The following is a 57,671-nucleotide window of genomic DNA, read 5'->3' on the forward strand; positions in this document are numbered from 1 at the left end:
TTATATTATACGGAAAACTTTCGTTATTTGCAATTTTTAACGCGAAAAACTTTCGTATAATGCTTGGCTATTTTTGTAAGACTATGATATCATTGCTTACGTAAAACGAAAGTAGGTGAAAATGATGTTAATTAATACTAAACTTCTCAAATCTAAAATGGCATTAAAGGACTTTAATATTAAAACGTTATCGCTGAGATTGGTGTTAATAGAGATACATTATCTAATGTAATACATGGTAAAAATAGACCATCATATTCAGTTATTAACGGTATTTATTTCGCCCTAGAATTGACACCACAAGAGGGGAGAGATATTTTTTTAGCCAAGACTTACGTAAAAAGAAAGTTTAGTTTTATATTCAAAATTCGAGGTGAATAAGGATGAAGTTTCTAATTAAAATAACGCTCTTTTTTAAATCACAATATTAATATTTTTGGAGTGAAAATTGATGTAAGTGAAAGATAAGATAAAAACTTTAATTGAACTTATTGATGGATTACCTAAATACGAGTGGGACAGAATTGTAGATGATATAAACAGAGAATACAGCCACAAAACTGTCAAAGTGAAGCTTGAGAGTAGTAGCTGTGAAAGGATAAAAAAATTACTTTGTTTATACTTGGATGAAACTAGGATGTATACGGTAATGAGTATCATCAACTTCAATATTGATGTAATCATAATCGAAAAGAGAACGGGGTTATTTTTTATTTATAAAATCGAACTTATGTTCCGTTATAGCAACCGGGGTGTTAATATGATTCCGGATAAATATAGAGATGAAAAAGATTATCGTAAAATACCTAGACAGTATTTAGAACCTAATATTCCAAAAGGGAGAGGGTCGGTTAAGTGGCAACCATTTGCTACGATACCTGAACAATATGAACGTATCGCTTAACATATGCAAGACTAGAATAAGATAGATAAACCATATTTAAGTGAAGATCAATTAAACGAATTAAACTATCGACTCGTTTATAAAATGTTTCACAATCCAGAATGTAGTGTGAGATATTTTGACAATGGATATATCAAAGAGTTACACGGTGTCATACACACTGTTAAAGATAGAGAATTATTTATGTTGATGAAGTAGATTAGAAGAATTAAAACGTTGGATTTAATTTTATTAGTTGGTTATATTTTTTATATAGACCAGCTAGTGAAGAAAGAGAAAAGTTACAAAAATCATATGGGTCTGGAATTAGAATCAGAAACTTTTTTGACCATAACTATCAAGAAGACGGGAAAACGCATATTATGTTGTATTTAGGAGCTATAGCTGTATTTATAGTAGTAATTGTAATAGCTTTTGCAATTATAAAAAATTGGGGACATTTTTTCTCGGCTTATATTCAAATATGCCTTTCGGTTGTCTTCATATTATTATCAAATGTAGGTATGGTTAATAATTTTATAGCAACTTTAATATTAGAATCCTTATTTATTGCATTTATAGTCTGGGCTTGTTTGGTAAAAGATATTAGATGATATTGGAAATTTTGAGTAGTTAAATAAAACATACATGCTACAGAAGAACATAATAATATTAAAACCAACCATCATATGTTTTGCAACTTTTTATACAATCATCAATACTTGTGCCATCATCGACGATTTTTGAATGATAACGCTCCATAGTTTTAACCATCACATCGGCAGTTTTACCTTCAAAACCAAAAATCAATTGACCTTTTAAATGGAATATTGCTTCAATCAAATCATGAAAGTCATCTGTATTATTTTCTAATGCTTCTTTTTCACGATTTATCATTGATTCTATCTCTGCTTTCATTTCGTACTTTAAAAAATCAAGTTGTTTATATTCAAAATCTTTACGGGCAGCTTCTTTCATTTCTTTTGCGACTTCTTCAAATATATTCAATACAATCACTCCTCAAATAAATGATACATCTCGCTTAATTCTCTATCTCGATTTTCCATAATTCTACCAGCTTCAACGATTTTATCAGCAAGTTGTTCTAATTGCTTTTTATGGCTATGTAAATCTTTCATGGTTTTATGGAATAGATTTTTATCATAAAAATCATATTTTCCTGTTTTGGTAAGTTCTTCCATATAATTTTCTATGTCATATGTATGGATATACTTATAATTCCCTGATAAAATCTTGTCTACGTATTTGTCTTCAATTTGTCGGGCACGTCTTTTAGAGTTGTCCTCATAATTTTCAAGTTCCCGGATTGCCTTGTCCATCTTTTTAAGGTCATGATGTAATTTTTCAGCAATTTGTTTTGCTTTATTAGAATCAACTTTTATTTTAACGTTATCGCCGCTAAAACTAAAATACTCTAGCCCATGTGCATGAATAGGATTATTTTCATCCAAAATTGTTTTACGCTTAACATCTGCAACAAAAATATTCATCCCAATTTGTGTTTGAAATAAAGAAGCCATACCAATCATATCTGAAGTATGTGTATAATCTATAATTTTTCTTTCAAATTTTTGTGCATCGAAGTTTTCTTTTATATGGTCAGGTAGAATATTAAAGCCGTTAGGTGCAGAAAAAGTTTTCGTCTGATCAAAATTATGCATTACAGCCATCACTTGAGCAATCGTACCGCCTAGACTATGTCCTGCACCATAAACATGTTTATAGTTTCCTTTTTTAAGTACTGCTGCTGTCCAAGCATTTGCTTCGTCAAATTGGGAATTTTTAACAGTATTATAGGGAAATTCATGACGAATGGTTTTTTTGGATAAATCTTGATATTCATCATAAAATTTGACATCTTTGGGGTTAGTTTTAATTTGATCATCGAAGATTCCAGATAATCCAAGTTTAACATCCGTCCCTATATCGGCAGGTTCTTTAGGTTCAGTACCTGCATAAACCATGTAAACCGTATCATTATCTACTTTGCCTTTACTATCTATAGGCGATACAGCCATCGCTTGAAATCCGTTCGCTTTATCGATGCGCGAAGCTTGAATTTTAAAATTTTGAGTAGTTCCATCAGAATTTTTAATCTTATTTTTATTTTTACTGAATTTTTTTGTATCATAAGAGTTGCCAGCAAGTCTATAATATGTGTTATCTTTATTATGTAAAGCAGTCATAAATTCACCTCAAAGGGATTGATTTTTTGAATAAAAAAATATTTTTAGCAGTTATTATATTAATTAGTATAGTATTAATCATAGGAGGCGTCTATTTAAAAATGAAATATGATGAAAAAAAAGAAAAAGAACAACAATATTATAACGAACAAAAAGAAAGAATAATTTTGTATATGAAATATAATGTCAAAAATTTCAAAAATATCGAATTTATAGAAATGAAAAAGAATCCAATGGATGGCTATGACATTGATGGTTATATCAATAATGATAAAGATTTATCATTTAGTGTGGGTATAAGATCTTTAGATGATTTTCAATTTGATGGAGATATAGCATGTTCTGACAAATTAGATAAATTATTTATAAAAAATCCGAAACCTGTATCTGAAATAAAGAAAGAACAAAACAAAAAAGAGGATAAGTAAATCAAAGTTGTAACTAAGTGACATTTTAAGTGATGTTTTTACGCTGAGATATGTTCTTTGTTGCAGTGAGAAAGGATATTTGTATATTATTGACTTATATATCAGGTAATTCATTTTTATCTTCTATGCTAACAGCAACAACCACTATTATAATATTTTTTATTGTTAATAAATGGGGAAGAAAATCATAGAAAAGAGAAAGTAAAACCGTGCTCATTTGAGCGTAGTTTTTTATACAAAACAAGGAACGTTCCCTACAGCTTATAATGACTGGTGTTATAGTATTTTAAAATACACTCCGTTTCCGTAATATCATTAACCCCATTAAATCAACGTTTAATTCACGTGATTTAATGGAGTTTTGTTTGTGACTTTTAAAAATTCACTACCTAACTTTATTTGTTCTTTTTATCAGATTTTTTTCCATCCAATTGTTTATCTACATCTTTATCTCGATGCTTATCTTTAATCTCTTTTTTATCATTGCGTTTATCTGCACTTTCTTTCTCTGTCTTTTCGGCATGACCACAAGCGCCTAGTACGAGTGTACTTGCAAGTAAAATTCCAAAGAACTTTTTCATATGTGTTCCTCCTAAAATTTGATTGACAGCAGTATTTCAACAATATTCTGAAAAAAGTTGCACTTCAACCTATAAGTTAACAATATTAAGAGTTGAAATCATCTTAAGAGATGGTGTTATAAAAATGCAACTATAAGTTATTGTTGTTTGGATGATTTACTGTCAATTTTATCTTTAATAAATTTAATAATATAACCTGTGATAATCGCTTTTATTACGCGTTTTAGAAAGTTTTTCATGTATTTACTCCTCTAATTTGAATTAGTCTATACATATTTATACCCATTTAGCATAAAAATAAAGCTTACATGTTTGAGTTGAGCAGTAAACTTTAAAACTATTTCCTTTTATTTTTAATAAAAGAATGTGTGGTTTTTAATTATTGTTATATGAATTAAAAAATAATAAAAAGACGGGTATTTAGTCTACATCGACTTTAATACTCGCCTTATAAAGCTTACATGATTTATTGTTTATAGCGCACCGCCTAAAGCACTTAAATAGATAGCTATTGCATACAGTACACCGAAAAATGTATTGGCTTTGCCAGTAGCTACCATAGCTGGCATCATAGTTTCAGGTGTATCGTTTTTATTAAAACGACGTACAGCTTTGACTGGCATAGGGAAAGATAAAATGGGTAATAGATAAAGTAATGAGCCTTGTGGTTTAAATAGAGCAGTATAAATCACAATAAGATATGCAATGACATATAAAATGGCCATGAGTGTGATGGATGCTTTTTTACCTAGTAAAATTGGCAAAGTTTTACGTCCACTTTCTTTATCTTTTACTCGATCACGTATATTGTTTGCCATATTAATAAGTCCTATTGTTATAACTATAGGTATACTCACCCAAACAGCATAGCCTTGTATATTACCTGTTTGGATAAAAAATGATAATAAAATGATAATCATACCCATAAATATACCTGAAAACAATTCTCCTAACGGTGTCCAAGAAATCGGTATTGGACCTCCAGTATATAAATAGCCTACTGCCATACAAACTAAGCCGACAGGAATAATCCAGAAGGAACTTTGTATAGCTAAGAATATACCGAGTAATGCCGCAATAATATAAAATGCAACCGCAAGTTGCATGACGGATTTCGGACTCATACCATTGCGAACAATAGCGCCTCCAATACCTACAGAATTGTGGTCATCTAAACCTTTTTTGAAATCATAGTATTCGTTAAACATGTTTGTAGCTGCTTGTATTAATAAACAAGCTAGTAACATAGCTAAAAATAAACTAAATTTAAATTGGTCTTTGCTACCTAATAGAAAAAGTTTCGAAGCAGCACTCCCAACTAATACAGGAACTACTGCCGCTGTTAGAGTATGAGGTCGCATAAGCTGCCAATATTTATTGACAGTTGAGTATTGAGAATATTTATTTGACATAATAGATGATACCTCTTAAAAAGATTTATTTTATTATAGATATTTTAAAGGAATCGTACATAAAGGTCAATTAACGAAGAAAATGATATGTTTATTTAAGCAATTAGCCATACAGGTAACTTTAAAAATGATACAATAATGTAATGAATAAATATAGATATGAAAGAAGTGAAATGAATGGCTGCGAATCTTTTAGAAGACGAAATTAATCATGTGTTATATTCGAGTAATAAAGATTGGGTGTCAGTAGAGACAAAGTTACATCGTGAGCTTAATCCAAGTGAATTACTTCAACTAACTGAAGCACAAGCGGGAGATCGTTTTTACTTACGTTTAAATGATAATAAGTCTTCGTTTTTCGGCTATCATGCAATTCAAAAATTTCAAAATAACTTTGATAATAAACAGAATATATTTCGAGAATGGGAAAAATTCAAACATGATATTGAGTTGATTTATCCAGAAACGGATAAACATCATTTAAGGATTTGCGGTGGATTTCAATTTTCCAGTCATAAGTCAGATGATGAATGGCGCGAGTTTAGTATTAATCATTTTATAGTCCCTGAAGTGTTAATTTCAAGGGATGAAGAAGGTACTGTACTAACTTATACGACAAAACGGCTATCTTTCGATATGTCCCGTTTCGAAGAGATCATTGATTATTTTGAACATGCAGATATCACTTTAGACGATGATGAAATTTTAAATGTTACTAAAATGGAAGATATTTATAAAGATGAATGGCGGGACTTGGTTCAAGAGACCATTGACTACATAGATGTGCACAAAAAAATTGTTTTAGCACGACGGAGACTAGTGAAATTTGCTAATAACATTAATATTGCACATGTGCTTGAGCGTGCAATGGCTAATGAAAGAAATAGTTATATTTTTCTTATCGAGTCTAATGAATCCATTTTCATTTCACAAACGCCGGAACAATTATTTAAAGTTGAGAATCATGTTTTATCAACTAAAGCAGTTGCCGGAACGATTAAACGTACACATGAAGAAGCAGAAGATAAAGCAAATGTTGAAGCATTTTTAAATGATCGTAAAAATTTAGATGAACATCGTTTTGTTGTTAATAGCATTTTAAATGATATTGAACCATATGTAACGCAGGTGGATTATAACAAAACACCTAATATTTTAAAAAATGACCACTTATATCATTTATATACTCAAATTACAGGCAAATTAAATGATAAACCTTACAGTGATTTAATTGACTTTATGCATCCTACTCCAGCACTAGGAGGATATCCTAAGGAAGAAGCTTTACACTATATAGAACAAAAAGAGTTTGGTACGCGAGGACTTTATGGTTCACCGGTTGGCTTTATTGATGTATATAATGATTGCGAATTTATAGTTGCCATTCGATCAATGCTTGTGAAACAAAATCAAGCTACTTTATTTGCTGGTTGTGGCATTGTTAAAGAATCTAATCCTGATAGTGAAGTGGCTGAAACGGCAGTTAAATTCTTACCGATGATGAATGCATTAGGAGTTGTGAATAAGAATGAATCATAGAGAAGCATTAACATTACAAGTGTTTACGTTTGCGTCTGAACTATTTGCTTATGGTGTGAGAGAAGTAGTGATTAGTCCGGGATCAAGGTCAACGCCGTTAGCAATTGCTTTTGAAGCTCATCCAGATATCAAAACTTGGATACATCCTGATGAACGTAGTGCTGCCTTTTTTGCTTTAGGTTTAATAAAAGGTAGTGAAAGACCAGTAGCTATACTATGTACTTCTGGAACAGCAGCAGCAAATTACACACCAGCAATTGCAGAGAGTCAAATTAGTCGTTTACCATTGATTGTGTTAACGAGTGATCGACCACATGAATTAAGGAGTGTGGGTGCACCGCAGGCTATTAATCAAGCACAAATGTTTAACAATTATGTTAAATATCAATTTGACATGCCAGTTGCAGATGATACAGCATTTACACTTGATACAGTACATTATCAAATGCAAATAGCAAGTAATTATTTATATGGACCACATAGAGGGCCAATACATTTTAACTTGCCATTTCGAGAGCCGTTGACACCTAATTTAGAATGTACAGAATATTTAACTTCTGAAGATAAAGCTTTACCACATTATACTAAGACGATGGATATTCAATCATTACAACCTATGTTACAACAATTAAAAGGACTTATTATTGTTGGTGATATGCAGCATCAAAAAGTAAATGCAATATTAACATATGCAGAACGTTATGATATTCCAGTTCTGGCCGATCCAATTAGTCAGCTACGTCAATACCATCATCCCAATGTAATAACGACGTATGATTTGTTATTTAGGTCAGGGTTTGAACCTGATGTAGATTTTGTTATTCGAGTAGGAAAACCAGTTATATCTAAAAAGTTAAATCAATGGTTACAAAGCACGAAGGCTCAGCAAATTTTAGTTCAAAATAATGATCAAATTGACGTCTATCCAAAAGTACCTAATCAAGCTATTGAAATGTCTGCAAATGACTTTTTTGCGATGTGTCAACAAGCAGAATGGGTTGATCGAAGTACTTGGTTAAAACAATGGCAACAGCTTGAACAGCAAGCCCGTGAACATATTGTTGACCATGTTATGCAAGCAACGGATGATACGGCATATGTATATGAATTACTAAATAAATTGACTCATAAAGATAAACTTTTTGTGAGTAACAGTATGCCGATTAGAGATGTGGATAATTTACTTTTCAATTGCGAAGCGGAAGTATATGCAAATCGAGGTGCTAACGGTATTGATGGTGTTATTTCTACTGCACTAGGTATGGCAGTTCACCAACATGTAACATTATTGATTGGAGATTTAGCATTTTATCATGATATGAATGGTTTATTGATGGCAAAATTGAATGATATTCATCTTAATATTGTCATAATTAATAATAATGGTGGCGGCATCTTTTCATTTTTACCACAAAAGGAAAGTGCAGCTCACTATTTTGAACGATTATTTGGTACGCCAACGGGATTAGATTTTTCATATACTGCACAACTTTATGACTTTCAGTTTGAACGCTTTAATTCAGTGCGAGATTTCCAATCACAATCATTAAATCAGCACTCGCGCACAATCTATGAAATTCAAACTGAACGTGAAGATAATAGACAGCAGCATCAGAAGCTGTATCAAAGGTTGAGTGAATTAAAAGATGTTACATTATAATTTTTATCAAGCAAAGCAATCTTCAGAGCAATTAATCGTATTACTTCATGGCTTTATTAGCGATAGTCGCACGTTTGATCCATACATTGAAATGTTTACTTCAGAAGTGAATGTTGTGACGATTGATTTACCAGGACATGGGAACGATACAAGTAATAGTAAACTGACATGGGATTTTTCTTTCATTACACAAGCCATAGACGAGGTTTTAGCGCATTTTAGTGATAAGAAGGTATATTTGCTTGGCTATTCCATGGGTGGGCGTGTCGCGCTTTATTATGCGTTATATGGACAATGTAGATTATCGGGATTGATACTTGAAAGTACATCACCAGGCATACATCAAGCCGATGAACGTTTAGAACGCCAACAAATAGATGCTGCACGTGCTAAAGTGTTAGATATTGCGGGTCTAGAGGTGTTTGTAAATGACTGGGAGAAATTACCATTATTTTATACTCAGCGTGACTTAGACAGATCAGTGCGACAAAATATACGTCATTTAAGATTGGATCAAAATCCAACGCGACTCGCTCAGGCTTTAAGAGATTATGGCACTGGAAAGATGCCTAATTTATGGGAAGCGATTAGCAGTTTACATATGCCTACGTTGATTATGGCAGGGGAGCTAGATGTTAAATTTGTTAATATTGCTAGACAAATGACTGATTTAATGGGTACTAGTCAACAAGCTGTCGTGCCTAATGTTGGGCATACAATTCATGTGGAAGATAAAACAGAATTTGGTACAATAGTACTAGCTTTTTTAAAGGAGGAGCAAAATGACTAGACAGTGGGAAACACTTAGAGAATATGATGAAATTAAATATGAATTTTTCGAAGGAATTGCTAAGGTAACAATTAATAGACCAGAAGTGCGTAATGCTTTTACGCCTAAAACAGTTGCTGAAATGATTGATGCATTTAGTCGCGCGCGTGATGATCAAAATATTTCAGTTATCATCTTAACTGGTGAAGGTGATAAAGCCTTTTGTTCAGGTGGTGACCAAAAGAAACGTGGACATGGTGGTTATGTAGGTGAAGACCAAATCCCTCGTTTAAATGTGTTAGATTTGCAACGTTTAATTCGTGTCATTCCTAAACCAGTCATTGCAATGGTTAGAGGTTATGCTATTGGTGGAGGTAACGTGTTAAATGTGGTTTGTGATTTAACAATCGCAGCTGATAATGCCATCTTTGGACAAACAGGACCTAAAGTAGGTTCATTTGATGCTGGTTATGGCTCAGGTTACTTAGCAAGAATCGTTGGACATAAAAAAGCACGTGAAATTTGGTACTTATGTCGTCAATATAATGCTCAAGAAGCATTAGACATGGGCTTAGTTAACACAGTTGTGCCTTTAGACCAAGTTGAGGATGAAACGGTTCAATGGTGTAAAGAAATTATGAAACACTCACCAACAGCTTTGCGTTTCTTAAAAGCTGCAATGAATGCAGATACTGATGGCTTAGCTGGTTTACAACAAATGGCTGGGGATGCTACATTACTTTATTACACAACTGATGAAGCGAAAGAAGGTCGTGACGCGTTTAAAGAAAAACGTGACCCAGATTTCGATCAATTTCCTAAATTCCCATAAGAAATTTAATGTATATATAAATTAATGACGATTAAAGGACACTTAAAGTGTATTGTTTAGACTAATTAGTATGGTACGTCTAACATTGCTTATTAAGTGTCCTTTTAACTTTTATATACTCAATTATAATTATTTGTTAAAAATTGTTTTAATCGACGCATGCCTTCTTGTAACACAGGCATATCGTATGCATAAGAAATACGTATATGGCCTTTGCCTATATCTGTAAAAGATGAACCCGGCACGATTGCGACGTGTGCTTCCTCTAACAAGCGTACACAAAAATTAAAATCATCATCAGTGAATGCTTTAATACTTGGGAAAATGTAAAATGCGCCTTCAGGTTGCGCATTCAACTCAAATCCCATCTCAGTCAATGATTTAAGTAAATAATCACGACGTGTGATATAAGCTTCATTCATATATTGAGGGGCTTTTAACCCTTCGTTTAACGCAGCTATACAAGCATATTGTGCCGGAACATTAGCGCAAATACAATTATAGGCGTGCATAAACGTCAATTTTTCAATTAAGTAAGCAGGGCCAAGCAAAAAACCAATTCTAATACCAGTAGCAGAATGGGATTTGCTAAGACCTCCGATTAATAATAATTGATTTCTAATTGCTTCAAATTCAGCAAAAGACGTGTGATATCCTTTAAATGTATTTTCAGCATAGATTTCATCACTTATGATGAAAATAGGATATTTTTTCAACGTATTAACAAGTGCGTACACTTCATCTCGACTTAAAATAACGCCAGTAGGGTTAGTCGGATAATTTAATAAAATGACCTTTGTTTTATCCGTAATATGTGCTTCTATTTGTTCGGGTGTAACCTTAAACTGACTTTTAGTTGTGTCGATATAAACTGGAACACCTCCTAATGTTTCAACTAAAGGAATGTATCCAGCATAGATAGGACCAGGAATTAATACTTCATCTCCAGGTTCGATGATGCTGCGCAAGGATGTATCAAGCGCTTCACTTGCACCATTTGTAATAATAATTTCTTCTTCTGGATTATAAATAAAATGATATTTATCGTTGAAATACTGACTAATTGCCTTACGTGCTTCTAATAACCCTTTGTTATGTGAATAGCTAGTATGGTCTAATTCAATTGCCTTAATATAAGCTTGTTTCACACTATCCGGCATTGGGAAGTCAGGTTGACCTATAGTCAAATTCACGCAATCATCAATATCTTTCATACGATTTGAAAATTGTCGTATGCTGGGCGCTCGCAAATAGGTAGAATTTGAATTTAATGATAACTTCATATTTACACCTCTAAAAAAACCAAATTATAGTTGCTATGCGAATGATAGTTTAAATTATTTCTATCATACCATAGATAAAGACTATAATTTGGCAATTTACTTAATATTTTAAATTTTCACAATTAATCTTTAAAAGCTGAAGGTTTTTTTAAATGAATTAATGGATTCACAAATTTGCATATGGGTTTGCTGGATAACACTAAGACGATGATTGCAGACAAGCCAAATAAATAAAGATACGTATATATGTTAACAGGTTCTTGGAATGGGAATAGTTTATAACCACGTACAACCCCAATAACTAAGCCATGTAATAGATACACTTGCATCGTGCGTCTACCGATATATGTGAGTTTGACATTATGTTTTGGTACTAAAATTAAAAATGACAACATCGTAGTTAAGATAATCACATACAATAACAATCGTTTAAGTGGACTGTAAACGTCATTTGGATGCTCACCTACAGATGTATATGCGCTGCTGCCTAATAACCAATCGGCGTTAATAGGATGAAGTACATAGCCTACAAAGAACAAACATAAAATAATTATAGATATCGGTATTAACTTTTTATTTCTTAATAATTTAGTATTTTTCTTAGTCATTAAGTATCCTAAATAAAAAATTGGAAAGAATACAATCGTTCTTGAAATACTTAAATATTCACCAATATTATTAGAATAACCAGCTAATAAAGATACAACTAATGAAATAGTTAGCACATATACTGGTTTGTAATTTTTAACGATGACTAGAATGACATGAAAGAAAAATAGTGTTAATAGAAACCATAGCGCAAAAACAGGATTAAATGGATCTAAATGAATGGCATCTTCTTTACCAGTTAAATAATAATAAATTGAGAAAAAAGCAAAGAATAAAGCGTAAGGAACAATTAGTTTTTTGGCTACTTTTTCTAAATAGTTGGGTTGCTCAATATTTTTGGCAAAATACCCAGAAATAAAAAGAAAAGTTGGCATATGGAAACTATAGATTAATAAATACAATGCGGACAAATATTTATCTTCAGACGTATAAGACACTAATAAATGTCCCAACACGACAAGAAAGATTAATATGGCACGTGCATTATCAAAAAAGTAGTCTCTCTCTTTTAATGTGGACATTTATGTTATAACTCCTTTTATATGTTAACTGTATCTAATTTATTATATTTAATGACAGAAATGCAACGAATTTAATCATTTTGTCGAATAGTATTGTATATTTTTCCAATAAATCTTATAATATTATCAATTAAATAATAGTGGAGTAGAACAACAATGTACAAACAACTAGAAAATCTTATTACACTTACCAACAACGACTTGAACTTAGTGAACAGACGATTTGGCCAAAGAACAGATATTACGGCCGACCAATTAGAATTATTACGTATTTTATACAATTATGACCGTTTATCGCAGTATGATTTAACGATGAAGATAAGTAGAGAACAGTCTATTGTATCGCGATGGATAAAAAAATTAGTGTCAAAAGGGTATATTATGAGTCAACAGTCACATGAAGACTTACGTTGTAAAGAATTAACCTTAACAAATGAAGCACGTGATTTAATTAAACAAATCAATACGGCACGATGCGAATTAATTGAAGCGCGTTGCCAATGCTTAACAGAGGAAGAGGTTGAAAGCTTAACACAATTACTAAATAAATTAAACAGTAGACATATTTATTTATAATTCTAATAATCATGTTATATGCAGAACGAGTTGATAAGACTGTGAGGTCTTATCAACTCGTTTTTGTGATTTTTACATTGAAGAAACAAACAGTGATACTTTTATGTGTATATGAAGTATCACTGTTTGCTTTAAATATTATTTATAAGTTGGAACATCGAAATATTTACCAGATTCGTGAATTGTATCGTAGAAATTTTTCATATTTTGTGCATTGACGCTTGCCCAAGTGACACCCGTAGCATATTGGTGTTTACCTGGATTTTCAGGATTCCATCTCATTTTATAAAGTGTGTTTTGTCCAGCTTTAACATAAGATTGTCCAATAAATTGAGCGCCACCAACAATTGCTTTTTCTACAGAGTCCCATCCAGCTTTTTTAGCATAAGTTATACCATCAAAAACAGGATTGCTGTCGTATGCTCCAATACCAAAGACGTTATGGTATTTAATTGCGGTTGTTGTGCTTAACTTACCATTGACAATATTAGCACCTTTAGCTAGTTGTGATTGACCACGTCCTGTTTCAAGTAAAGCATGTGAAATTAAATAAATTTCATTTAAGCCATATTGTTTAGCAGCTTGGCTGAATGCTTGACCTTGATTCTCTAATACACCGCAACCTTTTAATAAATTATTCAAACTAGCAACCGATAAGTACTGTGGTTGATCTAATTGTAAAAATTGATATTTTTGAACCGGATCATTAACAAATTTTGATGTGTCCATCGCACTTTTAACTTCTGCGAGTGTAGCATTACGCCATTTTGATGGACCAACATAAGATTGTGGCGGGTAAGGTAATGACATTTGTAATTGTGCTGCGGCATCTAAAGTCATACCTGTTGCTGAATATTTAATCAATTCTTGTGACAAGTCATTTTCATTTATCCAAGCAAATTGACCGTCGCTTAATTGACCATAATACCATTTCACACCATTCACCACTTGGTATTTTGCGACAACGAATGTTTGTTCATAATAAGGGCTTAATAAATGCTTTGTTTGCAAGCTTAAATCGTCATAGAAATAGCTATCCTTATTATTAATAACAAACGTATAATTATATGCTGTGTTTGAAGATAATGATGTTAAATCTCTTTCTGCAATCCAACCTAGCTTGTTATTAACACTACCATATAAATACTTAACGCCATCGATTGTGACTGATTTTGTCGCTTTAAATGTACGTTGTGCTAATGAATTTGCTTGTTCCAATTGTTGTTGCGTTGTACCCCAAGGGATTGAATATAAACCTTGGTTTTTACTGTTAACGCGATATTGATTTGTAACTCTATTTTCAGTTCCATAATTTTTAATATTAACATCTTTAATGTTATACCAACCGATAGGGGTATTTTGATTTTGATTTGTTAATAGTACATAAGTATTATTGCCAACTGTACGCTGTTTAGTGATAGTGAATGTTCGATTGCCATATTTAGCAGCATTTTTACCAGCTTTATCATAAACGCTTGTGCGAATGCCTGAATTATTTACTTTAACTTGGCCAATCTTATTCACAGTTTGTACAGCTGAAGCAGCTTTTTGTGTTGTTGAAGCCGTTGTTACTTTTGTTGTTGGTGTTGTTTTAACAGCTAATGTACGCACAGCTGTTTTAGCAGGTGTAGCAACATCGCTTTGTTTAATCCAGCCCCATTGATGATTGATTGAACCATGTAGGTATGTTTCTTTACCAACTGTTAATTGGTCATTTGAATTAAACTGACCGCCATTTTTAGGCGTTTTAGCAACAACTTGGTTGTCTTTGCTCCAAGGAACGTAATAAATATTGGCGTTACCTTTAACATTGTATTGTTTCTTAACTTTTGTTGGTGTGCTTTGAGCAATAGTCACTTGATCTGCTGGTACCCAGCCACGTGTAACATTACCGTTAAAATCTGCTAATAAATAATAAGTTTTATTATTTAATGTCGCTTTTTTATTGATTGAGAAAGTTCTTCCACTTAATAATGGATTTTCTTTAACTGTTTTATCATATACTGTTGTATAAGCGCCTTTAGTATCAGTTGATACTTGACCTAGCGTATTGGTTAAATTTGAAACATTTAATTTTTTAGAATTATCTGTTGATGGCTTTGTCGATGATGAATCATTGTTTATAGCAGATAAATATGCTTTACTAATCCAACCAGATTTACCATTCACTGTACCGTATAAATAAGTAGCTGTACTAATCATTTGTGATTTTGTTGCTTTAAATGTTTGGTTGCTTGAACCTGAAACTGTTCCAGCTACTTGACTTGGCGTACCCCAAGGAACAGTGTAAAATTTTGTGCCTGGTTTAACACTGTATGATTGATTAACTTTAACAGGGGATTTTGCCGTGTTATAAACCACGTCACCTTGTTTTACCCAACCAAATGTTTTACCAGTATTGTAATCATTAACTAAGTAAAATTTATCATTACCTAGAGTAGCTTGTTTAGTAACTGATAACGTTTTTTGTACTTGGTTTGTTTTCTTGCCTGTTTTATCATAAACAGTGACAAATAAACCACTATTTGATGGTTTAATTTGCGCCACACCAGAGTTCGTACTTACTTTAAGTTTTCCTGGATTTGTAGGTGTTGAAGGTTTTGATGGATCTGTTGAGCTTGATGTGCCCCAAGGTGCAACTTGCCCTGTTTTAATAAGATATTTTTCATTAATCAAGTCATATAGTTCCGCATAACTATAACCATGAGACTGTAAGTATGCATGTGGGTCAGTATGGTCTGTGCCACCTAGCCAATGACTTACAGCATAATGTGTCCATACCGTACCATTACCATCATTTTCAGCACTATCAGGTTTTAAACCATAATATTGAAGTTGTGTTGCTGCATAATCAGCATAGTTGTTCATCGAACGCGCAAATGAAGCATAGTCATGCGTATGCACAATTTCGACATTAATAAATCGATTGTTAGCATTTGGGCCTGCTCCCCAAGAAAGGTAATCTGTAGGTGCTGTTTCAACAATTCGATTACCGTCTACAAACGCATGTACAAATGCAGAGTTGTAGTTACGTTTCATGAAAGCAATTTCACCATCGATAGTAGAATTATCGTTTGCTGTATCATGCACCACAATGCCTTCAGGTTTTCCAACACCATTTCTATAGCCATATTTAGGGAAATAAGATGTATAATCTTCTTCAATTTTAGGTGCTTGTATATTATTTTTACGTATGTAATCATTAATTGAAGAATTAACTTGTGGCTTATATTTAGGTAATGATGATGTTGCTTTATATGTACTTACAGCTTTTCTAAATCCAGTAAAGCCAGATGTTGATTTAGCTGTTTGAGCTTTAGTTGCACTTGAGCCCATACCGCCAACGCGTCCTTGATAAGTAGTAACGCTATTAGACTGTTTTTGTGCAGTATTTTGAGTAGATACTGCTTTTTGATTTGTTGTCTCAACATTGTTTTGTGATTTTAGTGATGTATTTGCTGCTTGTGTAGCTTGTTGCTTTGTCGTTGTAGACACATTTGCATTAGCTTGCTGTTTTGTTTTGTTACTTTGTGCAGCATTTTGGTTATATGTTTGAGCATCTTGACGTGCTGTAGTTGTGGCAGCTTGTTGTTTTGCTTGTTCAGTTTGTTGTTGAGACGCTGTTTTAGTTTGTTGTTGATTTTTTGCATTTTGTTGCTGAGACGTCTGTGCATGAGTTTGGTCAGTTAACGTATCTAATTTAGCATCATATGTTTGACCTGACGTTGTATCTGATGATTTAACTAATGAAGGATTATGATAGGCTTGAACGCCTGATACATTTTGAGCTGCGTTAGATACAGCTTTTTTTGCCTTGTTTGCTTTAACGACATCATTTTGTTGATCAATCACATTTTTGTTTGTAGATTGATCTGTTGTTGACTCAGCTGCGTGAGCATGTTGTGCAGTTAATGTTGCTCCAAAAAGCGATAATGCAAGCATTGACGGCAATTTAAGATTGAATTTTTTCGTCATATTTCGTACTCCTTAATAATTGTTAAATACAATTTCATTATAAGGCTTCTCCTTATAAAAAAGATTAATTTAACGATTTTGTAAACTAAGTTTAATTTTACTTTTTAAAAAGAAATGATTAAATGACTTACAATGCGTTGTAGCAATGTTTCAAAGTTAATACTATTTATGTGAGAAAAAGCAGATATGTCATAATTTAGATGTTCCTGTAATCGAAACGTAATATTAATAAAGATATTTTTCCATTTTGATATGCTCAATTTGTTCTTCCATAAAGGGTTGACCTACTGTGGAATAGCCTAATAACTTATAAAAAGGTTTGGCATGTATTTGCGCATGTAATGTCACATAGCTATATCCTTGTTCATGGATAAATTGTTCGATAGCTAGCATCAATTTCTTACCTACACCCGTTCTGCGATATGATTTAATGACCGCAATGCGTTCAACTTTAACGGAAGTATTGTCGTTTCTAAACCGTCCACAGGCAATGGGTTTACCTTGATGATCATAACCAATGACATGTGTGCAATCGTCTTCAAACGCATCTAGTTCATGCGCTAAAGGAACACCTTGTTCTTCTACAAATACGGTTTTACGTATGTTAAAGCAATCAGTCAGCATTGCTTTATTTGTTACAATTTTAAATATCATCTTATCTCTCCTTTATGCATAAAATATTACCCCTTTGCTTATATGACTAATCTAAATATCAAATTTGCTTGTCTATCGAATATCATTAAACTGCTTTTACCTTTTAATTATCCAACAAATGTGGATACGCCTATTTTTGGCGAAAAAACGATGTGATACTTACAATGCCATTTTGTATGTGTGCAACTGTTTCTGCCAGATAACATGTTTATATTGGTTGACTGGATTGAAAATGCATTTATTACAAGCTTTTTTCAATCCTAGTCAACCTTGTGGAGGTGGGACTACGAATTCATAATGAATACTGTCCCGCTATCTTCTTTATATAAATAAAGAAGATCCTAAGACATAATGATTATGTTTAGGATCTTAACTAAGTGAATGATATTCCGCAACTTAATTTTTCTAGGAATACTGTCTCAGATTCATATATGTGTGTATTAAATTGCTTCTTTTCTAATAATAGCTGTATATTGCCAAAAAATTCTCATTTGGGCAATATTCCAATTATTCATTCCCATTGTGAAACCAGAAGGTCTAAAGATGGTAACATCTGTTACTTCTAGTGCAGCTGCTACAAGATATTGTAATGGAATACTTAAGTTTTTCATTGTTTCAGTAATACCATTTTCGTCGTAGACCCAAGAAAAGGGTAAATCTGATTCGAAGACATCTACTTTATCAAATATTTCTGGTAATGCAAGTATATAGCAGGCACCATCGACAACCGGGTTCTCAGCGCTGTGACTATAATAGACGAGTAAAGCCTCATAGTTTTCGCGATGTTCGTGATTGACATAAAAGAATTCATTTCTAAACAAAGCCATATCTTTACTATGGATAATTTGTTGTTCTAACATATTAAACATTCCATTAATATTGGCAATTTTTTCGTAAGTTTTACGAGACATTTAATGAACTCCTCTCCATATTAATACGTTTGTGCTGAATTAGTTTGACTTTGATTATTCACATCATTGTTGTATTGAGTGTTACCAGTATTTTCATTTTGTTGATTGTTAGTTTGATTAGCTGAATTATCTTGGTTCGATGACTCCTTATCATCATTTGAAGCTGTGCTGTCTTTTTGATTTTTACGCAATAAGCTTTCTTCTAATTCGGTTAATGGAACGAGAGAACCATAGTGTTTGATTACGCGTTCGTCTAAGAAATCATCTTTATCTGTAATTTTAGATAGACCTAAGTCAGAACGCAAAATATTTGAATATTTTTGAATGCTTTTCACACTAGGATTGTAATAATAAATTCCATTTAGATAGTCATCGCTACCTTTAAGTTGCGAAGTTTTAAAATCAACATCATCAGAAAGGTATCGTGATGCTAAAGCCTCAATTTGTTTTGTAGTTAAATTATGTTTGGCATTTTTGCCAGCAATCTCTATGAGGTTGTCTAATTTATCGTAAGAATCCATTTCTTTGGCTTTTTTAAATAGTAATTTTATTAATTCCATTTGACGCTCACCACGTTTTAAGTCTGAATCATGATGACGTGTTCTGGCAACGGCTAGTGCTTGATCACCGTTTAATTTTTGATAACCTTTTTTAATTTTTATTTTACCTGAATCTTCTTTGTTCGGTTCACTTAAATTATAGGGTACATCATAATAGATTCCACCAAGTTCATCCACTGCTTGTACAAAGGCTTCCATATTTATGCGCACATAAAAATCTACTGGTACATTTAAAGTTGCTTCTACAGAATCCATTGCAGCTATAGGGCCACCATAAGCATGCGCGTGTGTGATTTTATCATAATAGCCTACTTTTGGTATGTAACTGATTGTATCACGTGGAATACTTAGCAATCTAATTTGTTCTTTCTTAGGGCTAAATGTTGATAGGATCATTGCATCAGTACGTGAATGTTCAGTTGACTGACCGTTTTTACGTCTACTGTCATTATCGTCTATACCTAAGAATAGAATTGAAACTGCATCTTTAGATGGGTCAACTTTTCCTTCACGTAAGTTAGATTGACGTTGTGCATCATTTTTACTATACGATGTTTGAAATGCACTTTCAGAACTTTTAAATAGTTGGTAAGCGAAAATTGCAGGCACAGCAATTAAAGCGAAAGTTAATAATATCATAAAGTATTTCAGGATTTTGTTCATATATTGTGCTCCTACGAATTAAAAATAGTGGATGACCACTTTAAATTGTCATTATAGCCCTCAATTTTATAACTTTATAGACTAAATTACAATACTTATCTTAACAAAGTTTTTACAAAGTTAAAACAATATTTCCGATGAAAACTAAATAGTCAACCGTATAACAAAACTGTTATATCAGACATCCTACGACCTTAGTAGGATGAATTTTTAGTAGAATGGCATAAGATAAACTTAGTGCAATCGCTGAATAAATAACTTATAATATAAAAAAGTTAACTAACGAATTGCAACTAAATGTATTACACGATGTGTAAACAAGAAATTTTGTGAGGACCAAAGCGCATGAATATAAATAAAAAGTTAATAGGCATTATTGTTATACCATTTGTATTGCTAGGAATTTTAGTATTTTCATTTCATCAAATGTGGAATGATGACACGGGCAATAAATCTCAAATAAAGATATCAACGAATAAAGAAGATAGTGCCGACTCGAATGAGGATTACATAGCAAAAAGAAATAAAAGTGTAAAAGATGTTGCCAATTTAAAGACAATAGAAGCTAAAGGCAAGCAATATCAAGAAATAAATAAATATCTTAAAAAGCAAAAATTTAATGGAACAATTGCGGTTTTTAAAGATGGTAAATTAGTTATGAACAAAGGCTATGGTTATCAAGATTTTGAACATAAGATCAAAAGTTCACCTAATACAATGTATTTGATAGGTTCAGCTCAAAAATTCACCACTGGTTTAATGCTTAAACAACTTGAACTTGAGCATAAAATTAATATTAATGCACCAGTGTCTAAATATTTACCTTGGTTTAAAACATCAAAAAAGATAACGTTAAAAGATTTAGAACTACATAAAAGTGGATTATATAAATTCCAAGCATCTCCGTCTTATGAAACTTTGGATGATGCTGTGCATGCTATACAAGAAAAAGGTATGGACCCTAATGGCTATCATAAACATTTATATAATGACGGCAATTATCTTGTGTTAGCTAAAGTTATAGAAGAGGTAACACACAAACCATACGCGCAAAATTATTATGAACGCTTAGGTAAACCATTAAAACTTAATAACTCAGCATTTTTCAATGAAAAGCCATTTCAACAACATATGGCGATAGGTTACTATTACAAAAATAATAATTTAATAAGTGCCAAGCCGAATACACTACAAGAATATTATGGTGCTGGTAATTTATTCATGACGACTAAAGATATGGGTGTTTTACTAGAAAAATTAATTAATAATAAAATTTTTGATCAATCAGTAACTAATCCGTTCATTCATGAATTTGGTACCAAACGCTATCCAACTAATTATCGCTATGGCTTTTATACGTTCCCTAAATATAATAGAGTCAGTGGTATGTTTAATGGTCAAAATTTTACTGGTTTTTCTAATGGCAAATATACAGTGGTTTTAGGGACAAACAAGATACTCTCCAATACTACTAATAACGAATATAAAATTACGCATATATTCCAAAATATCTTAAAACAAAACTATGATATTAATGTATATGGTAAAAAGTTCTATTAAAAATAACCAGGCTGGGACATCAATCTCAAAGTAATAGCACAAAGATGATTTGACATTAAAAATCGTCTTTGTGCTTCTTTTATATTCAATACTGCGCGTTTATATATGAATTTACACTAAAATGATTTTAAAAAAGTAAAATATTTCACATCATTTAATAAACGTCTCTAAATGAAATGAATAAGAGGACTTATGTATAAAAACAATAACCTGCCTCTATATAAGTTACCAATAGAAACTTCAATCTTAATGGCCTACAAATGATATCTCTGACCACATTAATGACATTATGAAAAGCATATAGGGCTTTGCCGTTGTCATTTTAAATCGTTACATGAATGTCTCAGACTGATTGTTATGCTTATTTACAATATGCTAATGAAGACAAGAAACTTTCTAAATACTGATTAGATTGTGATGATGTTACGACCGTACAATTCGGATTGTTAGACTTAATATCAACTACTGTAGCACCCTTTGTATATTTACCATTGAGCTCAATTTGTAGTCTTGCTGATACAGTAAGATATTGATTGGGATTTAAAAGATATAGAATTGTAAAGACATCATAGACATTTAAACCGTGTTCAATGTTTTCAGTGCGATAATGCTGAAATAAATGATAGAGCATTGTTCCAGTTTGATTTATTTGTTTTAGCTGTTTAACTACTGAATGGGGCAAGGGAGATTGTCTTGCTAAATCCAATCCGACCATCGTTAACGGGACACCAGAGTTTACTACAATATTGGCTGCTTCTGGGTCACAATACATATTAAATTCAACTAGGGGAGTTACATTTCCTCGACCTAGACTACCACCCATAAAAATAATTTCCTTAATATAGTGTGCGGTTTCTGGGTAGGTTGCTAATAATAAAGCGATATTTGTTAGTGGTCCTAAAGCAATAATGATCACGGGTTCTATACTTTCTATAAGTACATCTTTTATAGCTTCTACAGCTTTAGTAGAAGCTAAATCAGCAGTGGTTATTGGAGGGAAATCATACCCTGCCATACCTGATTCACCATGGACTTCTCGTGCGTCATATAAATCATTAATTAATGGATGAGCAGCACCACGATGTACGGGTACGTTACTATTAAAAAAGGATTTTAATTTAAGCGCATTACGTGTTGTATTCTCAATGTCGACATTACCATTCACGGTTGAAATCATTTTTACGTCTATGTAGGGATGATTTAAAGCAATACTAATTGCTGCTGCATCATCAATACCAGGGTCCGTATCAATAATAATAGGGAAAGTCATTATTATCTTCTCCTTATGTCATTTTTAGTCTTAGTTTACCTTAAAAAATAAATGCAAACAAAAAACCAGCTATCAAAGATTTTACTTTGATAGCTGGTTTTCACTTACATTCATAAGTTAGTAGCGCATTATAAGTGGTGTGAGTGTCCACCTTGCATTACCCAGTACGTACCGATAACAGTAACAAGGGTGATGATAATGGCAAAAATAACTTTGAATGATTGAACTTGTCCATCTTTACCTTCAGTTAAATGCATAAACATTAATAATTGAAGGGCAGCTTGGATAAATGCAAATCCAAAGATGATTGTAACTTTAGCATGGAAAGTCAATGTTGTGTATAGAGTTACAAACACTGCTAAAAGCGTTAATACGATAGAAGCAATAAATCCGATTGTATGTTTTACGATTGTATTCATCCGCTATACACCATCCCTATCATATATACGGCAGTGAAGATGAAGATCCAAACAACATCTAAGAAGTGCCAGTATAAACTTACAATGAATAACTTAGGAGCATTGTATTTATTCAATCCACGAGTTGCTACTTGGATTAATAAGCAAATGATCCAAACAATACCTAACGAAACGTGGGCACCATGAGTACCTAAGAGGATGAAGAAACTTGACCAGAACGAACCGATTGTTGGATTTACACCTTCGCTAGCATAGTGCGCGAATTCGTATATTTCAAATCCAACGAATACAAGGCCTAATGCAAGTGTAATAATCATCCATAACATCATTAAGTTTTGCTTTTCTTTACGCATATAGTAAATTGCAATACCACATGTGTAAGAACTTAATAACAAGGCAAATGTCATAATCAATACGAGTTTTAACTCGAATAAATCAGTTGTCAATTTACCTGCATAATCGCCACCATGTTGTAACGTTAATAACGTTGCAAATAGTGTACCAAATAAGGCAAATTCGGCTGTAAGGAAAATCCAAAAGCCAAGTTTATTTAGTTCACCTTCATGCGTACGTGCATCAATAGTTTTTACATCATGACTCATGACTTACAGCCTCCCTTTCTTTAATTCGTGCTTCTCTTAAGCGAGCTTCATTTTCAGCAACTTCAGAAGCTGGAATATGATATCCGTGATCTTGAACGAAACTTTGATAAATCATCGTACCAAATACACCTACTAAACAGATTAGGGCAGGGATGATTGTTTCGAAGATTAAGAAGAAACCACCGATAGTCATGAAAATACACATCCAGAAACCAGTGTGTGTATTGTTAGGCATGTGAATGTCTTTGTAATTATGGTTGTCTAAGTAGTGACGACCATGTTCTTTCATATCAACAAATGTATCATAGTCATTCCAGTCTGGAGTGATTGCAAAGTTGTATTTAGGTGGAATAGCTGAAGCAGTAGACCACTCTAATGTACGACCAAGACCATCCCAGTTATCACCAGTTGCTTCACGAGGTGCTTTAATATGGCTATAAACGATGCTAACAACAAGGAATAAGAAACCTACTGTCATTAATAGGGCACCGATTGTTGAGATGAAGTTTAGTAAAAACCAGCCATCTGAAGGCATATACGTGTATAAACGACGTGGCATACCATCTAGTCCAAGAATGAATTGTGGTAAGAAACAAACGTTAAATCCAATCATGAACAACCAGAAACACCATTTGTTTAATGTTTCATTTAATTTGTAACCCATCATCTTAGGATACCAGAATATTAAACCAGCTAAGCAGGCAAATACTACACCAGTAACCAATGTATAGTGGAAGTGAGCTACTAAGAAATAAGTGTTGTGATATTGATAGTCAGCTGATGCCATCGCTAACATTACACCAGTAACCCCACCTAATAGGAAGTTAGGAATAAATGCTAATGAGAATAACATCGGTGACTCGAAAGTAATTCGACCTTTGTATAGTGTTAATAACCAGTTAAATAGTTTTACACCGGTTGGTACACCAATTAGCATTGTTGAGATTGAGAAGAATGAGTTGATTAATGCACCATTACCCATTGTGAAGAAATGGTGAACCCAAACTAAGAAACTCAAGAATGCGATACCAGCAGTTGCCCAAACCATACTTTGATGTCCGAATAAACGTTTACGAGCAAATGTTGGGATAATTTCAGAGTAAATACCAAATGCAGGTAAAATAACGATATATACTTCAGGGTGCCCCCATACCCAGAAGAAGTTTGCCCATAACATAGGCATACCGCCGTCTGCAACGGTAAAGAAGTGTGTTCCAAAGATTCTATCAGCTGTCATTAACGCTAATACAACAGTGAATACTGGGAATGCCAAAATGATAATTAATGTTGTAACAAATGCTGTCACTGAGAACATTGGCATTTGCATAAATTTCATTGTTGGCGTCTTCGCTCTAAGAATTGTAACGAAGAAGTTGATACCGGTCATCAGTGTACCAATACCCGATAGCTGAATCGCAATCAAATAGTAGTTTACACCTGGACCAGGACTGAATTCGCCAGCTAATGGTGCATAGTTTGTCCAACCAGCAGCTGGTGAACCACCAATAATAAATGATAAGTTGAATAAAATCATACCAGCAAAGAATAACCAGAAACTAATGTTATTCATAACTGGGAAGGCTACATCACGCGCACCAATTTGTAATGGAATAACAACATTCCATAAACCGAACACAAATGGCATAGCCATAAAGATAATCATGATAACACCGTGTGTACTAAAAATTTCATTATAGTGGTTTGATTCTAAGAACTTGTTGTCTGGTACAGTTAATTGCGTACGAATTAACAGTGCATCAATACCACCACGAACGAACATTAATACTGCACAGATTAAATACATTAAGCCGATTTTTTTATGGTCTACGGATGTGAACCATTCAGTGTATAGATATTTCCATAATTTGAAATAAGTAATTACCGCAATAACAGCGATGACTAAGAATGGTGCACCAATTTGTGCAGCTGTAATCATCCAGTTACCTTTAACTAGTAATTGATCCCATGGAAAATTCATTAATGTCCACCTCCATGATCATCATCGTGCTTAGACGCATTTTCGTCTTTAGCAGATTTTGAGATTTTTTCCATTTCCTTATGATTGTGTTTTTCTTCATCCTTAAATTTACCTTCATAAGGATCATCGTTGCCAAGAATCATAGGTTTCATTCCATGACGTGCATAGTTAGCATTTGTAACTTTAACTTTACGTGCAGGCTTGATTGGTTTATCAGTTACATCTTTGTAAAGATCTTTTTCATCTGTGAAGTTAGGATCTTTTAGCTCGAAATTAAAACGCTTATAAGCATAGAAGATGTATTCTGGATCAGCTGCAGGGTCAACAAATGCCATATGTGTACCATTGAATGTGAGTTCTTTATTAGAAGTACTTGGTAAGAGTTGTTTATCAAAGGTATCTTGATCTAACGTTTTCTTACTGTGTGCTTCTTTAACCCATGAATCAAAATCTTTTTCACTTACAGAGTGAACTTTAAATGTTTGACGTGAGAAACCTTCACCATTGAAGTTAGAGTTACGTCCTCTGAAAGTACCTAATTGATCGGCTGTTAAAGTCCAATCCATAGTCATGCCAGTCATGGCATATTTTTGACCACCCAATTGTGGAATCCAGAAACTTGTCATGGTATCCATCGCTTGAAGCTTGAATGTTACCGGACGGTCTTTAGGAATAGTTAATGTATTCACCGTTTCGACCTTCTGATCTGGATAAGCAAAGAACCATTTATATCCAGCACTTACTGCGTAGATTGTAATAGGATCTTTGTCCTTTTGAGGTGGTTTTTCGTAATCGTATAAAGTTTTAACTGTTGGAATAGCTAAAGCAGTTACGATTAAGATTGGTACCACAAACCAAATAGTTTCAATTAAACCATTGTGGTGCATCTTACCAGATTCGTCATTTTTATTATAACTGTACTTAAAGATAAAAACGGCGAACATCGTAAGTACAACAGCAACAATAACAAGCATGAAGACGATTGAGTAGATAATCAAGAACTTCTGACTACTTGCTACTGGCCCTTTTGCATTAAAAACTTCTAAATTGGAACAACCACTAAGCAATACCAGTGTCCCAAACATTAGAAGCAAAGACTTAAATTTTGACACTTTTTTGACCTCCTAATACTACAAATGTAGGGCTTATCATTAATTTTAGTTTATTACGCAATATTTACAAGTACCTATAAGAAAAAAATTAAAATTATATGTAGGGAAAGACTAATAATGTGAGTTGTGGCGGGAAGTCCGAGATTTGTTAAAATTATGTGTCCATTCTGTGAAACCTAATATTTTAGCGGGAAGAATAGCAGATCAAGGGAATAGTTGAGAACGGTTATCATTTGTAGGGGTTAAGCGGTTTCCAGAATATTAAAAAAGACAGAGTTAAAACGCTCTGTCTATGTATCTATTATTTAACTTCGATATATCGGGTTGAAGTTTCAAGTGCGCCATCCGAATCAACGACTTCATATTTAACTTTATATTTTCCTGCTTTTGTTGTGTCAACATGGCCGTCAACTTGAATTTTATGTGTTAAATCTCCATCCTCTTTATCATACGCGCGTATACCTTTCAAAGGATGGTATTGTTGTCCTTTTTCAATAACTATATCATTTACTCCCTTTAATTCGGGTGCGTGGTTAGTAGTTGCTTCTGCACTTAAATTTGGGGTAACAAGGGTAGCGGAGACACCAAGCGCTGAAAGTGACTGTATTAGTTTATTCATATTTTGTTTACCTCCGAGTCATTAAGTCGTCTATCTATTTATCTTCACTATACACGTTTAGTTTTTATAATTCATCGTACTATAGTCCTAATATACAATAAATAAAATTTAAATTAAATAAACATCTAGAAAAATATTTATTAAGGTTTTGTAAAATGACTAATTTGTGAATTATTTTGCATAATAGTGAATTAGGTCCAATCTAAGGTTTAGAATAAAAAGTGGAAATAAGTTTGTATCATTAAGGGAGTTGAAGTTATGTTAACTGAGAAAGAAATGGATATTGTTCAACAAACAGTACCCGTATTGCAAGAAAAAGGAACAGAAATTACATCAAACTTTTATAACAGAATGTTTAAGCAACATCCAGAGTTAAAAAATATGTTTAACCAAACCAATCAACAAAAAGGATTTCAATCCACAGCGTTAGCACAAAGTGTATTAGCAGCAGCTATTAATATAGAACATTTAGAACGGATTATGCCAGTGGTAAAAGAAATTGCTTATAAACATTGTGCTTTACAAGTACCACCAGCAGGATATGATATTGTAGGAGAAAACTTAATTGCTGCTATTAAAGATGTTGTCGGACTTGATGATAGTAGTCCAATCATACAAACATGGAAAAATGCTTATCGAGAAATAGCACAAGTATTTATTGATGTAGAGCAAGAGATATACAGTCATATGTTATGGGAAGGCTTTCAACCATTTAAAATTGTTAAAATTGAAGAATTATCTTCCGATATTAAAGCATTTACTGTTGAATCATCGCAATATGATTTAAGTCGCTTTGAACCTGGTGAATATATTACGGTCGATGTCTCAAGTGATAAAATGCCTTACCGAGCTAAACGTCATTATTCAATTGTAGCTGGAACACCACAGCATTTAACCTTTGCAGTTAAAAGAGATGTTTCTACCCACCATGAAGGTGAAGTGTCTACTATTTTGCATGATGAACTGCATGAAGGGGACGATATTAATCTCTCCGCGCCGGTGGGACCATTTAAAGTAGATAATAACAGAGACAAACATTTGTTTTTAGGTGCAGGTATTGGTGTAACACCGCTCGTTCCAATGTTTAAACAAGTAATCGATAATGATAAACAATCACATTTTATTCAAGTAACTGCAGATACTGATGATACGCCATTTGTTAATATATTATCTCAGTATAGTGATAATGCTACAGATGCAAGCTATGAATTATATGATCGCTCAGTGCAAGGATATTTAAAACAAGCTGATTTAGTACAACATATTGATGAACAAACTGCAGTATATGTTTGTGGAGGTACTAAATTTTTACAATCAATGATTAGTATGTTAAGAGAAATGGGTGTAAATGAAAGTCAGATTCATTTTGAAACATTTGTGCCTAAATTAAGTGTTGAAGTATAATATTGGATAAAAACGATCTAGAAAACGCCTTGCTAAGATATAAATATGACGTATTTTGGCGAGACTCTTGAGGGAACAGGACAAGCTGAAGACAGGGGCCCCAACAAAGAGAAATGCGAAAAGCATTTCTCTTTGTTGGGGTGGCTGAAGCTGTCCCCTAAGAAAGCGAGCCAACAATACGAAGTATTGAATAAAAAGAAACACTCAGATGAGTTGAATTCAATTCATCTGAGTGCTATTTTTCTGAGATTTATGTCCCAGCCTTTTCTATAATTTGAGTACTAATTATTGAATGCCACGACGAAGTTTTTCGGCTAATAATGTATTATTTAATACCATTGTAATTGTTAATGGGCCTACGCCTCCAGGAACAGGTGTTATCGCTCCTGCAACTTCTTTTACAGCTTCATAGTCGACATCTCCCTTAAGTTTACCGTTTTCATCAGGAGTATTACCGACATCAACAATGACAGCACCTTCTTTAACATCTTCTTTTGTGACGAGTCCTGGCTTTCCGACTGCACTGACAATGACATCTGCTTCTTTAAGGTGTGCATGCATATCTTTAGTACGAGAATGTAGAATAGTTACTGTTGCGTTCGCTTGTAATAATAGCTTAGATACCGGTTGTCCTACAATATGGCTGCGGCCAATCACTACAGCATTTTTGCCTTCTAAATCTATATCGGCATGTTTTAAGATTTCCATAATGCCCAGTGGTGTACAAGGTACAAAAGTTTGCTCATCAATATATAGTTTGCCTATATTTGACGGGTGGAAACCATCAACATCTTTATCAGGATTGATTGCTTCTAATATTTTTTGTTCGCTTACTTGTTTTGGAAGCGGCACTTGGACAAGAATGCCACTGACTGAATCATCATTATTTAAACGGTCAAGTTCTTTTAATACATCTTCTTCAGACGTATCTTCAGCTAAATGTACGATTTCAGAAATCATACCAATTTTTTCGGCAGCTTTCTTTTTTGAATTAACATAACTTTGGCTTGCACCGTCATTACCTACTAAAATCACAGATAGTTTTGGAGTATAACCTTGCTCTTTTAATTGCTCAACTTGATCTTTCAAGCCTTGTCTGTAATCTTTAGCAATTTGTTTCCCATCTAAAATTTTTGCAACCACAAAAAATTCCTCCTTGTTTACTCAAACATAGTTATAGCTTAACTTTAAACGATTAATCACGCCGTTTTTGCGCCAAAAGACGTAAATTAATTGTAAAAATCGAATTAAAGTTCGATTTTTGATTGAAAAAGACTTCAATGATTGTTATGCTATATCTGTAATATACAACTAATCGTCTCTATATTTCAAACTTTTGAAAGGGTGTACAAATTGAAAGTAGCAGTCATTATGGGTAGTTCTTCAGATTGGAAGATTATGCAAGAAAGTTGTGCGATGTTAGAAGAATTTGGTATTCCGTTTGATAAGAAAGTTGTTTCGGCACATCGTACACCAAAATTAATGTACGATTTCGCAAACCAAGCGCGCGCTAATGATTACGATATCATTATTGCGGGAGCTGGTGGTGCAGCGCATTTACCGGGTATGGTAGCATCAATGACAACCTTACCGGTGATTGGTGTGCCAATCGAATCAAAAAGCTTAAAAGGACTAGATTCGCTATTGTCAATTGTTCAAATGCCAGGAGGTATTCCTGTTGCTACAACAGCTATAGGGAAATCTGGTGCTAAAAATGCGGGTATTTTAGCTGCGAGAATTCTAAGTATCAGTCACAAGTCAGTACTTGAAAAGTTAGAAAATTATGAAAAAACACTCGTTAAGAAAGTAGGGGACATGCAGCATGAGCTTCAATAAGTTAAAGTTTGGCGACACTATAGGCATTATTGGTGGTGGACAGTTAGGAAAAATGATGACCCAATCTGCTCAAAAAATGGGTTTTAAAGTTATTTGTTTAGATCCAAATACAGATTGCCCATGCCATCATATTGCTAATGAGTTTATCACTGCTGCCTATGATGATACACAAGCTTTACAAGAACTTGGTGAAAAATCAGATGTCATTACGTATGAATTTGAAAATATCTCAGCACAACAATTAAAGACGTTATCTGAACAATTTAATATTCCTCAAGGTTACCAAGCAATAGAATTACTTCAAGATCGACTAACCGAAAAACAAACATTAGAGCGAGCCGGGGCTCATATTGTTCCATTTTTATCAATAAACAATATAGATGATTTATACAATGCCATAGAAGAGTTAGGCTATCCTTTTATCATCAAAACACGATTTGGTGGTTACGACGGGAAAGGACAAATTTTAGTTAAAGATCATACGGCGATAGAAGAAGCCAAACAGCTTATTGCGCAACAAGAATGTGTAGCTGAGCAATACCTCGACATTGAACGCGAAGTATCATTAACTGTCACAATCGGTAATCAAAAACAAACGACGTATTTCCCATTACAAGAAAATGAACATCGCAATCAAATATTATTTAAAACAATTGTTCCAGCACGCAGTGACAAAGAACAACTAGCAAGAATAGAAGTAAACAAAATCATCGATACTGTACATTTTGTTGGCACGTTTACAGTGGAATTCTTTATCGATAAACAAAATCAATTATATGTTAATGAAATTGCACCAAGGCCACATAATTCAGGTCACTATTCTATTGAAGCATGTGATTATTCTCAATTCGATACGCATATTCTTGCGATAACTGGTCAGACATTACCTCAGACTATAGAACTGCTAAAGCCTGCCGTTATGATGAATTTACTTGGTCGAGATTTAGATTTATTAGAAGACGATTTTGGTCAACATCCAGAATGGCATGTTCATATTTATGGCAAAGCTGAACGTAAACCAGATCGCAAGATGGGTCACATGACGATACTAACAGATGATGTAAATGCCACTGAAGCTACCATGCTTAAACAATTCGAAGGGAGAGAGTTATAAATGGCATTATTATATGAAGGTAAAGCAAAAAGAGTATTTTCTACTGAAGTAGAAAATCAATTGCGTGTTGAGTATAAAGATGAAGTAACGGCTGGCAATGGTGCGAAAAAAGATACCATGAAAGGCAAAGGTCGCTTAAACAATCAAATTACATCTATTATATTTGATTATTTAAGCCATAAAGGTATAGAGAGTCATTTTATTAAACAATTATCTGAGACAGAACAATTAGTTAAAGAAGTAAAGATTATTCCATTAGAAGTTGTTGTTCGTAACGTTGCAGCGGGCTCCATCACGAAACGCTTAGGTTTAGATAAAGGATATCAATTTAACGAACCACTAGTTGAATTTTTTTATAAAAATGATGACTTAAATGATCCGCTAATTACTGATGACCATGTCAAACTATTAAACATTGCCAACGATGAAGAAATACAAACATTAAAACAAATGGCTAAGGATATCAATCATGTACTGATACAACTTATGGATGAAATGGATTTACAGCTTGTGGATTTCAAAATAGAATTTGGAAAAACACAAGATGGAAAAATTTTATTAGCAGATGAAATTTCACCAGACACTTGTCGTATATGGGACAAGGATTCAGGTACGAATTTTGACAAAGATGTATACAGAAATGAAACAGGCTCACTGATTGACACATATCAAACATTTTTAAATAAATTGGAGGAAGTTAAATAATGAAAACGATTGAACTTCATATTACTTTACAACCACAAGTATTAGATACTCAAGGGCAAGCATTAAATCGTGCTGTACATGACTTAGGTTATACGCAAGTCAATGATATCCGCGTCGGCAAAGTATTATATATGTCTGTTGATGAAGCTACGGATGAAGCAGTTGATAACATCATTACAACGCTTAGTGAAAAGTTATTTGCCAATACAGTCATTGAAGAATACAGCTATAAAATCGTTGATGAAAAGGAGAATGCATGATATGAAATTTGCAGTTCTCGTATTCCCTGGTTCTAATTGTGATAGAGATATGTATAACGCGGCGATTAAAACAGGTGCTGAAGCTGAATATGTAGATTATCGTGAGACATCACTTGAAGGTTTTGATGGTGTACTTATACCAGGAGGATTTTCATTTGGAGATTATTTGCGCTCAGGCGCCATGGCTAGCGTAGCCCCAGTAATTGATGAAGTTAAACGTTTAGCAAGTGAAGGTAAACCAGTATTAGGTGTATGCAATGGTTTTCAAATTTTAACTGAAATTGGCTTATTACCAGGAGCTTTACTTCATAACGATTCCCATTTATTTATTAGTAGAAATGAAACCTTAAAAATTGTTAATAATCAAACGCCTTTTACTAACTTATATGAAAACAATGATCTCGTAGTATATCCAGTAGCACATGGTGAAGGGCACTATTATTGCACTGATGACATATATGAAGAATTAGTAACCAATAACCAAATCATATTAACGTATCAAGACAATCCTAATGGCTCATATAAAGATATTGCTGGCATCGTGAATAAAGAAGGGAATGTGTGTGGTATGATGCCTCATCCAGAACGTGCACTTGAAACAATTCTTGGTACTGATAGTGGCGTAAAATTATTCGAAGCAATGGTTAATAGTTGGAGGGAACAACATGTCTAAGTTTATTGAACCTAGTATTGAAGAAATTAAAGTTGAAAAATTATATCAAGATATGGGTTTAAGTGATGCTGAGTACACTAAAGTTTGTGATGTTCTAGGTAGAGAACCAAACTTTACTGAAGTAGGTATATTTTCTGTTATGTGGAGTGAACATTGTTCATATAAACATTCTAAACCATTTTTAAAACAATTTCCCACTACAGGTGAGCGTATATTGATGGGACCAGGTGAAGGTGCTGGTGTAGTTGATATTGGTGATAACCAAGCGGTCGTTTTTAAAGTTGAATCACATAATCACCCTTCAGCAATTGAACCATATCAAGGTGCAGCAACTGGCGTAGGTGGGATTATTCGTGACATTGTGTCAATAGGTGCACGACCTATTAATTTATTAAACAGTTTGCGTTTTGGTGAATTATCAGTGAAACAAAATCAACGACTACTAAAAGGGGTCGTTCGCGGTATAGGTGGCTATGGTAACTGTATCGGTATTCCTACTACTGCAGGTGAAATTGAATTTGATGATCGTTATGATGGCAATCCATTAGTTAATGCGATGTGTGTAGGTATTATTGACCATGATATGATTCAAAAAGGGACGGCTAAAGGCGAAGGAAATTCAGTTATATATGTTGGTTTGAAAACAGGTCGTGATGGTATTCATGGTGCAACGTTTGCGTCTGAAGAATTGACGGAAGAAAGTGAAAGTAAACGTCCTTCAGTTCAAATTGGCGACCCTTTTGTAGGTAAGAAATTAATGGAAGCTACCCTAGAAGCAATTACATACAAAGAGCTCGTAGGTATTCAAGATATGGGAGCAGCCGGATTAACATCGTCATCGTCTGAAATGGCAGCTAAAGGTGGCAGTGGCTTAATATTAAATTTAGACCAAGTGCCGACTAGAGAACCTGGCATATCTCCTTATGAAATGATGCTTTCTGAAACACAAGAAAGAATGTTACTTGTTGTTGAAAAGGGTACGGAACAAAAATTCTTAGATTTATTTGATAAACATGAATTAGATAGTGCTGTTATTGGTGAAGTAACAAATACAGACCGTTTTATACTTAAATATGAGGATGAAGTATTTGCAGATATTCCAGTGCAATCACTAGCTGATGAAGCACCTGTTTATGTGCTTGAAGGCGAAGAAAAGGCATATAATACTTCTAAAAATGATTATAATTCTATCAATGTTCAAGAGGTATTTGACCAGTTACTCACACATCCAACAATTGCATCAAAACATTATTTATATGAACAATATGATCAACAAGTGGGTGCCAATACAATCATTAAACCAGGTTTACAGTCTTCAGTTGTTCGTGTTGAAGGTACCCAAAAAGCGATTGCTTCTACCATTGATGGCGAAGCACGTTATGTCTTTAATCAACCATATGAAGGTGGAAAAATGGTAGTGGCAGAAGCCTATCGCAATTTAATTGCTGTTGGTGCCACGCCACTTGCAATGACAGATTGCTTAAATTATGGTTCTCCTGAGAAAAAAGAAATCTATCAACAATTAATAGATTCAACAAAAGGGATGTCAGAAGCATGTGAAATTTTAAAAACACCAGTAGTATCTGGTAATGTTTCGCTTTATAACGAAACACGTGGTACATCTATTTTTCCAACACCAGTTGTTGGTATGGTAGGGCTAATTGAAAATATCGAATATTTAAATGATTTCCATCCTCAAGCAGGACATAAATTGTACTTAGTTGGAGATACTAGGGATGATTTCGGTGGCAGTCAAATTGAAAAATTGTTATACGGCAAAGTGAATCATGAATTTGAAGCGATTGATTTAAGCGATGAAGTGACAAAGGGTGAAGCCGTTAAAAAGGCAATTAGAAATGGTGTGGCTTCACACGTACAGACTGTTGGCAAAGGTGGATTGTTAATTACTCTCGCTAGAATCAGTGCGCATTATAGTCTTGGATTAAAAGCTAAAGTAAATCTTTCAGATGCACAGTTATTCAGTGAAACGCAAGGACGTTATGTGATTGCTGTTAAAGTAGGACAAGAATTAAATATTGAGCATGCAATTGAAATAGGTCAACTTACAGATACGGATGAATTTAATGTTGCAGCTGCTCATACATCAATTTCTAAGAGAGCTTCTGATATAAAAGCACAATGGGAAGGAGCTATTGCGCAATGTTTAACTACAGTGGATTAAACGAAGAGTGTGGCGTATTTGGAATTTGGAACCATGCAGAGGCAGCTCAATTGACATATATGGGATTGCATAGTTTACAACATCGCGGTCAAGAAGGCGCTGGAATTGTTGTCACAGATGGTAACACATTAAAAGGTGAACGTGGTGTAGGGCTGTTAACTGAAGCAATCAAAGAAGTGCAAATGGAACAATTAAAAACAGGTCGTAACGCTATAGGTCATGTACGTTATGCAACATCAGGCAATAAAGGTATCGAGAATATTCAACCATTTCTCTATCATTTTTATGATATGAGCGTTGCAGTATGTCATAACGGAAATTTGATCAACGCACAATCATTACGACAATACTTAGAAAAGCATGGGGCAATATTTCATTCGTCTTCAGATACTGAAGTGATTATGCATTTAATTCGTAGAAGTAAAGCACCAACATTTGAAGAAGCACTAAAAGAAAGTCTACGCCAAATTAAAGGTGGTTTTACCTTTACGATTTTGACGAAGGATGCTTTATATGGTGCAGTTGATCCTAATGCCATTAGACCATTAGCGGTCGGTAAAATGCAAGATGGAACTTATATATTAGCAAGTGAAACATGCGCTATTGATGTTTTAGGTGGAGAATTTATCCAAGATGTTCACGCAGGAGAATATGTCGTTATCAATGACGAAGGTATAAAAATAAAATCATATACAAAACACACAAGTACTGCGATTTCAGCAATGGAATATATTTATTTTGCGCGTCCAGACTCTACAATAGCTGGTAAGAATGTGCATGCAGTTCGTAAAGCTTCTGGAAAGAAATTAGCTCAAGAAAATCCTGTAGAAGCAGATATGGTTATTGGTGTACCTAATTCATCATTATCAGCAGCTAGTGGCTATGCTGAAGAAAGCCAGCTGCCTTATGAAATGGGATTAGTTAAAAATCAATATGTCGCTAGAACGTTCATCCAACCAACTCAAGAATTGAGAGAACAAGGGGTACGTGTCAAACTATCAGCTGTCAAAGACATTGTAGAAGGTAAAAAAATTATTTTAGTCGATGACTCAATTGTACGTGGCACAACTATTAAACGTATAGTCAAAATGCTCAAAGATTCCGGTGCTAAAGAAGTACATGTAAGGATCGCATCACCAGAATTTATGTTTCCAAGCTTTTATGGTATTGATGTTTCAACTACTGCTGAGTTGATTTCAGCGAGTAAATCACCTGAAGAAATTTGTGACCATATAGGTGCCGACTCATTAGCCTATTTAAGCGTTGATGGTTTAATAGAAGCTATTGGCTTAGACTATGATGCGCCATATAGTGGTCTATGTTTAGAAAGTTTTACAGGTGATTATCCAGCTGGTTTGTATGATTATGAAGAAAATTATTTTAAGCACTTGAGCCCACGACAAAAAGCATATATCGAGAATCACCAACACTATTATGATCGAGAGGGAAATAAAAATGTCTAAAGCTTATGAACAATCTGGAGTAGATATAGAAGCAGGATATGAAGCAGTAGAAAGAATGTCAGCACATGTAAAGCGAACACTACGAAAAGAAGTCTTAGGTGGCTTAGGTGGTTTTGGTGCGACATTTGACTTATCACAATTGCAGATGACAGCGCCTATGCTTGTGTCAGGTACAGACGGTGTAGGAACAAAGTTAAAGTTAGCTATCGATCATGACAGACATGACACCATTGGAATTGATGCCGTAGCCATGTGTGTGAATGACATTCTTACAACTGGAGCAGAACCATTATATTTTTTAGATTATATTGCGGCAAATAAAGTTGTTCCAGAAGTTATTGAGCAGATTGTAAAAGGAGTCAGCGAAGGATGTCAACAAACAAATACCGCACTGATTGGTGGTGAAACCGCGGAGATGGGAGAAATGTATCATGAAGGTGAGTATGACTTAGCTGGCTTTGCTGTCGGTGCTGTTGAAAAAGCAGAATACATTGATGGCTCAAATATAAAAGCAGGTCATGCAATTATTGGTTTAGCTTCTAGTGGGATACATTCAAATGGTTATAGCTTAGTACGTAAATTAATTAAACAGACTGACATTGATTTATACAATGACTTCAATGGTCAAACATATTTAGATACATTCTTAACACCTACGCGACTCTATGTGAAACCGATACTTGATTTAAAAGATAAAGTAACAATCATGGGGATGAATCATATCACTGGTGGTGGATTTTATGAAAATATTCCTAGAGTGTTACCTGATGGTTTAGCTGCGCAAATTGATGTGAATACATTCCCAACACCTCCTATTTTTGACTGGTTACAACAACAAGGACAAATTTCTACGGATGAAATGTATAACATTTTTAATATGGGAATAGGGTATACGGTCATCGTTAGTCAAGATGACATTGCTAAAGCACTAGATGTCCTAAAAAAACACGATGTCCCTGCTTACCACATAGGCAATGTTATAGAAGATGCACATGTGCCTATTTATCTCAAGGGGGTAGAATAGTGACTAAGGTAGCTATTTTTGCCTCTGGGTCGGGCAGTAATTTCGAAAATATTGTTTTAAAAGTGGATAAAGGAGAACTCAACAATATAGAAATTACTTCACTTTATACTGATCATCTCGATGCGTATTGTATTGAACGCGCAAAACAGTTAAAGGTAGCAGTTAATATCAACGAACCAAAAGATTTTGACTCAAAATCTGCCTATGAACACCATTTGATTCGTTTACTAGAGCGTGAAGAAGTGGAATGGATTATTCTCGCAGGTTATATGAGGCTAATTGGTCCTGATTTGTTAGATGCATACGAAGGTAAGATTTTAAATATTCATCCATCATTATTGCCAAAATATAAGGGGAAAGATGCTATTGGTCAGGCTTTTAATAGTGGTGATAATGTTACAGGATCAACAGTTCATTATGTTGATAGTGGCATGGATACGGGAGAAATTATTGAACAAAGACAATGCGAGATCAAACCGGATGATACCAAAGAAAATTTGGAAGAACGAGTCAAACAATTAGAATATGAACTTTATCCTAGTGTTATAGCTAAGGTTATTAAATAAGGAGTTAAGTTAATCATGAAAAAAGCAATTTTAAGTGTTTCAAATAAAAGTGGCATTGTGGAATTTGCTAAAGCATTAAGTGATTTAGACTATGAATTATATTCAACCGGTGGAACTAAACGTGTACTAGAAGAAGCAAACGTTCAAGTTAACTCAGTTTCTGATTTAACTCAATTTCCTGAAATTATGGATGGACGAGTTAAAACATTACATCCTGCTGTGCATGGAGGTATCTTGGCCGATCGGGATAAACCTGAACATCTTGAACAATTAGCAGCTCAGCACATTGATTTAATCGATATGGTTGTTGTTAATTTATATCCTTTTCAAAATACCGTAGCTCGTCCAGATGTTACAGAAAAGGAAGCGATTGAAAACATAGATATTGGTGGGCCAACCATGTTACGCGCCGCAGCAAAAAACTTTAAACATGTAACAACGATTGTTCATCCATCAGATTACAATGAAGTTATTGAGCGTATTAAAGCGCATCGTTTAGACGAAAATTTTCGTAAAGCATTAATGATAAAAGTGTTTGCTCATACAAATGAATATGATCATGCGATTGTTAGTTTCTTTAAAGGAGCCAGTGAACAATTAAGATATGGTGAAAATCCTCAACAATCTGCACGTTTTGTACGTACATCAAGTAGTAAACATACCATTGCTGGTGCGAAACAGTTACATGGTAAAGCATTAAGTTTCAATAATATTAAAGATGCAGATTCTGCTTTATCATTAGTAAAGAAATTTAAAGAGCCAGCTGCTGTTGCTGTTAAACATATGAACCCATGTGGCGTAGGAATTGGTGAAAATATAGAAATCGCATTTAAAAATGCTTACGATGCAGATAATCAATCCATTTTCGGAGGGATTATTGCTTTAAATAGAACGGTCACTGCAGAATTAGCTGAGACATTGCATGCTATCTTTTTAGAAGTAGTCATTGCGCCAAGATTTACAGATGAAGCCTTAGATATTTTGACAAAAAAGAAAAATATACGGTTATTAGAAATTGCTATGACAATTGATAAACGTGAAGAAGAATTTGTCTCTGTTTCAGGTGGTTACTTAGTGCAAGACAAAGATAATGATGAAATTACAAAAGAGGATATGAAAGTTGTAACGCATGCAGTACCTACTGATGATCAATGGGATGCCATGCTGCTAGGTTGGAAAGTCATTCCTTCCGTAAAAAGTAACGCGGTCATCTTAAGTAATTCCAAACAAACAGTTGGTATTGGTGCTGGACAAATGAATCGTGTAGGTGCTGCAAAGATTGCTTTAGAACGTGCAATTGAAATCAATGATAATGTGGTGATGGTATCAGATGGGTTCTTTCCAATGGATGATACAGTAGAATTAGCAGCGCAACATGGCATTAAAGCAATAATACAACCAGGTGGTTCAATTAAAGACCAAGATTCTATCGACATGGCAAACAAATATGGTATAGCGATGGTAATGACAGGAACTCGTCATTTCAGACATTAAACTAATAGGAAGGGAGAAATATATGAACATTCTAGTTATTGGTTCGGGCGGAAGAGAGCATGCATTAGTCTCAAAGCTCAATACGTCACCACTTGTCAATCATATAGATGTGATACCTGGAAATGATGCGATGAGTCAAATTGCTGATATTCATAAAGATATTGCAGAAAGTGACCACCAGCAAATTTTAAAATTTGCTCAAGCACATCAAATTGAATGGATCATTATAGGTCCTGAACAACCATTGATAGATGGCTTGTCAGATTTACTAAGACAACATGGATTTAAGGTGTTTGGTCCCAATCAGGATGCTGCACAAATTGAAGGTTCAAAATTATTTGCTAAGCAATTAATGGAGAAATATCATATACCAACAGCAGAATATAAAGAAGTAAATAGTAAAAGTGAAGCATTAACTTACGTAAAAGATTGTGAGTTACCGATAGTCATTAAAAAAGACGGTTTAGCAGCAGGTAAAGGTGTCATTATTGCGGAAACTAGAAAAGATGCTATTGCAGCAGTAGAAGAACTGTATCCCAAAGCGCAAGGTAAAGTTATCTTTGAAGCGTTTTTAGAAGGTGAAGAATTTTCATTAATGACCTTTATTAATGGTGATTATGCTGTACCGTTTGATTGCATTGCGCAAGATCATAAGCGTGCTTATGATAATGATAAAGGACCTAATACAGGGGGTATGGGTGCCTATTGCCCAGTACCACATATTTCTGAAGAGGTACTAAGTCAAACCAACAAAGATATTGCGCAACCTATAGCCAAAGCAATGAAACTGGAAGGCTATCATTACTTTGGTTTACTCTATATTGGTGCAATACTAACTTCTGAAGGTCCAAAAGTGATTGAATTTAATGCGCGTTTTGGTGATCCTGAAGCACAAGTATTACTTGCACATTTAGAAAGTGATTTAATGGCGCAAATTATCGCTTTAGCAAATAAGGAACCGATTCATTTTCAATGGAAACCAGGTTTCGTTGTTGGAGTAATGTTGGCTTCACAAGGTTATCCTGGTACTTATGTTAAAGGGCACAAAGTTTCTGGATTTACTTTAGATAATTCTTATTTTGTAAGTGGTTTAACAAAGGACGAAGCGGATTTCGTAACATCAGGCGGACGTGTCATTTTAGCCATTGGTGAAGGTCAGACAATACAGCAGGCACAACATGAAGCATACCAAAAGGTCAAGCACATAAAAAGTGACAATCTATTTTACCGACGTGATATCGGTAATAAAGCAATTGCTAAAGAAAATTAATGATTAATAATGTGAATTCAGTTTGGGACATCATTATGTTTTAGGCTATGAACTATATATTTTGTCAAGAGTTGACTGAAAATACGCTGATACCAAGCTTGTTTCAATCCTAGTCAACCTTGCCGAGGCAGGACTAGAATTCATAATGAATGCTGTTCCGCTCCCTCATAAAATAAACAGTTTGAGACAACACTCTAGGAATGCGAAATCGTATAATATGGTGTTTTGAATATAAAGAAGCACAAAGATGATTTATGTCAAACCATCTTTGTGCTATTATTTTGGGATTTGTGTCCCAGCGCTCAAACAATATTTAGCTAAGCTTCCCGGATACGCGAGCATCTTGAATGCCTGTAATAGGGAAGTGTGCTGATAAATAAAATGATAATAGGATAATACCTACAAAACAAAGCACTAATAAGACATCCTTATAGGAAAATGGCGCATTGTAGTAATATGTTCTGGGACCATCTTTAAATCCTTTCGTTTCCATAGCTACTGAAAGTTGATGGGCACGACGGATGTTTTGACTGAGTATCGGAATTAATAAATGCTTAAAGCGTTTTAAACCTTTATAGTTCGACTTATCTATCATTTGATAACGCATCTTTAACGAACGGCGTAATTGAATAAGTGATGAGATAATCAGAGGTACCATACGAATAGCTGCCATAAACGCATAAGCGATTTTCGGTTTTATTTTTAAATGTTGCATTAAACTGTAAAAAATCATGACGATTTGAGAGGTTAGTGCAATAAGAATACCAAACATTGAAACTGTAATAGTACGCAATGAAATATGAAGTCCTCTGACAATACTTTCTGTACTTATTTGAATAATTCCTAGTTTAAAAATAAAATGTTCGCCATTGCCATATAAAATCATAAATAATGATGACGTGAGTGCAAATAAGATTGTAGCAAATAAGAAAGCAAGTGTAATTTTTAACTCAGTACCATTAAAAAGCATTAAAAAGATGAACATTAATGCTGAAATATAAAGCATGTAATCAAAATTGTGAATAAAAATAACAAAGAAAAACAGGGTAATACCTAAAAGTAATTTAGTGATAATATTCACATCATCCATGAAGGTATAGCGTTTTTTCCATCGTTCAAACATGTGTAACACCTGCCATTTCAAGAAGTTGTCCATTTTCCACATGTAAACGACGTGTAGGATAACGTTTGATGATTTCTGGGTCATGTGTAACCATAACGATTGTTTGCCCACGCTTCACGCGTTGCTGGAAGCGTTCAATAAGTTGGAAAGTATTATGACTATCCAATCCAAATGTCGGCTCATCTAGTAAAATGATATCCGCTTTAGAACTTAATGCAGTTGCTACACTTAAACGTCGTTTTTGGCCCATGGAAAGTTCGAAAGGGTGTTGCTGTTTGACGGCGTCTAAATGTAACAATGTAAGTAGTTCATTTGTTCTATCATCTGCAACTTGTGGATCTTGGTGATTATAATGAATATGTATCTCATCATAAACAGAATTGGTAATAAATTGTAATTCAGGATTTTGGTATACCAAATACATATGTTGGGCTGCTTGTTTAATCTTACTAATGACTGTGCCATTATAATACATTTGGCCTTTATACTTTATTAATTGAAGAATCGATTCTATTAATGAGGTTTTACCTGTGCCGTTTTTCCCAGTTATCGTTATCCATTCGCCTGTACCAATAGATATTTCAGGGATTTGAATTAATGTTTTCTTTCCTCGGATAATTTCTCCATTTTTGTAATTAAAGCGTGGCTCAGATTTTTCTGTTGATATCAGTTGTCGAGTTGGTGCATGTTCCCAGGCTTTTGGATGCCACACGCCAAATTCAGTTAATAAATCCTCACAATGTGTTAATACATAGTCCGGAGTGTTATCTGCAATAATATGTCCCTCATAATCCATAAGTATTACTCTATCGACATGATTCCAAATATGTTCAACTTTATGTTCGACAATAAGTACAGTTTGATCTGCCCATAGTTCAATAAGTTTATTCCATAGTTCTGCAGTTGCTTCGACATCGAGCATCGCAGTTGGTTCGTCTAAAAATAGTGTACTTGCATCTTGAAGGATTGTTTCTACGATCGCAAGCTTTTGTTTCATACCACCACTTAAGTGATTGACAAATGTTTGATCTGTTACTTTCAAGTCTACAGAGTTCAAAGCAGCTTCAATTTGAGCATTCATCTCATGTTGCGGTACTTGCTTATTTTCTAAAACAAACGCTAGTTCTTCATAAACTTTAGGCATACAAAATTGTGTATCAGGGTCTTGAAAAATCACACCACTATGAGGGTCGATTTCAAGCTCATCATATTTCATTGGCAAATCAATCAAATTGGGTACGATACCACTTAATACATTAAGCAAGGTGCTTTTACCAGATCCAGATGGACCTAGTAAAAGCACTTTTTCTTTGTCTTTAATTTCAATATTAAGATGATCAAAAATTTTGCGTTCTCCGTTTGGATATTTCAAACGTAAATTTGTAACTTTTAACACGTCAATGTCCCCTTATAGGTTGTCATAATCTTGTTTAGATGCTGGGCGGAATAATTTTGTAACACCGGTTTGATCCAGCGCTTTGACGACGATGTAAGATAATAAACCAGCAAGGATGATACCACTAATGGCGCGGAAAACGATAAATAGAAGTAAGTTCCAACCAGCAACTTCATTTAAATAGCCATAAAAGTAATCAACTGGGAATGAAATAAGTGCAGTAAGTAACCCGGCTAACATAGCTACTACAGCGCTACGAGATTGATATTTAAAGATAGCAAAAATAATTTCACATGCAACACCTTGCAGTATGGCATAAATAATAGTAGGAATATCAAATTTACCCATAACAATTGTTTCCCCAGCACCAGCTGCAAATTCAGCGATGATTGCAATTCCTGGTTTAGGTATGATTAAGTATGCCACGATTGCGGCCATAAACCATACACCATAAGTCAGTTGTTCAAGGTGTAAACCAGCAACTTTTGCAAATTCATATGGAAACCACCACAAGTTATAAATGATGGCAAAAATAACAGCGATTAACACTGTAACTAGTATTTCAGATAATTTTAAACCTTTTGACATAAAAATTGCCTCCTAAAAAACGCACAACCTTCACGTAGAAAGATGTGCGTTAAAAAATAAATGCTTAAACGATAAGCATTGCAATTTATCGTCACTTTCCTACGCTAGTACAAGCTAGATCAGGTTCGAAGGGTTTGAAGCAAGGCTTCATCTCAGTTTAAACACCCCTAGTGCGTTTATGTAATTTAATTTAAATGTATGCTTTTTGGTACTTGATGTCAAGGCAATTTCAATAAATTATAATAAAAGTGGTTAAGAAATAAAAAAGCATCTTACATACACTTTCACATCTATCATTAATGATTAACAATGAAAATTTGGGAGCGAGACAGAAGTTATTATGAATTCTGTCCCGCTCCCATAGATTTAACTTAACATATTTAAATTTAATATAAGAAGCAGTGTGCACTGCGAAATAAATTATATTACGTTTAGTCTAATGTGTCTTGAACATCTTTTTTAGTTTGTTCTATGCTATCTTCTGTACTTTCTTTTTCCTTTTTAAGCTTTTCTTCAGCTTCTTTAGCTTTTTCTGCGGATTTTTTATTTAATTCTTCATTTGACATAAATAACACTCCTTAATAGTGATTATATTTGTTGTATACCCTGACCATTTATTGTTAAACTTTTGCTAAGTCTATAGTCGTATTTAATGAAATATTAAAGACAAGTCGGGCTTCTTCATATATAATAACTTTTGAGGTGAACAGTATGTCTTTTCTTAAGAAACACACCGAGATTATTTTCAGTTATATCATCGGTTTCGTTTCACTTTTCACAGGTCTCATTGTTTTGATTAACTTGCCTTTAATTAAAGAGCTTAATCAAAAGGAAAAAGTTGATTTAAAGATTTTTTCGGTATGGGACTTCCTGAATGCATTTTTTAGTGAAATTATTAGAGTGATGAGTAGGTTTATAGGCGCTTTTCCTATTATAAGTGCTATAATCATTATCCTTTTTGGTGTCTTAGTCATCTTTATTGGCTACACATTATTTAGAACAACGAAGTATGATTATGATATTTCAATTTTTTATTTAATATTCGGAATCGTTTTCTTTATCATTACGATTTTATTAATGACGCAAGTTTATGGTTTCTGGGCAATTATTTTTATTTTCCCATTTGTCATTCATATTGGTTATATTGTATATAAAGATGAATTAAATCCAAACAATAGAAAGAATCATTATTTGTGGATTATACTGTCATATGGTATCAGTTACCTTATTACACAAATTTCTTTATACGGCAAAGTAGATGCTAATGAAATTGCACCTATTGATATTTTAAGTGTAAATACTTTCTTCATTATTATGTGGTTGTTAGGGCAAATGTCTATTTGGAACTTTTTATTCTTAAGACGTGCGCTACCATTAACAAAAGAAGAGTTAGGTGAAGAATATGATTTATCTAGAACATCAAAAGGCAATGTTTCAAATCAAACGAAAGTTCACTTAAAGCAACTTCAAGATAAGACAACAGAATATGCACGTAAGACTAGAAGAAGTGTCGATTTAGATAAAATTAGAAAGAAAAGAGACAAATTCAAAAACAAAGTTAAAAATATCATTAATATTGAAGAAGATGATATTCCAAATTGGATGCGTAAGCCAAAATGGGTAAAGCCAGTATTTGTAGAAATCTTTTGTGGTATTATTATTTTCTTATTTACCTTTATTGAATTTAACAATAGAAATTCGCTTTTTGTTTCTGGTGAGTGGAAAATATCTCAAACACAGTATGTCATTGAATGGGTTACATTGCTTATACTAATATTTATTATTATTGTGTATATTGCAACGACGTTGACACACTATTTACGCGGTAAATTTTATTATTTGCAACTGTTTATGATTAGTATTCTGTTCTTTAAATTACTTACAGAATTTATCAACATCATGATTCATGGATTACTATTATCCGTATTTATTACGCCAACATTAATCATTATGTTGATAGCAGTTATTGTAGCATTTAGTTTACAAGTTAGAGATGAGCCATAAATGATATATGATCGACCAACGAATGTCGTTCTGATAGTGGCTGGAATATGAATGCTAAAATAATAAAGGTCAGTATTTAAATACAAAGGCATAGCTCTAAGATGATTTCAAAATTGAAGAATTGTCTTAGAGCTTAGTTTATGTTAAATATCATATTTCTCCATTTTTCTATGGTACAGCTTGAGTCTACACAAGCTGGTAGTGCTTGAAATTTTTTGATAGGATCCTAGTTTTTAACTTGGCTTATTCTTTTAAGAACCTTGTTATCAATGAGTCTAGGATATCATTATGTTATAGGCTATGAACGCTATATTGGCAGTAGTTGACCAGATTGAAAATACCCTTATACCAGGCTTTTTTCAATCCTACGCAATCTTGCCGGGGTGGAACTAAAATTTCATTATGAATGCTGTCTTGCTCCAGAATAGTTTTAAAACATAACACACTCACGTATAATTTAATAAATGATTGCTAAATATAATTAAGAATAAACGCTTTACAAACTAAAATATAATGTATCAATTATAAAAATGGTAGTTTTGCCACGATTTGGATGGAAATTGCCATTTTTCTTTGATTAGAAACGATTTACAGGCCAATCTCTTTTTTATGATGATATCTATAAATTTGTTAATATAAAAGAAACAGTGATAAAGCCTAACATATTTTAATAAAGGAAGGCAGAGAACGTTTATGAAGACAGCTATTATAAATAAAGGGAAAGAACAGAAATATTTAAATCATTATCCTTTAGTAGATGAAGAAGATATTTATCGCCAGGATCATTTAAAAGAGGGCGATTTATTTCAGTTAACAACTGATCAAGGTCGTTATATTGCCACAGCATATGTAGGACGGCAACATAAAGGATTAGGATGGGTGTTAAGTTATAATCCAAGTGAAGAGATTACTACTTCATTTTTCACACAATTATTCACAGATGCTTTAGCTGAACGTGACTACTATTTTCATATTGATGGTACAAATGCATTTCGCTTGTTTAATGCAGAAGGAGATGGAATTGGTGGTTTAACGATTGATAATTATAACGGTCATTTACTTGTTCAATGGTATTCAAAAGGTATCTACAAATTTAAATTTGAAATTTTGCAAGCGATAGAAACAGTTATTCCTTACAAATCTATTTACGAAAAAATGAGATTTAAAGATGCTGATTATTCAGGTGGTTTCGTCAAAGGAGAAGCACCACAATTTCCGATAGTTATTGAAGAGAATTTTACATTTTACAATGTTGATTTAAATGATGGATTAATGACAGGAATATTTTTAGACCAAAAAGAAGTGCGTAAAAAGTTACGTGATCAATATGCTGAACAAAAAAATGTCCTTAATTTATTCAGCTATACAGGAGCTTTTTCAGTTATTGCAGCTAATCATGCACAATCAACGACAAGTGTTGATTTGGCTAATCGTTCTAGAGCTTTAACGGAAGAAAATTTTGGTCTTAACGGCATAGATCCTAAGACACAATTCATTTATGTAATGGATACATTTGATTTTTATAAATATGCACATAGACACAATCGCTTTTATGATACGATTGTGATTGATCCGCCAAGTTTTGCACGTAATAAAAAGAAAACTTTTTCCGTACAAAAAAATTATGATGAGCTCATAAATGGTGCATTAAGCGTTCTAGCGCCAAATGGTGTATTGTTATTATGCACAAACTCAAGTATCTTCTCATTAAAAGCATTTAAATCTGTCATTAAATCGACTTTAGAACAGGCGAATGTAGATTATGAAATTAAAGAAGTCATGGGTTTGCCGAAGGACTTTAAAACGCATCCGCATTATAAACCGTCTAAATATTTGAAAGCAGTTTTTATTCAAATCAAGAATTAAATTTAGTGAAGTGGGTATAATACCGTCATGACACAAAATGAAAGGTGATATTTCATGGGGATTAGACAAAATTTAAGTAATCGAATAACGACTAAAGTAGGTCAAAAAGTATTTAAAATAGAGGATATTAAAGAAAAAAATGCCATGCCAACGACACAGGATGAGTTAGCTAGATGTCGTGAAAGGGCAGAGGCAATCGTTAAAAGAAAATCTTTGATGTCTTCAACGGCTTCTGTTGTACCTATTCCTGGATTGGACTTTGGTGTAGATATTAAATTGATGCGCGATATTATTGAAGATGTAAACAAACTATATGGATTAGATCATAAACAAGTAAACACACTTGGAGATGATTTAAGAGAACGTATTTTTGCTGCGGCTGCTATTCAAGGTAGTCAATTCATCGGCAAAAAAGTATCAAGTGCTGTGCTTAAAATTGTTATTAAGGACATGGCTAAGCGAGCAGCTGCCAAACAAACGCGATGGTTTCCATTAGTAGGTCAAGCAATTTCAGCATCTATTAGTTATTATTTTATGAACAAATTGGGACAAGATCATATTGAAAAATGTGAAAAAGTAATCAAGGATATTATTTAAATGTAACTTTATGTAGTATAATCAACATATACAACAATATCTCACTATATACGAATTGAATTTATTAATATAATTTGGTAGTGTTATTGTATAAAAATACGTTAGATGACTGAAAAATGAATTTTCTAACTGTAAGAAGGAGACTTTTACTATGGAACAAAAATCATATGTAATTATTGATGAAACAGGAATTCATGCACGTCCAGCTACAATGTTAGTTCAGACTGCTTCTAAATTTGATTCAGATATTCAATTAGAATATAACGGTAAAAAAGTTAACTTAAAATCAATCATGGGTGTAATGAGCTTAGGTGTAGGTAAAGACGCAGAAATCACTATTTATGCAGATGGTAGCGATGAAGCGGATGCAATTCAATCAATCAGTGATGTCTTATCTAAAGAAGGTTTAACTGAATAATTATGTCTAACTTAATCAACGGCATTGCAGCTTCAGATGGGGTTGCTATTGCAAAAGCATATTTACTTGTTGAACCAGATTTATCATTCACCAATGAAAAAATCACTGATATAGATGCTGAAATCAATAAATTTAAAAATGCTGTAGAAGCATCTAAAATTGAATTGACTAAAATTAGAAATAATGCAGAAAAACAATTAGGTGCTGACAAAGCAGCTATTTTTGATGCGCATTTATTAGTCCTAGATGATCCTGAATTAATTCAACCAATTGAAGATAAAATCTCTAATGAGAAAGTGAATGCACCTCAAGCATTAAATGAAGTGACATCACAATTCATTACGATTTTTGAATCAATGGATAATGAATATATGAAAGAGCGTGCTGCAGATATTAGAGACGTATCTAAACGTTTACTTGCACATATTCTAGGCGTGGAATTACCTAACCCAAGTATTATTGATGAAAGTGTCGTTATTGTGGGGAATGACTTAACACCTTCAGATACTGCACAATTAAATAAAGACTTTGTTCAAGGATTTGTGACAAACATTGGCGGTAGAACAAGTCATTCAGCAATTATGAGTCGTTCACTTGAAATCCCTGCTGTCGTTGGTACAAAATCAATCACACACCAAGTTAAACAAGGAGATATGATTATTGTTGATGGTATAACTGGTGATGTTATTATTGATCCAACTGAAGATGAACTGATCGCATATCAACATAAACGTGAACGTTTCTTTGAAGATAAAAAAGAACTTCAAAAACTACGTGATGCTGAAACGGTTTCTTTAGATGGTATTCATGCTGAACTTGCAGCGAATATCGGTACGCCAGATGACTTGTATGGCGTTATTGAAAACGGTGCTGAAGGCATTGGCTTATATAGAACAGAATTTTTATATATGGGCAGAGATCAAATGCCAACTGAAGATGAGCAATTTGAAGCATATAAAAAAGTGCTTGAAACGATGAAAGATAAACGCGTCGTAGTCCGTACATTAGATATTGGTGGAGATAAAGAACTACCTTATCTTAATTTGCCTAAAGAAATGAACCCATTCTTAGGTTACCGTGCGATTCGATTGTGCTTAGATCAACCTGATATTTTCAGACCACAGTTGCGCGCTCTTTTACGTGCTTCAGCATATGGAAAATTAAATATTATGTTCCCAATGGTTGCTACTATTAATGAGTTTAGAGATGCCAAAGCGCTTCTTTTAGAAGAAAAAGAAAATCTAAAAAATGAAGGACATGACGTGTCAGATGATATCGAGCTCGGAATAATGGTAGAAATCCCATCAACAGCTGCATTAGCTGATATCTTTGCTAAAGAAGTTGATTTCTTCAGTATCGGTACTAATGATTTGATTCAATACACAATGGCTGCTGACCGCATGTCAGAACGTGTATCATACCTTTATCAACCATATAATCCAGCTATTTTACGTCTAGTGAAACAAGTGATTGAAGCTTCTCATAAAGAAGGTAAATGGACTGGTATGTGTGGCGAGATGGCTGGCGATGAAACAGCAATTCCATTATTACTTGGTTTAGGTTTAGATGAATTCTCTATGAGTGCAACATCTATCTTAAAAGCAAGACGTCAAATTAATGGATTAAGTAAAAATGAAATGACGGAATTAGCTAATAGAGCGATTAATTGTTCAACACAAGAACAAGTAAAAGAATTAGTTCACAATATAGCTCGATAAAATTTAATTTCACAATAAAGAAGAACCTTATTGGCAATTATTGTCAGTAAGGTTCTTCTTTTTATAAATAAAAACGATAGTCAGTGTCTAACTGATTATACTGTTATGTTGAATGCGTGATTAATTTTATCAATATCTACAGTATACATTGGTTCGTCATTAAGCAATATAAACGGTGTTGCAAACGCATCATAATCTAACATTTCCACACGATAAGCTTGATGCTTTATATGTTTTTCTTCAAAAGGAATTTGATGTTCATGTAAATAATTCTTAATAAAGGAACAAGGTGGACAATCGTCTTGTGTATAAAGTGTAATGTGTGCCATAAAGTTATCCTTTCATTTTTATACTGGATTTACTATATAAAAATAACGCTCAAAAATCAACTTATGAACAATATGTGAAAATAGGACAAAATGATTTTTTTATAGTGCATATATTTATATACTATATATCTAATTGTTTATACTATGAAATCAACGTGAGGGTGATATTAAGCATGAATTTAGTTAAAAAGAGATATGTATTATTAGCACCATATAACAATGAATTAAACACTATAGTGGCATGTAAGTGTCCTTGTAGTTTTACATATAATGTATTTAATTCTGTTCTAATGGAAAGAGGTGAGCAGTAATGGCATACACTGGGATAAGTATGCTGGTGCTTTGGATTTGTTTATTTTTTTATGTCATTGCTGCGGGTATTTATTTTGGAACAGGGTGCTTTGCTTTTTATATGCACATGTCTGGTGAAGAGAAGAAGTCAAAAGTACTTTATAAATTTATGATAAATCCCATTTGGGGCTTAATTAATATATGTTGCGTGTTTTGTTATGTAGGTATGATTGCTTTATTTCCATCAGCAATTCACTATTTGAATACAATGATTTTAATTCCTGGTTCAATAGCACTTATCTGTATAATCATCAGAGGTTGCAGTTATATTTTTATCAATAAAAGAGCTGACATAAGTCTACCATGGCTGTTGATATATTGTTTGTCTGGATTAGGAATTCCGGCTGCATTAGCATCTGTTCTCACTATATCAGAAGGCGGTTATATTGTAGAAGATGGCGCACACCTTGATTTGAATTGGGTACAACTGGCCATTAGTCCGTTTGCTTGGTCAGTAGTCTTTTTAGCCGTGATAACAGTGTTGTATATTTCAGCAGGTTTTTTGACATATTCTGCAGCAAAATTAAAAGATACACACGTATATTTAACTGTAAGAAAGTGGCTGTTGCTTTGGAGTATGCCAATGATTATGGTCTCATTATTTGTTTTTCTATCATTACGAATTCAAAATGCGAATCATTTTACCAATGCGATATATAATTATTGGTGGATGTTTACTTTAAGTTTACTATGTTTTATCATTGCGATGTCTCTAGCTTTGTTAAAAAAATACCATGGAATCGCAATGCTTATGATGATATTACAACTGTTTTTTGCTTTTTTCGGTTACGGGTTGAGTAAGTTACCTTATATTGTATATCCATTTGTTAAAATAACAGATACTACAGTTAGTGTTGCTACAGGATTAACACTTATGATTGTTATTATTTTAGGTTTACTTTTACTTATTCCATCGTTAATATTATTATTGAGATTAGCAACAGACAATAAAGGGATTGTCAAAAATCAGAAATAAAGATTGAGTGAGGATTGGGTTCTTATTATACCTATCCTCATTTCTATCATGATAGGAGTATACTTACTATGGATAAAGAGTACGTTGTGATTGGATTAGGACGTTTTGGGGGAAGTATTGTTAGAGAACTAAATGCACTTGATATGGATGTTATGGCGATTGACCACGATGAAGCTAGAGTTAATGAATATAGTGATATTGCAACACATGCGGTCATTGCTGACACTACGGATGAAGCAGTAATGAAAAGTTTAGGTATTCGAAACTTTGATCATGTCATCGTAGCCATAGGGGAAAATATTCAATCTAGTACCTTAACAACGTTGATATTAAAGGAACTAGGTGTTAAGAAAGTAACGGCTAAAGCCCAAAATGATTATCATGCTAAAATATTAAATAAAATTGGGGCAGATACGGTAGTACATCCAGAACGGGATATGGGACGACGTATTGCACATAATGTAGCAAGTGCCAGTGTGCTTGATTATTTAGAGTTATCTGATGAACATTCACTAGTTGAACTTAAGGCGAGTGAAAAGATGGCTGGACAGTCCATTGTCAATTTAGATATTCGAGCTCAATATGGAATCAATATCATTGCAATAAAGCGGGGTAAAGAAATTATTGTATCACCAGACCCAAATATCAATATTGAAATTGGCGATATTTTAATCATGATTGGACATGATAATGATTTAAATCGCTTTGAAAAGAAAATTGTTCGCTAAGAAATAATCTATTTTAAACATAAAAAGAGGCTGGGATATAAATCTCAGAAAAATAGCGCTCAGATGAGTTGAATTCAACTCATCTGAGCGCTTCTTTTTATTCAATACTTCGTATTGTTGGCTCGCTTTCTTAGGGGACAGCTTCAGCCTGTAGTCTTCAGCTCGTCCTGTTTCCTCAAGAGTCTCGCCAAAATACGTCGCATTTATATGTAATTTTACATCAACATACTTTAAAAAAATAAGGCACTTTCGTATCATTTAATAAATATCACTAAACTAAATTAACGAGGTACCTTATGTAAAAAGATTATAACGTGACGCAACTTACACTACCAATAGAAACTTCAATTCTTATTCCTGCAAATGATATTTCTCGATATGTAAATGAAATTGTTGAAACAATCCCAGATAATGAATTCGATGAATTCAAACACCATCGTGGGACTACATCTTATCCCCCTAAAATGATAACGAGCTGTATATTATCTAATACATAAGGGAAAAGCCAATTTCTATCAAATAATTTTAATAGAAATTGGCTTTTTTACATTGTTTAAGAACTTAATGTCTGAGACCCTTAGTATGGTCTAAATATCATTCTTCATTGACTTTCATAATCACAGGTAAAATCATTGGTTTGCGCGCTGTTTTTTCGTATAAATAAGGCTGCAATGTTTCAATGATAGATGATTTAATTTGATGCCATTGAATGTCTTTATTACTATTTAATTTGGAAATAACATCAGTTTTGATGCGACGTTGTGCATCGTATATCAATTGTCCAGATTCACGCATGTAGACGAAGCCACGTGAGATAATATCTGGTCCAGATAATAATTTGTTTGTTTTGAAATCAATGCTAACAACAATAATCACGAGACCTTCTTCAGAAAGAAGTTTACGGTCACGAATAACTACATTGCCAATATCACCAATACCACTACCATCAACCAAGACGTTACCGGATGGAATGCGACCAGCTTTACGTGCTGAATCATGCGTTAAAGCAAGTACATCACCAATGTCAAAAATAAAGACATTTTCTTCTGGTACACCGCAATCCACACCAGTTTGACCATGTGCTGTTAACATGCGGTACTCACCATGAATAGGTAAGAAGAACTTGGGTTGTATTAAGCGTAACATTAATTGTTGGTCACCTTGAGAACCATGTCCAGATGTATGGATATTAGATATTTTACTATGAATAACCTCTGCACCAGCTTTATATAATGCATTGATGGTTCTATTAATACTTTTAGTATTACCTGGTATAGGTGAGGAGCTAAATACAACTGTATCTTCTGGGATGATTTTAATTTGTTTGTGTGTACCATTAGCTATTCTTGATAATGCAGCCATTGGTTCACCTTGAGAACCTGTACATAAAATCAATAATTCATGTTTTGGAATATGATGAATTTTATTAGGTTCAACGAATGTTTCAGGTGGAGCTTTAATATAGCCTAACTCCATACCAATTTTAATATTATTTTCCATTGAACGACCAAATGTCACAATTTTACGGTTGTACTTAATTGCTGCTTCTACCGCTTGTTGGACACGATAAATATTTGAAGCGAATGTTGCAAAGATAATACGGCCTTTGCAATTTCTAAAAATCTTATCCACATTTTGGCCAACTTCACGTTCACTTAATGTGAAGTCCGGGACGAGCGCATTCGTAGAGTCTGATAACAGACACAATACGCCTTCTTTACCAAGTTGCGCCATCTTAGCGATATTTGCAGGCGCTCCTACAGGTGTAAAGTCAAATTTGAAGTCTCCCGTGTGAACAATTTTACCTTCAGGTGTGTCAACAATAACACCATATGCTTCGGGAATACTGTGTGTTGTTAGATAGAATGATACTTCAAAATGTTTAGATTTAATTACACTATCTTCTGTAATTTCAATCAATTCCGCATTTCTTAATAAATTGTGTTCATCTAATTTATTTCTAATTAAGCCTAGAGCTAATGGGCCACCATATATAGGCACATTAATTTGCTTCAATAGGTAGGGCACACCACCTATATGGTCTTCGTGACCATGTGTTATAAACAGACCGACAATTTTGTCTTGATTCTGTTCTAAATAAGTGTAATCGGGAATAACGTAATCAATACCCAATAAATTGTCATCTGGAAATTTTATTCCAGCATCGATAATGACAATTTCATCTTTGTACTCAACGGCGTAAGTATTTTTACCTACCTCTCCAAGACCGCCAAGTGCATATACACCTACTTCATTTTGATGTAATTGTTTCATTATTCAGCGTTCTCCACATTAAAATGTTCAGAATGTTCTTTTTCATATTCTAAATGTGCGCCCTCTAATTTTGTAATAAATTCGATGTTATAATTACGATCTTTTAAATAGCGTCTAACTTGTTCTTCTGTTTCGCCTTCAACATAAATAGTTTGAGTGTTTTCTCGTACGATAACCTCGTTTTTATTATGCTGATAAAATACTTTAAATATTGCCATGTTATCTATTTCCTCCTAATACGTTAACTTTTAAATGAATTTAAATAAGAACCTAGTACATACACAGGGTAGCTAAACTAAGTACCAATGTCCTGCTCGTTTTTTAATTAATGAAATAAAATGTCACAACATACAAGCCTTTTAATTGAAATTAAAATCTTACTGCCCGTTATGTTTTCTAGGGTATATTTCGTCGTTCATGTATTGAAATTAGTAAGTACTTTACTAAAATTCCAGTTATTCATTATTTTACATGAAGTAACGGAATAAATAAAGCAGTTTATAATATACTGATAATTATTATAAAAAAACTAAGCTTTATGACAAAAATGAACAGCTAGTATCTCGTTTTAAAGATACTAGCTGTGATGATGTTACCATGATATATTGATGACTATATAATATTGTAAATATACTGCTTAGCAGTTCCTAAATTATACTTCTATTGAATCAGGTAGTGGCGTTAAAGGGTGTTCGGCATCAATATGATCATAGAACATGATACCGTTTAAATGATCAATTTCATGTTGAACGACAATAGCAGGATATCCTTTTAATCTAAGTTTAACATCTTTACCATCAATGTCTTTAGCTTTCACTGTTACTCGGTAGTGTCTATGAACGAGACCAGGTATGTTTTTATCAACGCTTAGGCAACCTTCGCCAGTAGGTAAATACGCGTACTGAACACTATAGCTTACCACTTTAGGATTGACTAACATTAAATCGTAAGAACGACCATTTCCATCATCAGGTAAATAGACAGCAATCATTTTCTTTGAAATATCTATTTGAGGTGCTGCTAAGCCAACACCTGATCGTAAGCCATATCGATTAGCAATTTCATCGTCTTGACTATTAATTAAAAATTCACGCATAGATTTTAAAGTTTGTTTATCTTCATCAGACAGTGGAAAATCAACATCTTGAGCTTCGGCACGTAATGTTGGATGACCGTCTTTAATTATATCTTTCATAGTTAACATGAATATACACCTTCCTTTATTAATTATAATCTATTATATTGAATAGCATTTATTATACGCTATTTGATTTGATTTATAAAAATACTTTCTATATCATTACAATCATTACAGTGAGTATATCTCGGGAGGGACTATAAATGAAATTATATCGAGCTTTGGGTGTCTTGCTTGCATCCACTCTTTTGCTGGCCGGATGTACAACGGATAGAAAAGAAGTGAGAGCTTATGAAGATACGATACAACAAGCCTCTAGCAATGAACAAGTTATAAACTCAACTGGTCAAAAATTAAATGATTTAGAAAAGCAAAAGCAACAGTATTATAAAAAAATTGTAACTAATAATCCAGACACACGTGTTAAAGTTGCTGATAAGATGATTAGTAATATCAATGAAAGAAGCAAAGAATTTAATAAAGAAGTCAAAGCTATGAATGCTTCAAATAAAGAATTCAAAAAAGCAAGCAAGCATATTAATCAAATTAAA

56 protein-coding genes, 2 pseudogenes and 1 riboswitch (1 of these 59 running past the window's edge) are annotated in these 57,671 nt (G+C 33.6%); of the genes and pseudogenes, 30 read left to right on the plus strand and 28 right to left on the minus strand.

Going from position 1 to position 57,671, the window contains the following annotated elements; genetic code table 11:
• Window positions 1-649 precede the first annotated feature (649 nt).
• Window positions 650-904, plus strand: a complete 255-nt coding sequence (locus HMPREF3267_RS12870; RefSeq protein WP_335682235.1) for a hypothetical protein — start codon at window positions 650-652, stop codon at window positions 902-904.
• A 21-nt stretch (window positions 905-925) separates the two neighbouring features.
• Entirely contained in the window at window positions 926-1,102 is a 177-nt protein-coding gene (locus tag HMPREF3267_RS12875; RefSeq protein WP_230580322.1) for a YolD-like family protein, read from the plus strand.
• A gap of 453 nt (window positions 1,103-1,555) precedes the next feature.
• Here HMPREF3267_RS12875 and HMPREF3267_RS07655 read toward each other — a convergent pair whose 3' ends face one another.
• Both HMPREF3267_RS07655 and HMPREF3267_RS07660 read right to left on the minus strand, forming a co-directional pair.
• Window positions 1,556-1,891 carry a hypothetical protein gene (locus HMPREF3267_RS07655; protein WP_037546031.1) on the minus strand — a complete coding sequence of 112 codons (336 nt, stop codon included), beginning with the start codon at window positions 1,889-1,891 and terminating at the stop codon, window positions 1,556-1,558.
• Between the two features lie 5 nt (window positions 1,892-1,896).
• Complete coding sequence (locus HMPREF3267_RS07660; RefSeq protein WP_062077459.1) at window positions 1,897-3,090, minus strand: hypothetical protein; 1,194 nt, start codon at window positions 3,088-3,090, stop codon at window positions 1,897-1,899.
• Between the two features lie 26 nt (window positions 3,091-3,116).
• Here HMPREF3267_RS07660 and HMPREF3267_RS07665 point away from each other — a divergent pair, with 26 nt between their 5' ends.
• Window positions 3,117-3,518: a DUF1433 domain-containing protein gene (locus tag HMPREF3267_RS07665; protein ID WP_062077461.1), complete on the plus strand. Its 402-nt coding sequence runs from the start codon at window positions 3,117-3,119 to the stop codon at window positions 3,516-3,518.
• Between the two features lie 395 nt (window positions 3,519-3,913).
• Here the strand turns inward: HMPREF3267_RS07665 and HMPREF3267_RS07670 are convergent, their stop codons facing one another.
• From HMPREF3267_RS07670 to HMPREF3267_RS07675, 3 genes are all read right to left on the minus strand, one after another.
• On the minus strand, window positions 3,914-4,099 hold the full coding sequence (locus tag HMPREF3267_RS07670; RefSeq protein ID WP_002459476.1) for a hypothetical protein: 186 nt from the start codon (window positions 4,097-4,099) through the stop codon (window positions 3,914-3,916).
• Between the two features lie 137 nt (window positions 4,100-4,236).
• Window positions 4,237-4,338 carry an SAR1012 family small protein gene (locus HMPREF3267_RS12750; RefSeq protein ID WP_237450153.1) on the minus strand — a complete coding sequence of 34 codons (102 nt, stop codon included), beginning with the start codon at window positions 4,336-4,338 and terminating at the stop codon, window positions 4,237-4,239.
• 234 nt (window positions 4,339-4,572) lie between these two features.
• Window positions 4,573-5,511: a 1,4-dihydroxy-2-naphthoate polyprenyltransferase gene (locus HMPREF3267_RS07675; protein ID WP_062077463.1), complete on the minus strand. Its 939-nt coding sequence runs from the start codon at window positions 5,509-5,511 to the stop codon at window positions 4,573-4,575.
• A 177-nt stretch (window positions 5,512-5,688) separates the two neighbouring features.
• On the opposite strand from HMPREF3267_RS07675, the gene HMPREF3267_RS07680 reads away from it, so the two are divergent.
• Genes HMPREF3267_RS07680 through menB form a run of 4 tightly spaced genes read left to right on the plus strand, consistent with a single transcriptional unit; the run spans window position 5,689 to window position 10,311 of the window.
• On the plus strand, window positions 5,689-7,050 hold the full coding sequence (locus HMPREF3267_RS07680; RefSeq protein WP_062077465.1) for an isochorismate synthase: 1,362 nt from the start codon (window positions 5,689-5,691) through the stop codon (window positions 7,048-7,050).
• The gene (gene menD / locus HMPREF3267_RS07685) at window positions 7,040-8,710 is read left to right on the plus strand and encodes a 2-succinyl-5-enolpyruvyl-6-hydroxy-3-cyclohexene-1-carboxylic-acid synthase (RefSeq protein WP_002492682.1); all 1,671 of its coding nucleotides are present in this window, start codon (window positions 7,040-7,042) and stop codon (window positions 8,708-8,710) included. The genes HMPREF3267_RS07680 and menD overlap by 11 nt, the downstream gene beginning before the upstream one ends.
• The gene (gene menH / locus HMPREF3267_RS07690; RefSeq protein ID WP_002478395.1) at window positions 8,697-9,500 is read left to right on the plus strand and encodes a 2-succinyl-6-hydroxy-2,4-cyclohexadiene-1-carboxylate synthase; all 804 of its coding nucleotides are present in this window, start codon (window positions 8,697-8,699) and stop codon (window positions 9,498-9,500) included. The genes menD and menH overlap by 14 nt, the downstream gene beginning before the upstream one ends.
• On the plus strand, window positions 9,493-10,311 hold the full coding sequence (menB, locus tag HMPREF3267_RS07695; RefSeq protein WP_002459471.1) for a 1,4-dihydroxy-2-naphthoyl-CoA synthase: 819 nt from the start codon (window positions 9,493-9,495) through the stop codon (window positions 10,309-10,311). Before menH ends, menB begins: the two co-directional genes overlap by 8 nt.
• A 119-nt stretch (window positions 10,312-10,430) precedes the next feature.
• Here menB and HMPREF3267_RS07700 read toward each other — a convergent pair whose 3' ends face one another.
• Both HMPREF3267_RS07700 and HMPREF3267_RS07705 read right to left on the minus strand, forming a co-directional pair.
• On the minus strand, window positions 10,431-11,594 hold the full coding sequence (locus HMPREF3267_RS07700; protein WP_062077467.1) for an aminotransferase class I/II-fold pyridoxal phosphate-dependent enzyme: 1,164 nt from the start codon (window positions 11,592-11,594) through the stop codon (window positions 10,431-10,433).
• A gap of 122 nt (window positions 11,595-11,716) precedes the next feature.
• Window positions 11,717-12,724: an acyltransferase family protein gene (locus HMPREF3267_RS07705; RefSeq protein WP_002478392.1), complete on the minus strand. Its 1,008-nt coding sequence runs from the start codon at window positions 12,722-12,724 to the stop codon at window positions 11,717-11,719.
• Between the two features lie 156 nt (window positions 12,725-12,880).
• On the opposite strand from HMPREF3267_RS07705, the gene HMPREF3267_RS07710 reads away from it, so the two are divergent.
• Complete coding sequence (locus tag HMPREF3267_RS07710) at window positions 12,881-13,300, plus strand: MarR family transcriptional regulator (protein WP_002459468.1); 420 nt, start codon at window positions 12,881-12,883, stop codon at window positions 13,298-13,300.
• A gap of 138 nt (window positions 13,301-13,438) precedes the next feature.
• Here the strand turns inward: HMPREF3267_RS07710 and HMPREF3267_RS07715 are convergent, their stop codons facing one another.
• From HMPREF3267_RS07715 to HMPREF3267_RS07730, 5 genes and pseudogenes are all read right to left on the minus strand, one after another.
• Window positions 13,439-17,275, minus strand: a complete 3,837-nt coding sequence (locus HMPREF3267_RS07715) for a GW dipeptide domain-containing protein (RefSeq protein WP_070823859.1) — start codon at window positions 17,273-17,275, stop codon at window positions 13,439-13,441.
• Between the two features lie 225 nt (window positions 17,276-17,500).
• A complete protein-coding gene (locus HMPREF3267_RS07720) occupies window positions 17,501-17,929 on the minus strand; it encodes a GNAT family N-acetyltransferase (RefSeq protein WP_002478389.1) in 429 nt (142 codons plus the stop codon).
• A gap of 110 nt (window positions 17,930-18,039) precedes the next feature.
• A pseudogene (locus HMPREF3267_RS12755) lies at window positions 18,040-18,135 on the minus strand (IS200/IS605 family transposase); the annotation flags it as partial.
• Between the two features lie 234 nt (window positions 18,136-18,369).
• Window positions 18,370-18,840 carry a DUF2538 family protein gene (locus tag HMPREF3267_RS07725; RefSeq protein ID WP_002459465.1) on the minus strand — a complete coding sequence of 157 codons (471 nt, stop codon included), beginning with the start codon at window positions 18,838-18,840 and terminating at the stop codon, window positions 18,370-18,372.
• A gap of 20 nt (window positions 18,841-18,860) precedes the next feature.
• Complete coding sequence (locus HMPREF3267_RS07730) at window positions 18,861-20,063, minus strand: LCP family protein (protein WP_037546010.1); 1,203 nt, start codon at window positions 20,061-20,063, stop codon at window positions 18,861-18,863.
• 345 nt (window positions 20,064-20,408) lie between these two features.
• On the opposite strand from HMPREF3267_RS07730, the gene HMPREF3267_RS07735 reads away from it, so the two are divergent.
• Window positions 20,409-21,623 carry a serine hydrolase domain-containing protein gene (locus HMPREF3267_RS07735; RefSeq protein ID WP_002459463.1) on the plus strand — a complete coding sequence of 405 codons (1,215 nt, stop codon included), beginning with the start codon at window positions 20,409-20,411 and terminating at the stop codon, window positions 21,621-21,623.
• 361 nt (window positions 21,624-21,984) lie between these two features.
• On the opposite strand, the gene rihC is transcribed toward HMPREF3267_RS07735, so the two are convergent.
• From rihC to HMPREF3267_RS07765, 6 genes are all read right to left on the minus strand, one after another.
• Window positions 21,985-22,893, minus strand: coding sequence for a ribonucleoside hydrolase RihC (gene rihC, locus HMPREF3267_RS07740; RefSeq protein WP_062077471.1), 909 nt, complete (start codon window positions 22,891-22,893; stop codon window positions 21,985-21,987).
• A gap of 128 nt (window positions 22,894-23,021) precedes the next feature.
• On the minus strand, window positions 23,022-23,312 hold the full coding sequence (gene qoxD, locus HMPREF3267_RS07745; protein ID WP_002459461.1) for a cytochrome aa3 quinol oxidase subunit IV: 291 nt from the start codon (window positions 23,310-23,312) through the stop codon (window positions 23,022-23,024).
• Window positions 23,309-23,914: a cytochrome aa3 quinol oxidase subunit III gene (qoxC, locus tag HMPREF3267_RS07750; protein ID WP_002459460.1), complete on the minus strand. Its 606-nt coding sequence runs from the start codon at window positions 23,912-23,914 to the stop codon at window positions 23,309-23,311. The genes qoxD and qoxC overlap by 4 nt, the downstream gene beginning before the upstream one ends.
• On the minus strand, window positions 23,904-25,892 hold the full coding sequence (qoxB, locus tag HMPREF3267_RS07755) for a cytochrome aa3 quinol oxidase subunit I (RefSeq protein WP_002459459.1): 1,989 nt from the start codon (window positions 25,890-25,892) through the stop codon (window positions 23,904-23,906). Before qoxB ends, qoxC begins: the two co-directional genes overlap by 11 nt.
• Window positions 25,892-27,004 (minus strand): cytochrome aa3 quinol oxidase subunit II, encoded by a 1,113-nt coding sequence (gene qoxA, locus HMPREF3267_RS07760; RefSeq protein WP_002478386.1) that lies wholly within the window; start codon window positions 27,002-27,004, stop codon window positions 25,892-25,894. Before qoxA ends, qoxB begins: the two co-directional genes overlap by 1 nt.
• A 301-nt stretch (window positions 27,005-27,305) precedes the next feature.
• Window positions 27,306-27,623 carry a DUF5011 domain-containing protein gene (locus tag HMPREF3267_RS07765; RefSeq protein WP_002459457.1) on the minus strand — a complete coding sequence of 106 codons (318 nt, stop codon included), beginning with the start codon at window positions 27,621-27,623 and terminating at the stop codon, window positions 27,306-27,308.
• Between the two features lie 258 nt (window positions 27,624-27,881).
• Between HMPREF3267_RS07765 and HMPREF3267_RS07770 the strand changes: the two genes are divergently transcribed.
• The gene (locus tag HMPREF3267_RS07770; protein WP_002478385.1) at window positions 27,882-29,027 is read left to right on the plus strand and encodes a globin domain-containing protein; all 1,146 of its coding nucleotides are present in this window, start codon (window positions 27,882-27,884) and stop codon (window positions 29,025-29,027) included.
• Here the strand turns inward: HMPREF3267_RS07770 and HMPREF3267_RS12760 are convergent.
• Both HMPREF3267_RS12760 and folD read right to left on the minus strand, forming a co-directional pair.
• The gene (locus tag HMPREF3267_RS12760) at window positions 29,010-29,231 is read right to left on the minus strand and encodes a hypothetical protein (protein ID WP_225306461.1); all 222 of its coding nucleotides are present in this window, start codon (window positions 29,229-29,231) and stop codon (window positions 29,010-29,012) included. The two genes, HMPREF3267_RS07770 and HMPREF3267_RS12760, sit on opposite strands and share 18 nt — an antisense overlap.
• An 81-nt stretch (window positions 29,232-29,312) precedes the next feature.
• Complete coding sequence (folD, locus tag HMPREF3267_RS07780; RefSeq protein ID WP_002459455.1) at window positions 29,313-30,170, minus strand: bifunctional methylenetetrahydrofolate dehydrogenase/methenyltetrahydrofolate cyclohydrolase FolD; 858 nt, start codon at window positions 30,168-30,170, stop codon at window positions 29,313-29,315.
• A gap of 210 nt (window positions 30,171-30,380) precedes the next feature.
• Here folD and purE point away from each other — a divergent pair, with 210 nt between their 5' ends.
• The 11 genes from purE to purD are packed head-to-tail and all read left to right on the plus strand — an operon-like array spanning window position 30,381 to window position 41,614.
• Entirely contained in the window at window positions 30,381-30,863 is a 483-nt protein-coding gene (gene purE, locus HMPREF3267_RS07785; protein WP_002478383.1) for a 5-(carboxyamino)imidazole ribonucleotide mutase, read from the plus strand.
• Window positions 30,850-31,977 (plus strand): 5-(carboxyamino)imidazole ribonucleotide synthase, encoded by a 1,128-nt coding sequence (gene purK / locus HMPREF3267_RS07790; RefSeq protein ID WP_002478382.1) that lies wholly within the window; start codon window positions 30,850-30,852, stop codon window positions 31,975-31,977. Before purE ends, purK begins: the two co-directional genes overlap by 14 nt.
• Window positions 31,978-32,682 (plus strand): phosphoribosylaminoimidazolesuccinocarboxamide synthase, encoded by a 705-nt coding sequence (gene purC, locus HMPREF3267_RS07795; protein ID WP_002478381.1) that lies wholly within the window; start codon window positions 31,978-31,980, stop codon window positions 32,680-32,682.
• The gene (gene purS / locus HMPREF3267_RS07800) at window positions 32,682-32,942 is read left to right on the plus strand and encodes a phosphoribosylformylglycinamidine synthase subunit PurS (RefSeq protein ID WP_002459451.1); all 261 of its coding nucleotides are present in this window, start codon (window positions 32,682-32,684) and stop codon (window positions 32,940-32,942) included. Before purC ends, purS begins: the two co-directional genes overlap by 1 nt.
• A 1-nt stretch (window position 32,943) precedes the next feature.
• Window positions 32,944-33,615 carry a phosphoribosylformylglycinamidine synthase I gene (purQ, locus tag HMPREF3267_RS07805; RefSeq protein ID WP_002478380.1) on the plus strand — a complete coding sequence of 224 codons (672 nt, stop codon included), beginning with the start codon at window positions 32,944-32,946 and terminating at the stop codon, window positions 33,613-33,615.
• Complete coding sequence (purL, locus tag HMPREF3267_RS07810) at window positions 33,608-35,797, plus strand: phosphoribosylformylglycinamidine synthase subunit PurL (protein ID WP_062077473.1); 2,190 nt, start codon at window positions 33,608-33,610, stop codon at window positions 35,795-35,797. Before purQ ends, purL begins: the two co-directional genes overlap by 8 nt.
• Window positions 35,776-37,260 (plus strand): amidophosphoribosyltransferase, encoded by a 1,485-nt coding sequence (gene purF / locus HMPREF3267_RS07815; RefSeq protein WP_002459448.1) that lies wholly within the window; start codon window positions 35,776-35,778, stop codon window positions 37,258-37,260. Before purL ends, purF begins: the two co-directional genes overlap by 22 nt.
• Window positions 37,253-38,284: a phosphoribosylformylglycinamidine cyclo-ligase gene (purM, locus tag HMPREF3267_RS07820; protein ID WP_062077475.1), complete on the plus strand. Its 1,032-nt coding sequence runs from the start codon at window positions 37,253-37,255 to the stop codon at window positions 38,282-38,284. The genes purF and purM overlap by 8 nt, the downstream gene beginning before the upstream one ends.
• A complete protein-coding gene (purN, locus tag HMPREF3267_RS07825) occupies window positions 38,284-38,850 on the plus strand; it encodes a phosphoribosylglycinamide formyltransferase (protein ID WP_002478377.1) in 567 nt (188 codons plus the stop codon). The genes purM and purN overlap by 1 nt, the downstream gene beginning before the upstream one ends.
• Window positions 38,851-38,865: 15 nt before the next feature.
• Window positions 38,866-40,344: a bifunctional phosphoribosylaminoimidazolecarboxamide formyltransferase/IMP cyclohydrolase gene (gene purH, locus HMPREF3267_RS07830; protein ID WP_062077477.1), complete on the plus strand. Its 1,479-nt coding sequence runs from the start codon at window positions 38,866-38,868 to the stop codon at window positions 40,342-40,344.
• A gap of 22 nt (window positions 40,345-40,366) precedes the next feature.
• On the plus strand, window positions 40,367-41,614 hold the full coding sequence (gene purD, locus HMPREF3267_RS07835; RefSeq protein ID WP_012990886.1) for a phosphoribosylamine--glycine ligase: 1,248 nt from the start codon (window positions 40,367-40,369) through the stop codon (window positions 41,612-41,614).
• Between the two features lie 313 nt (window positions 41,615-41,927).
• Here the strand turns inward: purD and HMPREF3267_RS07840 are convergent, their stop codons facing one another.
• From HMPREF3267_RS07840 to graF, 4 genes are all read right to left on the minus strand, one after another.
• The gene (locus tag HMPREF3267_RS07840) at window positions 41,928-42,737 is read right to left on the minus strand and encodes an energy-coupling factor transporter transmembrane component T family protein (RefSeq protein WP_002459443.1); all 810 of its coding nucleotides are present in this window, start codon (window positions 42,735-42,737) and stop codon (window positions 41,928-41,930) included.
• A complete protein-coding gene (locus tag HMPREF3267_RS07845) occupies window positions 42,730-44,133 on the minus strand; it encodes an ABC transporter ATP-binding protein (RefSeq protein ID WP_002459442.1) in 1,404 nt (467 codons plus the stop codon). The genes HMPREF3267_RS07840 and HMPREF3267_RS07845 overlap by 8 nt, the downstream gene beginning before the upstream one ends.
• A gap of 12 nt (window positions 44,134-44,145) precedes the next feature.
• Window positions 44,146-44,721: an ECF transporter S component gene (locus HMPREF3267_RS07850; RefSeq protein WP_002459441.1), complete on the minus strand. Its 576-nt coding sequence runs from the start codon at window positions 44,719-44,721 to the stop codon at window positions 44,146-44,148.
• A 79-nt stretch (window positions 44,722-44,800) separates the two neighbouring features.
• Window positions 44,801-44,900, minus strand: a riboswitch (TPP riboswitch).
• 252 nt (window positions 44,901-45,152) lie between these two features.
• Complete coding sequence (graF, locus tag HMPREF3267_RS12675) at window positions 45,153-45,287, minus strand: glycopeptide resistance-associated protein GraF (RefSeq protein ID WP_002459440.1); 135 nt, start codon at window positions 45,285-45,287, stop codon at window positions 45,153-45,155.
• 145 nt (window positions 45,288-45,432) lie between these two features.
• On the opposite strand from graF, the gene auxA reads away from it, so the two are divergent.
• From auxA to ptsP, 5 genes are all read left to right on the plus strand, one after another.
• Window positions 45,433-46,725 (plus strand): lipoteichoic acid stability factor AuxA, encoded by a 1,293-nt coding sequence (gene auxA / locus HMPREF3267_RS07855; RefSeq protein WP_002459439.1) that lies wholly within the window; start codon window positions 45,433-45,435, stop codon window positions 46,723-46,725.
• 693 nt (window positions 46,726-47,418) lie between these two features.
• Window positions 47,419-48,591, plus strand: coding sequence for a class I SAM-dependent rRNA methyltransferase (locus tag HMPREF3267_RS07860; protein ID WP_002478374.1), 1,173 nt, complete (start codon window positions 47,419-47,421; stop codon window positions 48,589-48,591).
• 54 nt (window positions 48,592-48,645) lie between these two features.
• Window positions 48,646-49,188 (plus strand): hypothetical protein, encoded by a 543-nt coding sequence (locus HMPREF3267_RS07865; RefSeq protein ID WP_002478373.1) that lies wholly within the window; start codon window positions 48,646-48,648, stop codon window positions 49,186-49,188.
• Window positions 49,189-49,339: 151 nt separating this feature from the next.
• Entirely contained in the window at window positions 49,340-49,606 is a 267-nt protein-coding gene (locus HMPREF3267_RS07870) for a phosphocarrier protein HPr (protein WP_002459436.1), read from the plus strand.
• Between the two features lie 2 nt (window positions 49,607-49,608).
• Window positions 49,609-51,324, plus strand: a complete 1,716-nt coding sequence (gene ptsP, locus HMPREF3267_RS07875; protein ID WP_002478372.1) for a phosphoenolpyruvate--protein phosphotransferase — start codon at window positions 49,609-49,611, stop codon at window positions 51,322-51,324.
• 95 nt (window positions 51,325-51,419) lie between these two features.
• On the opposite strand, the gene HMPREF3267_RS07880 is transcribed toward ptsP, so the two are convergent.
• Window positions 51,420-51,653: a glutaredoxin family protein gene (locus HMPREF3267_RS07880; RefSeq protein ID WP_062077479.1), complete on the minus strand. Its 234-nt coding sequence runs from the start codon at window positions 51,651-51,653 to the stop codon at window positions 51,420-51,422.
• Window positions 51,654-51,963: 310 nt separating this feature from the next.
• Here HMPREF3267_RS07880 and HMPREF3267_RS07885 point away from each other — a divergent pair, with 310 nt between their 5' ends.
• From HMPREF3267_RS07885 to HMPREF3267_RS12880, 3 genes and pseudogenes are all read left to right on the plus strand, one after another.
• Window positions 51,964-52,980, plus strand: a complete 1,017-nt coding sequence (locus HMPREF3267_RS07885) for a cytochrome d ubiquinol oxidase subunit II (protein ID WP_062077481.1) — start codon at window positions 51,964-51,966, stop codon at window positions 52,978-52,980.
• Between the two features lie 68 nt (window positions 52,981-53,048).
• Entirely contained in the window at window positions 53,049-53,708 is a 660-nt protein-coding gene (locus tag HMPREF3267_RS07890) for a potassium channel family protein (RefSeq protein WP_002459431.1), read from the plus strand.
• Between the two features lie 314 nt (window positions 53,709-54,022).
• Window positions 54,023-54,193, plus strand: a pseudogene (locus HMPREF3267_RS12880) (IS5/IS1182 family transposase); the annotation flags it as partial.
• 109 nt (window positions 54,194-54,302) lie between these two features.
• Here the strand turns inward: HMPREF3267_RS12880 and rnjA are convergent.
• The 3 genes from rnjA to def form a co-directional block, all read right to left on the minus strand.
• Window positions 54,303-55,982 carry a ribonuclease J1 gene (gene rnjA, locus HMPREF3267_RS07895; protein WP_062077483.1) on the minus strand — a complete coding sequence of 560 codons (1,680 nt, stop codon included), beginning with the start codon at window positions 55,980-55,982 and terminating at the stop codon, window positions 54,303-54,305.
• The gene (locus HMPREF3267_RS07900) at window positions 55,982-56,200 is read right to left on the minus strand and encodes a DNA-dependent RNA polymerase subunit epsilon (RefSeq protein ID WP_002459428.1); all 219 of its coding nucleotides are present in this window, start codon (window positions 56,198-56,200) and stop codon (window positions 55,982-55,984) included. The genes rnjA and HMPREF3267_RS07900 overlap by 1 nt, the downstream gene beginning before the upstream one ends.
• 434 nt (window positions 56,201-56,634) lie before the next feature.
• Window positions 56,635-57,186 (minus strand): peptide deformylase, encoded by a 552-nt coding sequence (gene def, locus HMPREF3267_RS07905; RefSeq protein ID WP_002478367.1) that lies wholly within the window; start codon window positions 57,184-57,186, stop codon window positions 56,635-56,637.
• 137 nt (window positions 57,187-57,323) lie between these two features.
• On the opposite strand from def, the gene HMPREF3267_RS07910 reads away from it, so the two are divergent.
• Window positions 57,324-57,671 carry the 5' portion of a YkyA family protein gene (locus HMPREF3267_RS07910; protein ID WP_002459426.1) on the plus strand. 282 nt of this gene lie beyond the right edge of the window, so the window shows 348 of its 630 coding nt (coding positions 1-348); its start codon is at window positions 57,324-57,326; its stop codon lies off the right edge, out of view.

The organism is Staphylococcus sp. HMSC62D11 (assembly GCF_001839145.1).
GTDB classification, from domain to species: Bacteria; Bacillota; Bacilli; order Staphylococcales; family Staphylococcaceae; genus Staphylococcus; species Staphylococcus lugdunensis.

Bases quoted from the DNA above. Each gene is read 5' to 3' on its own strand.
- HMPREF3267_RS12870 (WP_335682235.1), top strand. From the start codon at position 650: ATGAGTATCATCAACTTCAATATTGATGTAATCATAATCGAAAAGAGA.
- HMPREF3267_RS07660 (WP_062077459.1), bottom strand. From the start codon at position 3,090: ATGACTGCTTTACATAATAAAGATAACACATATTATAGACTTGCTGGC.
- HMPREF3267_RS07670 (WP_002459476.1), bottom strand. From the start codon at position 4,099: ATGAAAAAGTTCTTTGGAATTTTACTTGCAAGTACACTCGTACTAGGC.
- HMPREF3267_RS12750 (WP_237450153.1), bottom strand. From the start codon at position 4,338: ATGAAAAACTTTCTAAAACGCGTAATAAAAGCGATTATCACAGGTTAT.
- HMPREF3267_RS07675 (WP_062077463.1), bottom strand. From the start codon at position 5,511: ATGTCAAATAAATATTCTCAATACTCAACTGTCAATAAATATTGGCAG.
- HMPREF3267_RS07680 (WP_062077465.1), top strand. From the start codon at position 5,689: ATGGCTGCGAATCTTTTAGAAGACGAAATTAATCATGTGTTATATTCG.
- menD (WP_002492682.1), top strand. From the start codon at position 7,040: ATGAATCATAGAGAAGCATTAACATTACAAGTGTTTACGTTTGCGTCT.
- menH (WP_002478395.1), top strand. From the start codon at position 8,697: ATGTTACATTATAATTTTTATCAAGCAAAGCAATCTTCAGAGCAATTA.
- menB (WP_002459471.1), top strand. From the start codon at position 9,493: ATGACTAGACAGTGGGAAACACTTAGAGAATATGATGAAATTAAATAT.
- HMPREF3267_RS07700 (WP_062077467.1), bottom strand. From the start codon at position 11,594: ATGAAGTTATCATTAAATTCAAATTCTACCTATTTGCGAGCGCCCAGC.
- HMPREF3267_RS07705 (WP_002478392.1), bottom strand. From the start codon at position 12,724: ATGTCCACATTAAAAGAGAGAGACTACTTTTTTGATAATGCACGTGCC.
- HMPREF3267_RS07710 (WP_002459468.1), top strand. From the start codon at position 12,881: ATGTACAAACAACTAGAAAATCTTATTACACTTACCAACAACGACTTG.
- HMPREF3267_RS07715 (WP_070823859.1), bottom strand. From the start codon at position 17,275: ATGACGAAAAAATTCAATCTTAAATTGCCGTCAATGCTTGCATTATCG.
- HMPREF3267_RS07720 (WP_002478389.1), bottom strand. From the start codon at position 17,929: ATGATATTTAAAATTGTAACAAATAAAGCAATGCTGACTGATTGCTTT.
- HMPREF3267_RS07725 (WP_002459465.1), bottom strand. From the start codon at position 18,840: ATGTCTCGTAAAACTTACGAAAAAATTGCCAATATTAATGGAATGTTT.
- HMPREF3267_RS07730 (WP_037546010.1), bottom strand. From the start codon at position 20,063: ATGAACAAAATCCTGAAATACTTTATGATATTATTAACTTTCGCTTTA.
- HMPREF3267_RS07735 (WP_002459463.1), top strand. From the start codon at position 20,409: ATGAATATAAATAAAAAGTTAATAGGCATTATTGTTATACCATTTGTA.
- rihC (WP_062077471.1), bottom strand. From the start codon at position 22,893: ATGACTTTCCCTATTATTATTGATACGGACCCTGGTATTGATGATGCA.
- qoxD (WP_002459461.1), bottom strand. From the start codon at position 23,312: ATGAATACAATCGTAAAACATACAATCGGATTTATTGCTTCTATCGTA.
- qoxC (WP_002459460.1), bottom strand. From the start codon at position 23,914: ATGAGTCATGATGTAAAAACTATTGATGCACGTACGCATGAAGGTGAA.
- qoxB (WP_002459459.1), bottom strand. From the start codon at position 25,892: ATGAATTTTCCATGGGATCAATTACTAGTTAAAGGTAACTGGATGATT.
- HMPREF3267_RS07765 (WP_002459457.1), bottom strand. From the start codon at position 27,623: ATGAATAAACTAATACAGTCACTTTCAGCGCTTGGTGTCTCCGCTACC.
- HMPREF3267_RS07770 (WP_002478385.1), top strand. From the start codon at position 27,882: ATGTTAACTGAGAAAGAAATGGATATTGTTCAACAAACAGTACCCGTA.
- purK (WP_002478382.1), top strand. From the start codon at position 30,850: ATGAGCTTCAATAAGTTAAAGTTTGGCGACACTATAGGCATTATTGGT.
- purC (WP_002478381.1), top strand. From the start codon at position 31,978: ATGGCATTATTATATGAAGGTAAAGCAAAAAGAGTATTTTCTACTGAA.
- purS (WP_002459451.1), top strand. From the start codon at position 32,682: ATGAAAACGATTGAACTTCATATTACTTTACAACCACAAGTATTAGAT.
- purQ (WP_002478380.1), top strand. From the start codon at position 32,944: ATGAAATTTGCAGTTCTCGTATTCCCTGGTTCTAATTGTGATAGAGAT.
- purL (WP_062077473.1), top strand. From the start codon at position 33,608: ATGTCTAAGTTTATTGAACCTAGTATTGAAGAAATTAAAGTTGAAAAA.
- purF (WP_002459448.1), top strand. From the start codon at position 35,776: ATGTTTAACTACAGTGGATTAAACGAAGAGTGTGGCGTATTTGGAATT.
- purM (WP_062077475.1), top strand. From the start codon at position 37,253: ATGTCTAAAGCTTATGAACAATCTGGAGTAGATATAGAAGCAGGATAT.
- purH (WP_062077477.1), top strand. From the start codon at position 38,866: ATGAAAAAAGCAATTTTAAGTGTTTCAAATAAAAGTGGCATTGTGGAA.
- purD (WP_012990886.1), top strand. From the start codon at position 40,367: ATGAACATTCTAGTTATTGGTTCGGGCGGAAGAGAGCATGCATTAGTC.
- HMPREF3267_RS07840 (WP_002459443.1), bottom strand. From the start codon at position 42,737: ATGTTTGAACGATGGAAAAAACGCTATACCTTCATGGATGATGTGAAT.
- HMPREF3267_RS07850 (WP_002459441.1), bottom strand. From the start codon at position 44,721: ATGTCAAAAGGTTTAAAATTATCTGAAATACTAGTTACAGTGTTAATC.
- graF (WP_002459440.1), bottom strand. From the start codon at position 45,287: ATGTCAAATGAAGAATTAAATAAAAAATCCGCAGAAAAAGCTAAAGAA.
- auxA (WP_002459439.1), top strand. From the start codon at position 45,433: ATGTCTTTTCTTAAGAAACACACCGAGATTATTTTCAGTTATATCATC.
- HMPREF3267_RS07860 (WP_002478374.1), top strand. From the start codon at position 47,419: ATGAAGACAGCTATTATAAATAAAGGGAAAGAACAGAAATATTTAAAT.
- HMPREF3267_RS07865 (WP_002478373.1), top strand. From the start codon at position 48,646: ATGGGGATTAGACAAAATTTAAGTAATCGAATAACGACTAAAGTAGGT.
- HMPREF3267_RS07870 (WP_002459436.1), top strand. From the start codon at position 49,340: ATGGAACAAAAATCATATGTAATTATTGATGAAACAGGAATTCATGCA.
- ptsP (WP_002478372.1), top strand. From the start codon at position 49,609: ATGTCTAACTTAATCAACGGCATTGCAGCTTCAGATGGGGTTGCTATT.
- HMPREF3267_RS07880 (WP_062077479.1), bottom strand. From the start codon at position 51,653: ATGGCACACATTACACTTTATACACAAGACGATTGTCCACCTTGTTCC.
- HMPREF3267_RS07885 (WP_062077481.1), top strand. From the start codon at position 51,964: ATGGCATACACTGGGATAAGTATGCTGGTGCTTTGGATTTGTTTATTT.
- HMPREF3267_RS07890 (WP_002459431.1), top strand. From the start codon at position 53,049: ATGGATAAAGAGTACGTTGTGATTGGATTAGGACGTTTTGGGGGAAGT.
- rnjA (WP_062077483.1), bottom strand. From the start codon at position 55,982: ATGAAACAATTACATCAAAATGAAGTAGGTGTATATGCACTTGGCGGT.
- HMPREF3267_RS07900 (WP_002459428.1), bottom strand. From the start codon at position 56,200: ATGGCAATATTTAAAGTATTTTATCAGCATAATAAAAACGAGGTTATC.
- def (WP_002478367.1), bottom strand. From the start codon at position 57,186: ATGTTAACTATGAAAGATATAATTAAAGACGGTCATCCAACATTACGT.